This is a genomic window from Microtetraspora fusca (assembly GCF_001570365.1).
Taxonomy (GTDB): domain Bacteria; phylum Actinomycetota; class Actinomycetes; order Streptosporangiales; family Streptosporangiaceae; genus Microtetraspora; species Microtetraspora fusca.
Map to the genome: position 1 here is coordinate 1 of NZ_BBYK01000067.1, position 53,997 is coordinate 53,997.

Sequence of the window (53,997 nt, forward strand, 5' to 3'; positions counted from 1 at the left end):
GCTTCCGCGGCCCGGAGCCGGGGTTTCCTCGAATCAAGGAGATGACATGATCGAAATCGACGCGTTGACCAAGGTGTACGGTTCGGCGCAGGTCAGGGCGGTCGACGAGGTGTCCCTGCACATCCGCTCCGGCTCGGTCTTCGGCTTCCTGGGACCCAATGGCGCCGGCAAGACCACCACCATCAAGATGCTGTGCGGCCTGCTGACCCCCACCTCCGGTCAGGTCCGGCTGGGCGGCTTCGACGTGACCCGGCAGCGCTCGGCCGCGATGGCGCAGTTCGGTGCCGTGCTGGAAGGCTCGCGCAACGTCTACTGGAGCCTGTCGGCCTGGCAGAACCTGATGTACTTCGGCCGACTCAAAGGCATGCGCAAGGCCCAGGCCGCCGACCGGGCCAAGGATCTGCTAACCGACCTGGAGCTGTGGGAGCGCCGCGACGACAAGGTCGGCGGCTTCTCCCGCGGCATGCAGCAGAAGGTCGCGATCGCCGCCGCTCTCATCGCCGGCCCGCCGATCGTGCTGCTCGACGAGCCGACCCTCGGCCTCGATGTCGAGGCCACCCGCACCGTCAAGAACTGGATCACCGAGCAGGCCCGCGAACTGGGCACCACCATCCTGATCACCACGCACCAGCTCGACGTGGCCCAGGAACTGTGCGACCGGGTGGCCGTCATGCGCAAAGGACGACTCGTCGCCGACCTGCCCACACACCAACTGCTGGCGAGCTTCCGCGAACGCGACAGGTACGAGATCCGCATCGAGGGTACGGCGCCACCCGGCTTCGACGCCGTCACCCGCGACGGCGTCACCACGATCAGCATGCGGGTCAGCAGCCCGGGCGAGGTGTACGACGTGGTCGAGCGCCTGCGCGCCCAGGGGGCCGTACTGGAGTCGCTGACCCAGGTGCAGCCCGACCTGGAGGATGTGTTCCTCGCCCTGGTGAACGAGGCGTCCCATGCTGCTTGACGTCCTGGGCGCGGAGATCGGCAAGGGCCTGCGCGTTCAGCTGGCCCACCCGATCGGCCATGTCATCACGCTGTTGATCAGCACCACCATGTACCTCGGCCTGCAGTTCGTGCTCGGCCAGGGCGAGCTGCGCCAGGATCTGCTACCGCAGACCCTGGTCGCCATCGGCGGCTACTGGTTCCTGCAGTACGCCGCGCTGGTGATGGTGGCCGACCTCATCGAGGAGAAACGCGCCGGCACCTTCGCCCAAGCGCAGATGACCCCGGCGCCGCCGTGGCTGCCGATGCTCGGCCGGCTGATCACCGCCTCGGTGTTCGGCCTGGCGGTGGCCGCCGTCGCCGCGCTCGTCCCCATGCTGGTGGCCGGTATCGCGATCCCGCTGCGCTGGGCGGCGCTGCTGCCGGCCCTGCTGCTCGGAGCGAACGTGCTGGCCTTCACGTTCCTGCTGGCGGCCCTCGCGCTGGTCTCCCCGATGATCGGCGCCCTGCAGTCGCTGTTCACCGCACTGGTGCTGCTGCTCAACGGGTCGTTCCTGCCGCTGGCCTTCTATCCGGACTGGCTGGCCGCCCTGGCCAGGATCCTGCCCACCACCCTGGGCATCGAGGCGCTCACCCAGACGCTGTTCCAGGGCCGGCCCCTGGCCGAGGTCTGGAGCGGAGGCACCCTGCCCTGGCTGCTCATCCACACGATCACGCTCGCCGTCGGCGGCGGCCTGTTGTTCGTCCGCAACCACCGCCGAGCCCTGCAGGAGACGGCATGATCTTCGCCCGCGGATTCACCGCAGAAGTACGTAAGGGCCTGCTCAACCTCGCCGCCGGATGGCGCCAGGTCCTCATTGAGATGATCACTTTCCCGCTGTTCTACCTGCTCATCGTGCTGTTCATGGGACGCGGACAACTGCGCGCGGACCTGCTGCTGCCGGTACTGCTCGGCATGGTGGCGCTGACCTTCATCCACGAGCAGGTCAACCGCGTGTTCTGGAGCTACCTGGGCGACATCCAGTCCGGCGTGCTGGAACAGACCTACCTGACCCCGCTGCCCTCGGCCGCGCTCATCCTCGGCCGCCAGGTCGCCGCGGTCATTTCCGCCCTGCCCACCGCGCTGGCCGTCCTGGCCACCGGCGCGGCCGCCATCACCCTCCAGGGCGGGTACTTGCCCTTCGACGCGCAGGTGATCGTGCCTCTGGCCGCCATCGCACTGGGCACCTGCGGCCTGGCCCTCATCTTGTGCGGGCTGACCCTGGTGTTCAAACGCATCGAGATCATCACCCAGCTGTCCGTGGCCGTCTACGCCATCGCCGGCGGCACCCTGGTACCCCTGACCGCCCTGCCCGACCCGATCGCCTTCCTCAGCCGGCTCACGGTCCCCATCGCGCCCGGCATCGAGGCGATGCGCGACATCCTGCTCGGCGGGCATTCCCTGGCCGCCCTCCCGACGGGCTGGGGTCTTGGATGGCTGCTGGCCCAACCGCTGCTCATCACCGCCACCGGGGTGGTCCTGTTCAACCAGCTCGAACACCTCGCCCGACGCCGCGGCACCCTCGGCCGCTACTAGGCCAGGAACCTGGATGAAAGAGAGCAACTGACGTGTACGTGTTCTTGTGGGTACTCCAGGCCGTCCTGGCCACCGTCTTCGGCCTGGCCGGTGTCATGCACTCCACCCAGCCCAAGGAGAAACTGCGCCCCATGCTGCCCTGGGTGGAGGACTTCACGCCCGCCCAGGTCCGCCTGATCGGCGTGGTCGAACTTCTCGGCGCCCTCGGCCTACTTCTGCCCGCCGCCACTGGCATCGCCCCGGTCCTCACCCCGCTGGCCGCCACCGGCCTGGCCATCACCATGCTCGGCGCCGCCGTCACCCACGCCCGCCGCAAAGAGCCGGTGGCCGCCGCCGTCAACGTGGCGCTGCTCGCGCTGGCCGCCCTCATCGCCTGGGGCCGCTTCGGCCCGTACGCCTTCTGACCTCCGTCCCGCTGGAGGTCGTGAACGCCTCGGGCGGGTCGTCAGCGCGGGTTGGGCATCCCCACCGGCAAACGGAAGGGCCACACCCCCTCCCTCGCCAGCATCTACCGCGCCCTCGTCGAGTACGAGAAGGCCCAACGCCACCCCGACGCCGTCGAGCAAGCTCGAGCCGAGTTCGCGACCCTCCAGACCACGGGGTAGGTGCGCCGCCCCCGGCGTCCGTCGCCGGGGGCGGCGGAGATCGTACAGTCAGCCGACCACTGTGCGGTCCGCGCCGTTCACTTGTGGTTTGTCCGATTCCGAAAGGGTGCCCTGCGTAGCCGGAGCGCGATCTCTGCTCCGGCGGAGAGAAAGGGCACCCTCATGGGTCACGGGCACCCCCATACCCACGACCACGAACACCACCACCATGACCATGACCACGGCGGCGACGTCGCACCTGCCGCGGACATGGCCATCCCGGACCAGGAGCTGTCGCCGAGCGACCTGTCCCGGCGGCAGATGTTCCGCCGCGCCGGACTCCTGGGCGCCGGGCTCACCGCCGCCGGCGTCCTCGGCGCCGTGTCCCCGTCCGCCGCGGCCGCCACCGCGGCCCGCTCGGCCGGCGGTCCCGCGAGGCAGGACGGCTACCTCTGGCTCGCGGGCGACCACCACATCCACACCCAGTACAGCTCCGACGGCATGTACAAGGTGATCGACCAGGTGCAGCACGCCAACGCGTACGGGCTGGACTGGATGGTCATCACCGACCACGGCAGCGTGGCGCACGCGAAGATCGGCGTGGAGAAGGTCAACCCCGACATCGTCGCCGCCCGGCAGGCCGTCAAGGACACCCTCGTCTTCCAGGGCCTGGAGTGGAACATCCCGGCGGCCGAGCACGGCACCGTCTTCGTCGCGCCGGGCAAGGGCGAGGTCGCCACGCTCAAGGAGTTCGAGAACGCCTTCGACGGCGTGGTCAAGGGCGCGACCGCCGGAACCCCGCAGAACGAGGCCCTCGCCATCGCGGGCCTCAGCTTCCTGGCCGACGCCGTCAAGCGGCGCCGCGTCCCCGACGCGCTGTTCCTCGCGAACCACCCCTCGCGCAAGGGCATCGACTCGCCGCACGAGATCCGCGGCTGGCGCGACGCCCAGCCGGACATCGCCGTGGGCATGGAGGGCGCGCCCGGCCACCAGGCGGCGGGCATCGCCAAGCCGAACGGCCCGGGGTCCGGCCGCGGCTACTACGACAACGGCCCCAGCGCCGACTCCTTCCCCGGCTACCCGGCCGAGAGCTACAAGACCTTCGGCGGCTTCGACTGGATGACCGCGACGGTCGGCGGCCTGTGGGACAGCCTGCTCGCCGAGGGCAAGCCCTGGTGGATCACCGCCAACTCGGACTCGCACACGATCTACGGCGACACCACCGACCGCGGCCCGGGCGGGGACTTCAACGCCAACGGCAGGTACGAGGACCCGATCTACAAGGGCGTACCGAACCTGTCGAGCGGCGACTTCTGGCCCGGCTACTACAGCCGCACCCACGTGGGGGCGACCGACTTCTCCTACGCCGCGGTCATGGAGGGCATCCGGCAGGGCCGGATCTGGGTCGACCACGGCGGCCTGATCAGCGGGATCGTCGTGCGCGCCCGGGCGCAGGGCAACCACGGCGTCACGCTGGGAGACACCCTGTTCGTGCGCAAGGGCGCGAAGACCGAGGTGTCCATCCAGATCACCCTGGCGAACACCCCGAACTGGGCGCAGGTCGTGCCGACCCTGGCCCGGGTCGACGTGATCCAGGGCGACGTGACCGGCCCGGTGTCGGACAAGGACGCGTTCACCACGCCGAACACGAAGGTCGTGCAGTCGTTCGAGGTCGGCAGGAACAGCGGCACCGTCACGTTCACCTACCAGGTGGGCGCGGTCGACCGGCCCATCTACGTGCGGCTGCGCGGCACCGACGGCAAGCGCTCCGCCCCCGGCCTGCTCGGCGCGTCCGTCGACCCGAACGGTCCCCAGATCGACGTCTTCGGCGACGCCGACCCGTGGAACGACCTGTGGTTCTACACCAACCCGATCTGGATCGTGCCGCGCCGATGATCCTGGGAGTCGACTCGGGATCACGTACGGTCGCCGAGGCCGAGCGCCTTCTCCACTCCGTGGTGGAGGCGCTCGGCCTGCCGTCCGGCGTGATCGGCTGCACGCACTTCGTCAGGACCGGGGCGCTCCCCCACGTGGCGTGCTCGGTCGCCCTGGAGGGAGACGCCGACCTGTCCCTCCTGCCCGAGGGCGTCTCGGCCGCGCTGGGCGAGCGCCGTACCGGCCCGGACGCGGAGGGCGCGGCGCTGGCCGCGGCCGAGCACGCGGCCGGACGGTCGGGCCGGATCGTCCTCTTCCCCGGCCGGGACGAGTTGACCGGCACGCTGGCCGTCGGCGAGATCCTCGCCCGCTCGGCCGTCGAGCGGGTGGTCGTCCTCGCCCAGGCGGAGGAGCCGGACGCGGACACGGCCGTGGTCACCAACGACCACGTGCGGCCGGAGTGGCGCGACGGCGTGATGACGCTGGTCACCATGCCCGCGTCCGGTGGGCGCCTGACCCCCGCCGAGATCCCCGATCCCACGCCCTGCTGCGCCGACCACGCCTGACCGGCCGTCTCCGGCGCGGTCGGCTAGTGGCTGTCCGTGGCGAGGCGGACGGCCAGGGCGGCGAAGATCGTGCCGGAGACGCGGTGCAGCCACTTCTGTACGGCGGGATGCCGGCGCACGAAGTCGCCGAGGCGCCCCGCCAGGAGTCCGGCCGACGCGTCGACCATCAGGCCGACCACGATGAACAGCGCCCCGAGCACGAAGAACTGCGCCATCACGCTGCCCCGGGCCGGGTCGACGAACTGCGGGAAGAACGCCAGGTAGAACGCGATCACCTTGGGGTTGGCGAGGTTGGTCAGCAGCGCCTTCGCGTAGATGCGCGCCCACGACGTCCTGTGCGCGCTCTGGCCGAGCGGTTCCGGCCTGCGTGCCGACCGGAACGACGCCACGGCGAGGTAGAGCAGGTAGACGGCGCCGAGCACCCGCACGATGTCGAAGACCACCGGGAAGGCCCGCATCAGCGCGCCGAAGCCCAGCGCGGCCGCCGTCGTGTGGACGGCCAGGCCCGTCGACATGCCGAGCGCCGCCAGCACCCCCGCGCGGGGTCCGGACGCCAGCCCTGTCGCGGCGATGAAGAGCATGTCGGGGCCCGGAACCAGGGAGATGACCAGCGCGGCCAGGCAGAACGTCAACGCGACGGCGGGATCGAGGAGCACGGGTGGAACCTACCGCACGGGCTGGAACCGGCCCGCCGGGGGTCGGTTCCAGCCCTGATGAACAGACGAACGGGTGCACGGCTCGGTGCCGGCCGAGCGGCCGGCCCGCCACCGGCGGGGGAGCGCCGGGCATGCGGATCCCGAGGACGTGGGGGCATTTCCGGCGCCCGCCGCCTCGACCTGCCCGAGACGCGGGCCGCCTGCCGCCGCTGGAGCGACCGGAGGAGGTGACGGCGGCGCTTGACAGCCTTCCTTCCGGACGTCTTCGCCGCCTGGTCTCCTTGTCACCCCTGTTACGGCTGGTCGGTCGCCCGCAGGAAGTCCTGGATGATCCGGGTCGTCTCCGCCGGGCGTTCCATGCTGGGCAGGTGTCCCGCCCATTCCAGCTCGACCAGGCGCGCGTGCGGCAGGGTCGCGGCGAGGTGGCGGGCCGTCTGCCGGAAGTAGGGCAGGTCGTGGCCTCCGCCCACCACGAGGGCGGGGGCCTGTACGGCGGCCGGGTCGATCCGGCCGCGGATCCGCTCGGGCTCGGGGTCGGCCGCGAGCTGCACCTCGTACGCGTGGCGCTGCATCTCGGCGAGCCGGGCGCGGGTCGCGTCGTCGGCGTCGGGGCCGAGCCAGGTTCGTGCGTTGAGCTCCGCCGCGCCCGTGAGGTCGCCGGCCTCGACCAGCCGCATCTCCTCGGCGCCGAACTCCTCGACGTCGGGCGTCTCGGGCAGGCCGCATCCGGCGTTGAGCAGGACCAGCCGGGAGACCAGGCCGGGACGCGCGGTGGCCAGTTCGAGCGCCACCCGCCCGCCGTGCGAGGAGCCGACCACGGCGACGCGTTCCAGACCGAGGTCGCCGAGCACCTGGGCGATGTCGCCGTCGTCGGAGTAGGGGCCGTCCGCGGCCCACGGGCTGCGGCCGAACCCCCGGAAGTCCAGCCGGATCACGCGGAACGACGCGGTCAGCGCCTCCCATTGCGGATCCCACATGCGGGCGTCCGCTGTGCCCGAGTGCAACAGCAGCACCGGATCGCCCACTCCCCCGACCTCGTACCAGACACCGGTCAAAATCGCCTCACGGCTCCTCTGTCATGCATGGAAATGTCCGCCTATGGTGGTGCGCGTCCCGCCGCCTGGCAATTTGTTTTCGCCCGAATCCCCGGCCGATGTCAGGCGCGGTACATCGCGGAGAGCTCGGCGGCCGTCTCGGCCATCAGGTCGCGCAGGTCGGCCGGTTCCAGCACCTCGACGGCGGCGCCGAGCCGCAGGAGCTGCCAGCGCGCGTGGCGCGGGGACTCGATCGGCAGCTTCACCCGCGTCCAGCCGTCGTCCTCGGTGACGCCGAGGCGCAGCGCCTCGTCGGCCACGTCCCCGAAGGTGTAGCGGAAGAGCCCGGCGGCGTCGGGCGCGACCCGCACGACGGCGTCGGCGGTGTACATGCGGGCGGCGAACTCGGCGGAGAACCGCCGCCAGAACGCGACCAGGTCGAAGTCGGCCGGCCGCTCGAACCACTCGTCCAGGACGTCCGCGTCGATGACGCGGCTGACGCGGTAGGTGCGCACGCTGTCGTCGCAGGCGGCGGCCAGGTACCAGGAGCCGCCCTTGAGCACCAGGCCGTACGGGTGGACCAGGCGCTCCACCTCCTGCGGGCCCCAGCGCCGGTAGCGCAGCCGCAGCACCCGCTGGTCCCACACCGCGCGGGAGACCTCGGAGAGGAACGGGACGTCGTCGCCGGCCCGGTACCAGCCGGGCACGTCCAGGTGGAAGCGCTCGCGCATGCGGGCGGCCTGCGAGCGGGGGCCGGGGGGCAGCGCCGCGAGCAGCTTCAGCTCGGCCGTCGCGGCCACCTCCGCCAGCCCGAGCTCGGCGGCCGGCCCGGGCAGCGCGGCGAGGAACAGCGACGAGGCCTCCTCGCTGCTCAGCCCGTTCACCTTGGTGCGGTATCCGTCCAGGAGCCGGTAGCCGCCCGCCGGGCCGCGGTCGGCGTAGACCGGCACGCCGGCCGCCGAGAGGGCCTCGATGTCGCGGTAGACCGTACGGACCGAGACCTCCAGCTCGGCGGACAGCTCGGGGGCTGTCATCCGGCCGCGGGTCTGCAAGAGGAGAAGGAGGGACAGCAACCTGCTGGCGCGCATGTATCCCATCCTGCCACCTTTACAACGTAGATTTATTTGATCTATGAACGCTGGACATGTTCAAATGAACGCATGGAGAGTTCGGACCGGATCAGGGCGATCATGAACGCGCTGCGGGTCGCCGACAGCGTCTCGGTCGCGGAGCTGGCCACCGCGCACGGCGTCTCGGAGATGACCATCCGCAGGGACCTGGACGAGCTGGCCCAGCAGGGCGTCGTCCGCCGGGTCCGCGGCGGCGCGCTCAGCCTGCTGCTGCGCGGCGAGGAGCCGCCCTTCGGCGTACGCGCGCGCGAGGCGGTTGAGGCCAAGCGGCGCATCGCCGCCGAGGTGGCCGCGCTCCTGTCCGACGGGGAGGCGGTGCTGCTCGACGGCGGCACGACCCTGCTGGAGGTGGCCAGGGCCGTGCGCGACCGCCGCCTCACCGTGCTCCCACTCGGCCTCCAGGCGGCGCAGGAGCTCTCCGCCGCCCCGCGGATCCGCCTCGTTCTCCCCGGCGGCGAGGTACGGCAGGGCGAGCTGAACTTCGTCGGCCCGCTCGCCGAGGCGTCGATCAGGACGCTGCGGTTCGACACCGCCGTGATCGGGTGCTGCGGACTGTCCGCCGAGCACGGGCTGACCGCGCACGACCTGCCCGAACTGGCCATCAAGCAGGCGGCCATCGCCTCGGCGCGCAGGGTCGTGGCGGCGTGCGACTCCGGCAAGTTCGGCCGTACCGCCTTCGGCGCCGTCTGCCCGCTCGACCGGCTCGACGTCGTCGTCACCGACGAGGGCGTGCCCCGGGAGCAGCACGACGCCCTCGTCGCGGCCGGCGTCGTCGTCCGCGTCGCCGCCCCGTGAGGGCGTCCCTTCCCGCCTCCCCTCCCCCATCGGAGCGTCCCATGGCTTCTCCCACCCTCGACCGGCCTGCCCTGCTGCGGGCGCGGCTCGCCGTGTACGGGTTCTTCCTGCTCGCCGGGCTCACCTTCGGCACGTGGACGGCCCGCATCCCCGCCGTCAAGGCGCGCCTCGTCCTGTCCGACGGCGAGCTGAGCCTCGGCCTCCTCGGCATCGCGGCGGGCGCGATCACCGGTATGCAGGTGGTCGGCCGGCTCATCGACCGGTTCGGCAGCCGCCGCGTCGCTATCCCGACCGCGATCGCGCAAGGGGTCGTCCTCGTGCTGCCCGCCTACGTACCGAACCTGCCCACGCTCGCCGCCGCGCTGTTCGTCTTCGGCCTGATGCACGGCAGCCTGGACGTCTCCATGAACGCCAACGCCGTCGTCGTCGAGCGCGCGTACGGCAGGACGTTGATGGGGTCGTTCCACGCGGTGTTCAGCATCGGCGGGTTCCTCGGCGCCGCGATCGGCGGGCTGTTCGCGCACGCCTCCGTCGAGGCGGGCCCGACGTTCCTGTCCGCCGGGCTGCTGATCGTCGTGCTCGCGGCGGTGTCGTCCCGGTGGGCCATGCGCGACGCCGCCGAAGCCTCCGAGGGACCGGCCGCGGCGGCGGAGACCGCCGCGGGGCTGCCGCGCGGCGTGCTGTTCCTCGGCGTACTCGCGTTCTGTTGCCTGGTCGGCGAGGGCGCCGCGGGCGACTGGAGCTCGGTCTACCTGGTGGAGTCGCTGGGCTCGGCCCCCGCGACGGGGGCCGCCGCCTACGCCGCGTTCGCCGTCATGATGACCGCGGGGCGGTTCGCCGGGGACCGTCTGGCCGCGCTGCTCGGCCCGGTGCGGCTGGTGCGCTGCTGCGGGATCCTCGCCGCGGGCGGCCTCGCGCTCGCGGTGCTCGGCGGGACGCAGGCCACGGGCATGATCGGGTTCGGACTGTTCGGGGCGGGCCTGTCGTGCACCATCCCGCAGGTCTTCTCCGCCGCCGGACACCGCGACCCGGCCCAGGCCGGCCGCGCCCTGGCCCGGGTGGCGAGCCTCGGGTACGCCGGGCTCCTCGCCGGTCCGGTCCTGATCGGCGGCGCCTCCGAGCTGTCCACGCTGCGCCACGCCCTGCTCATTCCCGTGCTCCTGTCGCTGTTCGTGGCGGTGACGGCGTCCGCGCTGCGCTCGCCTCGCGCCGCCCACGCGTCCGGCGCCGCCACCCCGGCCCTCGGCGACGTGCCCTCCTGACGCGCCGCCGCGGTGCCCTCAGCGGGCGAGGAACTGCTCGTAGCCGAGCTTGAGGACCAGCGCGGTGACCACGCAGAGCAGGACGACCCGGACGAAGCCGGAGCCCCGCCGGAGCGCCATGCGCGTGCCGAGCTGGGCTCCGGCGATGTTGCAGACGGCCATGCCGAGCCCGAGCGCCCACAGCACGTGCCCCTGCCAGGTGAAGACGACCAGGGCGCCCAGGTTCGTGCCGGTGTTGAGGATCTTCGCGGTCGCCGACGCGTTCACGAAGTCCATCCCGAGCACCGAGGTGAACGCGATGAGCAGGAACGTGCCCGTCCCCGGGCCGAGGATCCCGTCGTAGAACGCGATCACGACGCCCGCGAGGGCGATGGCGGCGGCCAGCCGGGCCGGGGTGCGCAGGTGGGGCTGCGGGACGAGACCGAACGCCGGGCGCAGCGTCACGAACGCCGCCACCCCGAGCAGCACCACGAGGACCAGCGGCTTGAGCACACCCGCTTCCAGCATCGCGGCCGAGGCCGCCCCGAGGCCCGCGAAGCCGATCGCCAGCACACCGGACGGCACGGCCACCGCCCGGTCGAGCTTGGTGTTCCGCGCGTACGCGACCGCGGCGGACGCGGTGCCGAAGATGGCGGCGGACTTGTTCGTCGCCACCGCCTGCACCGGGGACAGCCCCGCCAGAAGGAGCGCGGGGAGCTGGAGCAGCCCTCCCCCGCCGACGACCGCGTCCACCCAGCCCGCGGCCAGCGCCGCCACGAGCAGGACGACGACCTCTCCCGCCGTCATGCGGCTCCCCTCCCCCTTGACGATCTCTTGACCGTCCGAGGTTATCGGCCCCCGTGCCGGACGGCAGGGGCCGGACGCTCACCCGCGGTTGGCCCAGCCGAGCGCGACCAGCGCGGGCGGCAGCACGGCCGCCCATCCGTAGTGGACGATCTCCCAGTTCGCATCCTCGGGATACAACCACGGCGTGCGGGGAGAGGCTCCCAGCGCCCGACCACGCAACGGCCTGCCTTGGAACAAGGGCCTCCCTGGCAACATAGAGCTACGGCGTCGGCGGGCGATTACCCCGGATCTTCACGGAACAGGCCCCGCGCAGGAAAAGTCGGACTAGACGATCGGTTCTCTACGCCGCCCATGGGCCGCCAGGCACAACCACAACCCCTCGCCGTCGATGGCATCCGGATTGAGTGGATGCGTATGCCGAGGGCACGCGGGCAGCGCCTGTCACCACGTCACCTCGATCGCATGATCTTGCAGGCCCGAGGCCAGGTGGGCGATCGCATTCGGGCGGAGGACATTTGGCTCAGTGGCAGCCTGTCCGGCCACCAATCGCTATACAACACGAAAAGCCATGAAACCGTTGACGGGGCTCCACCGGCCACGCAATCCCCGGCCGACGTTAGGTGACGGACCACCAACTTCCCCGTGAGTTCAACAGAGTCGCGTTACGGATGATCGTGAACGCCCCGTGCGCAGACTTGCCACCGACCCGCATGGGGAAGGCAAAGTGATCTCGACACCGAAATAGCCGACTCTCATGCCCATATAGGCGATTCGGCGAGTATTGCTCTCCGGGAATCCCGCCGCAGATAGGGGGCGTCGAGAGACGACTCCCGCCTCCTGGCGCGCAGAGGGCGGGGCCACAGCCGTCGTCCTATGGGCCGGCGCCTATCCATCGAGCGGTCCCCCCGGAGCCGTCCGGAAAAGGCGCAACTACCACGGCTTGCCCCTCCGAGACCTCCCACGGAGGCAGCTATCAACTCCATCTCCGTCGAGGGCCGGGGGTGCAGCAGGCGGAGCCCCTGCAATCTTGTCGGCTTATCTATAAGCGGGCGCGCTTGGTGGGCAGCCATGTAGTCAGGAGTGGCGCCAAGGTGTTGATCAGTGGGGCACCGAAGATGCACAGGGTCCGTTCCCAGGGGTGGCCGAAGGTGCCGGTGGTCGCGTCCTCGGACAGGAAGATGTAGTAGTCCCCATCGGGAAAGATCTCGACCGGCCAGTGTGGATGATCGTCTGCGGCTTGGCGGTGGGGCCAGAACCACCAGGCGGGGTGCTGCCAGTCGAGCACGAGCAGTCGCTGTGACGGGGCGAAGGTCCTGGTCATGGCCAGCAAGCCGAGCGAGTTGACTGCGTCGTGAGCTGCCGCGAACTGGGCCGGCTTGCTGGCGAAGATGGGGGCCAGGTCGATGGTTACCGACGGAGTCGGCTCGTTGATTGCGGGTTGGCGATATTGGTGGGGCCGGAATCTGAACTGGGCGTCGAACGGCGCCCAAAAGTCCTCGTAGTGTTCCATGTCGATCTCTTGCCAGGCCGGGGCGGTCACGAGGTGACCATAACCGGTGGATGTTGACGGAGTCGGATTGCACTTGAGTACCCGTGCTGGAGTTTCTGCGTCTGAGGGAATACGGTCGCCTCGTCATAGGTCTGGCCGGTGGTCAGGCAGTGGTGGACGATGCAGAGCATGCGGTTGAACAGGTCGGGTTGCGCCGCGAGGTGGCGGTCACCGTGTTCTCGTCGGCGCCGGTATTGGGTGGGCGCGCCTGGTTAGGTGGTCAGGAGGCAGAACGCCCGTTGGTGGCCGTGTGAGCCAGACGCTGGTTCTTGGCTCGGCGGTTGAAGACGGCGTGTTCTTGCTATTGAAGAGGGTGAGGCGGTGGGGCATCCCTTCGGCGGCTAGATTGCCCACGTGATCAACGCATGGGCGACGCAGGCGATCGGCAGGCTGGACGAGGAACGGCGCCGGACGGGGGTCACCCCGCTCCGCGAGTTCCCCCTCCCCGAGGAGTGGGGGGTACGGCTGCTGCTGAAGGACGAGTCGGCGCACCCGGAGGGCGGCCTCAAGCTCCGGCTGGCGCGTGCCCTCTTCCGCGGCGCGATCGCCGCGGGCCGGATCCGCGAGGGCACCACCGTGGTCGAGGCCGCCGGGGGCGCGATGGCGGCCGCCCAGGCGTACCTGGCCCGGCTCCTCGGCCTGCCGTACGTCGCCGTGATGCCGAAGAAGTCCTCCGGCGCGGACGTGGAGCGGCTGGGCGGCACGTGCCGGTACGTCGATCCGCCGCTCGCGATCTACGACGAGGCGCGGGAGCTGGCCGAGCGGCTCGGTGGCCACTACGTGGACCACTACGCGGCCGCCGCGAGCGTGGACTGGCACGGCGGCAGCCTGGCCGAGGAGCTGTTCGGGCAGCTCGGAACGTGCCCGCACTGGGTCGTGGTGGGCGCGGCGACGGGCGCCACGTCCGCCGCGCTCGGCCGCCACCTGCGCGGGCGCGGCCTGCCCGGACGGCTGGCCGTGGCCGACCCGGAGAACTCCGCCTACTTCCCGGGCTGGGCCTACGGCGCGGCCGACTACTCCACGGGGATGCCGTCCCGGATCGAGGGGGTCGGCCGCCCCCGGGTGGAGCCGGGGTTCGCCGCGGACGTCGTCGATCTGGTCGTCCCGGTGCCCGACGCGGCGAGCGTGGCCGCCGCGCGCCGCCTGCGCGCGGCGACCGGCCTCGCGGTCGGCCCGGCCGGCGGGACGAACCTGTGGGGCGCGCTGGAGCTCGCCGCGCGCATGCGCGCCGAGGGCGTACGCGGCGACGTGGTCGCCGTGATCGGCGAGGCGCACCCGCGCCACCTGCGCGCCTGTCACGACGACGTCTGGGCGGAGGGCCGGGGGCTGGACTGGCGGCCGCACGCCGCGCGGCTCACCGAGGTGCTCGACCGGGGCGCGCCCTGGTGATCTCCCCCGTGCGGGGGAGGCGGCTCACTCTGGTACGGGAGGAGCGCTGATCGTGGGCGCGGGACCGTGGGGGCATGGTTTCTCTCACGTCGTCGTACCGTCCGGCCGTCGTGGCGGGCGGGTGGATCGCCGCCGGGCTGCTCATCGGCTATTCCGCCACGGGTGTCGCCTTCGACATCCTGCTGCTCATCATGCACGGGGTCTCCCTTCTCAGCGGTGACACGGGCATGCTCGGCCTGATGGACATGGACTGGCTGCTCAGCGGCAGCCGGATCGCGGCCCTGGTCGCGGGCACGGCGGCCGCCATCGCCACCATGCGGTACCGGCGGCGGGCGCTGGGCGCCTGCGCGCGCTGCGGCCGCGCCGCCGACGGCAGGGGCGGCCCGGACGGCCGGCACGGCCTGAGCGGATACACCCGCCACGCCGGTTACGCCTGCGCCCTGCTCGCCGCCGCGTACGGCGGCCTGAAGGCGCAGTGGGGGCTGGGCGGCACGTTCGGCCTGGACGACCCGCGCGCCTTCGGCGACGACGTCCACCTGTGGACCCCGGGCCTGGGGGACACGGCCGTGCTCGGGCTGATCGGCGTGGCGCTCGGGATCGGCTTCGCGCGCACCTGGACTCCCCGGTTCATCCCCCGCTGGATGCCGCTGACCGCCGCCTTCGTCGGGTCGGTGATGTCGATCTCCGTCGGGCTCCTCGGGACCGGCATGTCGGTCGCCGCCGGGCTCGGCCTCCTCGAGCCTCCGAACCACGGCGACCTCGGCGGCGTCTCGGCGTGGGTCTTCCAGGGGATCTATCCCCTGTTCCTCACCTGGGGGCTGACCATGGCGGTCGCGGCCGTCGGCTACCACTACCGGACCCGGGGCCGCTGCGCCGCCTGCGGGCTCGGCTAGGTTTGCGGACCGATGACCAGATGAGCGGAAGGGGGCCCGCGGTGCACGCCGTCGCCGCCGCGTTGCGCAGCGCGGTCACCTACCGCCGGTGGGCCTGCCTGGTCCTCGGCGGGGCGCTGCTGATGCCGTACATGATGGCGGGCGAGGTGGTGGCGGCGGTGTGGTACCGCTCGCCGGGCGTGGGCGACCCGCTGCTGTCGGTCCAGCCGCTGATCTTCCTGGCCGTCCTTCCCGTCGTCGCCGTCTCGGGCCTGTTCCTGCCGGTACGCGCGTTCGAGATCGTGGCGGCCCGGGCGCTGCTCGGCGTCTCCCTGGAGGCTCCCCCTCCCCACGCCCGGCGCACCTGGCCGGAGCGCCTGCGCACCACCGCGTGGTTCACCGCCCATCTCGCGATCGGCGGCGTGGCCAGCGGGCTGGCGCTCGCGCTCGTGCCGTTCGCGATCTGGGCGGCGGCGCTGCCGCTGGTGCACGGCCCCATACCCGTCGGCGCACTCGTCGTCGAGACGGGTGCGGCGGCGTGGTGGGGACCGCCGCTCGCCGTGCTGACGCTCGTGGTGCTGTTCGGGGCGCTCGTGGGGGCGGGGGCGCTGCTGGCCGAGCTGGCCCCGGCCCTGCTCGGCCCGTCGCCCGAGGACCGGCTGGCCGCGGCCGAGGCGCACGCGCGGCGGCTGGCCGCCCGCAACCGCCTGGCCCGTGAGCTGCACGACTCGGTCGGGCACGCCCTCAGCGTCGTCACCGTCCAGGCCGCCGCGGCGGGCCGGGTCCTGGACCGGGACCCGGAGACGGCGCGGGCGGCCCTGGGGGCGATCGAGGAGTCGGCTCGGTCCGCCCTGGCCGAGCTGGACCACGTGATCGGGGTGCTGCGCGAGGGCGCGAGCCGCCGTGAGCCGGAGCCGACGCTGCGCGACCTGGACCGGCTCCTGGACTCCTCGGGCGCCCGGATCGTCCGCAGGATCGGCGATCTGTCCGGTGTGCCTCCGGTGGTGTCCCGGGAGGCGTACCGGATCGTCCAGGAGGCGCTCACCAACGCCCTCCGGTACGGCGCCGGCCCGGTCGAGGTGACGCTGGACGTACGCGCCGGAAGCCTTGAGCTGGACCTGCGCAACGCCACGGAGTCGCGGCGGGCGGGCCTGCGCCGTACCGGTCGCGGCGTGGCGGGCATGCGGGAGCGGGCGGATCTGCTGGGCGGGGAGTTCACGGCCGGACCGGCCGAGGGAGGCTGGCGGGTCGTGGCCCGCCTGCCGCTCGATCCCCAGGGAGGGACGCCTGGTTCGGGTGCGGCGTGATCCATACGGCGTCGAGGCCGGGGGCGCCGGACAGGACTGCCGGGCTCAGGTGGTGACCCGGGCCAGCACGATCCCGCCGACGATCAGGGCGAGCGCCGCCACCCTGCCCACCGACACGGGATCGTCGTTGACGACGATGCCCAGGGTGATCGCGCCGACGGCACCGATGCCGGTGAAGACGGCGTAGGCGGTGCCGACCGGCAGCGCGTTCATCGCCTGGGACAGCAGCCAGACGGCGGCCGCCATCAGGACCAGGCAGATCAGCGTGGGCAGCGGCCGGGTGAAGTTGTGCGTCGGCTTGATGCTCTGTGACCACGCCACCTCGACGAGCCCGGCCAGCAGCAGGATCAGCCACTTCATCCGGCTGCCTCCTTGAGCGCCGCGGCCAGTGACTCCTCGTGCCGGTCACGCAGGTGCGCCAGCGCCGGGTCGAGGCGTGCGTTGACCAACTCCGCGTGGATGAACGTCACGTCCTCGACCCTGAAGTGCCCCTTGAAGAAGTCGCGCAGGTAGCGCTCCTGGTGGTCGTACGGCTCGCGGGCCGTGCCGGGGCCGTACGCGCCGCCGCGGGCGCTCGTCACCACGAACGAGCGCCCGTCGAGCGACATCTTGGGAAAGGTGATCTGGTCGAGCCAGGCCTTCAGCGACGAGGGGATCGAGTAGTTGTACATCGGCGTGCCGATGAGAATCACCTCGGCCGCGACCACCTCCTGGAGCAACGGCTCCACGACGGCCCAGGCCTGGCGCTGGGCAGGGGTGCGGACCGCCTCCCGATAGCGCGAGATGTCGGTGATCTCGTGCTCCAGGATGTGGTCGCACAGCTCGGTCCACGCCTCGCCGATGTGCGGCACGGGTTGCGTGGCCAGGTCGCGGTAGACGTAGCCGGCCTGTGGGTGGGCGGCCCGCCAGGTCGCGGCGTACACGCCCGACAGCCTCCGCGAGAACGACGCCCGGCGGGCGCTGGCGTCCAGGTGCAGCAGCATGATCTCTCCTCGCCACAGATATGTGGACACACTGTCCAGTTGAATATAACCGGACAGTGCGTCCAGATACAATGGGACGTATGGAGAGAGCCGACGCCGCGCGCAACCGGGCACGGATCCTCGAGGCGGCCGCACAGCTGTTCGCGGAGCGGGCGCCGCAGGACGTGACGATGGACGACATCGCCAAGATGGCCGGGGTGGGCCGGGGCACGCTCTACCGCCGCTACCCCGACCGGGCGTCGATCGCCGTGGCGCTGCTCGATGAGCACGAGCGTGACCTGCAAGAACGCCTGCTGCGCGGCGAGCCTCCCCTGGGCCCGGGAGCGCCACCCGCCGAGCGGCTGGCCGCCTTCTACTCCGCCATGGTGCGCCTGCTTGAGGGCCACTCCCACCTGGTGCTCGGCTCGGAGGTGGGCCGCTCCCGCTTCGAGACGGGCGCGTACGGCTTCTGGCGCGCACACGTGCGCGCGCTCCTGGCCGCCGCGGGCACGCCCGAGCCGGACGCGCTGGTCGACGTCCTGCTCGCCCCCCTGGCCCCCGAGGTGTACGGCTACCAGCGCACGGTGCTCGGCCTCACTCCGGAGCAGATCACCGGGGCACTGGCCAGACTGACGAGGACGCTGGACCCGAGGTCCTGATGGTCCGCGAGGGCCGGCACGGCGGCCCTCCGGAACCTGCTCGGCTTCGCGCGCACGCGCCGGCCACCACGTTGAGAGGCGCGCCCAGCCGGTGCGGCACGTCGAGGGGCCTCCCCCTTACTGATCAGCCGCCCGCCCCGCAGGGTCACCGTGGATGACGCCCGCGCGGGCGGCGGCGGCAGCGGCGTCGGCCGCGCGTACCGCGTCGCGTTCGGTGACCGGCTCGTGGGTGACGAACAGCCGGTAGTAGATCGGGGCGACGGCCATCCTGATCACGTCGGCGCCGTCCGTGTCCGCCGGCAGTTCTCCCCGCTCGACGGCTCGCCGCACCACTTCGGCCGCCTGCTCGTGGCGGGCCATGAAGAAGTCGTGCAGGGATCGCGCGGCGTCGCCGTTCTGCACGGCCGCCGCCACGAACGCGGCGGAGATCGGCCCGGCGACGGGATCGGCGAACCCGCCCTGCACCAGCCGGACGATCGCCCTCAGATCACCCCGGAAGGAGCCGGTGTCGGGTATCGGCCACGGCTCCTCCCGCGCGAGCTCCAGCGCGTCCGCGATCAGTCCCTCCACGCTTCCCCAACGGCGGTACACGGTCGTCTTGTGGACGCCTGAGCGGATCGCCACATTCTCCACCGTCAGTCCGCTGTAGCCGTGTTCGGCCAGCTCGGCGAGGGTCGCCTGCCGTACGGCGTCGCGCACCCGCGCGCTGCGACCACCGGGACGCTGCTCCAAAATCTACTCCAGTTGCGTTAAGCCTCATGACAATGCTAGCTTAACGCTACTAAAGTTGCGATTGGAGCTCTTTCCTGACCACTCAGCTCTCCCTCAAGGGAGTCTCGAAGTCTTACGGCGAGCGCCGAGTCCTCGACCAGATCACCTTCAACGTCCGCCCCGGCGAGCGCGCGGGGATCGTGGGCGAGAACGGTTCCGGCAAGTCCACGCTGCTCCGGATGATCGCCGAGGTGGAGATACCGGACGACGGCGAGGTGACGGTGTCGGCGGCCGGTGGTGTCGGCTACCTGAGCCAGACCCTCGACCTGCCGGGCGACCACACCGTCCAACAGGCGATCGACGCCGCCCTGGCCGAGCTGCGTGCGCTCGAGCGCGGCGTTCAGGAGGCCGCCGAGGCGCAGGACATGGTCAGGTACGGCGAGCTGCTCACCGCCTTCGAGGCCAGGGGCGGATACGAGGCCGACGCCCGCGTGGACAAGGCGCTGCACGGGCTGGGCCTGGCTCAGATCGAGCGCTCGCGCGTGCTGTCGAGCCTGTCCGGCGGCGAGCAGGCACGGCTGGGTCTGGCCTGCGTGCTGGCGGCCTCGCCGGAGATCCTGCTGCTCGACGAGCCGACCAACCACCTCGACGAGGCGGCGATGACCTGGCTGGAGGATCGGCTGCGCGAGCACAAGGGCACGGTGGTGACCGTCTCGCACGACCGGATCTTCCTGGACCGGGTGGCGACGGCGATCCTCGAGGTCGAGGGCGGCACGATCACCAGGTTCGGGGGCGGCTACAGCGGGTTCCTGGCCGAGAAGGCGGCGGCCAGGCTGCGCTGGGAGCAGGCCTACGCCGACTGGCAGGACGAGATCCGGCAGGTCAAGGAGTTCGCCGCGACCACCGCGCACCGCGTCGCCGTCGGCCGGGCCATGAAGGACAACAACAAGATGGCCTATGACCGCAACGCCGGGCGCGTGCAGAGCTCGGTGGCCTCGCGGGTACGGCAGGCCCAGGAGCGCCTGCGCCGTCTGGAGGAGAGCCCGGTCCCGCGCCCGCCCAGGCGGCTGCGCTTCCGCGGGACGTTCGCGCCCGCCGGTGCGCGTACGGGCACGCTCGTGCAGCTCGACCAGCTGCGGATCGCGGCGGGCGACCGGCTGCTGATCCACGGACCCAACGGCGCGGGCAAGTCGACGCTGCTCGCCGCGATCGCGGCCGAGGCCGGCGCGCGGGCCGGTTACCTCCCGCAGGAGGTGACGTTCGATCCAGACAAGACGGTCATCGAGACCTACGGCGGAGACGCGGCGGCGCTGATGGCGACCGGCCTCTTCCCTCCGGAGGCGCTCGGACTCAAGGTCGGCGCGCTGTCGGTGGGCCAGCGGCGGCGGCTGGCGTTGGCCATGCTGCTGGCGGGCGAGCACGATCTGCTGCTGCTCGACGAGCCCACCAACCACCTCTCGCTCACCCTGGTCGAGGAGCTCGAAGAGGCGCTCGACGGCTACGGCGGCGCGCTCGTGGTGGTCACGCACGACCGGGCGCTGCGGCGCCGTTTCACCGGCACGGAGATCTCACTTTCAGGGGGCTACGTATGTTGATCAATGGTTCTCCTTACGGCGTCGTCACCGGTCCCGACGGCGCGCTGTGGTTCACGCTCGTCCATCAGGGACAGATCGGGCGGGTCGTACCGGGCGAGGAGCCCACGATCTTCCAGCTCGATCCTGCCGACGGCCAACCCACCGTGATCACCGTGGGGCATGACGCATCGTTGTGGTTCACCGAGTTCGTCGGTGGCCGGATCGGGCGGATCACCCTGGACGGCACAGTCACCGCCTTCGAGGTGGCCTCGCCGTATGGCATCGCCGCCGGCCCCGACGGGGCCATGTGGTTCACCCAGCTCCAGGGTGATCGGATCGGCCGCATCACCGCGGCGGGCGAGGTCACCCTCCACCCGCTGCCCACCGAAGGCGCGATGCCGTCGGCGATCGCGGCGGGGCCTGACGGCGCGCTCTGGTTCACGCTCAACCAGGGCAACGCGATCGGCCGCATAACCGTCGACGGCGAGGTGACGCAGTACGCGCTGCCCACGGCAGGCGCCGCTCCGGTGGGCATCTGCGCCGGACCGGACGAGGCGCTGTGGTTCGTGGAGATCGGCGCGGGCCAGGTGGGCCGGATCGACACCTCCGGCGCGATCAGCGAGTTCCCGCTGCCTGATCGAGCCGCCAGGCCGCACGCCATCGTGACCGGCCGGGACGGCGCCCTCTGGTTCACCGAGTGGGGCATCGGCAAGCTGGGCCGCATCACCACCGAGGGCAAGATCGAGGAGTATCCGCTGGAGGGCGCCGAACCCCACGGGCTCACGGTCGGGCCCGACGGCGCGATCTGGGTCGCGATGGAGTCCGGGGCCCTGGTGCGGAGCTGACCAGGCCGCGACGACATGCCTGAAGCCTTCATGACCCTTGCCACCGCCATCATCTGCCGGCGACGCCTCGTCCGCTGATCATTGTGTTAGAGCTTCTCAGGAACGTAAGGCCAGGCCGGATGTCCGGCCTGCCTGGATCACGGCCCGTTTTGTACTCCTTCGATGATCATGTTCGCGGATCTAGAACGTGCGCAGCCATTGGCGGAGGCGGTCGACGAGGTTACGCCGTGCTCGATCTGGTCGTTCCGGTAGACCAGACCGTCCGCCTCGCCCGTGCAGGAGCCCCACGTCAGGCGCGAGTCCAGGGCGGTCGGCTGCCTGCACATCTGCTCGCCTGGCATGACCTGGTCGTACGCGTTGATCATGATGTACCGGTCAGGCGGGACCGCGTCCGGGTTCTTGGGGTGGAAGCTTTGGCCGCCCGGCCCGTTGCCGTAGTCGCGCTTGCCGGTGGGCAGGTAGCCGGGGATGGCGACCACGTAGGTGGTCTCCCTGTGAACGCCGTTGGCGGCCAGCCGCACCTCCAGTTCGTCCGGTGACTCGTGGCGCAGTACGACCACGCCGGCGCCGGTCAGCACCAGGCTCAGCCCGAGCGCGGCGGTGCTGAACTGCCAGCCGCGCAGGAACATCGCGGCCACCAGAGCGAACGGGATCCCTTCAAGAAGGAACGTCAACAGTGGGTTGCGGCTTACTCCGAGCATGGCGACGTCGGTCGCTGCCCACCCCAGGGCCCACCCAACGGTTCCCCCACCCATGACCAGCAGCGCCCAGAGCACTCAGCGACCGCCGGTCGCACCGAGAACCGACGCTTTACGGGCGGCCGCAATCACCACGATCAGGTAGACCAGGACGGCCACGCCCGCCAGGGCGATGACGCCCAACAGGCGGGTGAAGGCTGTGCCCGTCCCGCCCTGGATAACGTGCTTCTCAACCGCCGGTCCGACGTCGTTCAGCATGCGCAGGTGAGGGAGCCCACCGGCGCGGTCAGCGGGTCGGCCGCGCGCCGCGAGACACCGGTCACGCCCTCGATCGGGAAACCCTCGCGGATCCGGTACTCGATGCCGCCGATCATCTCCTTGACCCGGTACCCGAGCGTGGCCAGGGCGAGCGCCGCGCGGGTCACGCCGTCACAGCCCGGACCCCAGCAGTAGGTGATGACCGGCTACAAACCGTTCCACGATCTGGTCGACACGACTCCTGAGATCCTCGAGGCCCACCACGTGACCGGGGGAGACTGCTTCGCCCTGAAGGTCGTCGCCCGCTCGATGCGCCACCTGGAACTGACCACCGGCCGGATCGCCGGGCTGGGATCCGTCACCACCAGCGTCGTCTATTCGAGCCCACTCAGGAGCCGCGCGATCACGACCACAGGAGAACAGATCAGGCGAGTGTGAGCTGGCGGAAGGGAGAGCGGCGGCGACGCCGGCGACGGGCGGCCCGGTCGATGTCGTACGCCTCCGCCAGGCCGCGCACCTGCTCGGCGTGAAGCTCGGCGAGGCCGTGGGCACCGGCGCAGCGCCGTGACACGCCGCCCGGCTCGAAGGTACTGACCGGTGCCTGGGCGACGCTGAAGGCCGGGTCAGGCCGGCAGGAGGGCCCGTAGGGCCAGGTCGGCGACCTCGCGGATCTCCTTGCGGGTACGGCCCGCGGCCGCCTGGACCGCAATGCCGTCGGTGATGGTGTGGACGAGCCGGGCCAGAGTGGCCGGGTCCTGGCCGGGGGGCAGGTCGAGAGCTTGCTCAAGGCGCCGCCGAAGGGCCACCTCCCCGGCCATGCGGCAGGCCAGGGCCAGCTCGCGGACGGGGGCGGCGTCGGCGCCGCACGCGTGGACGGTATTCACATTCAGGCAGCCAGGGGGCGTGCGCGGTCCGGTGGTCAGCTCGACCGCCCCGTGGATCAGGCGCTCGACAACCTCCCGTACGGTGGCCGCCGCCAGAGCCTCGCGCGCGAACGCCCCCGGACCGCTGACGTAGCGGTCGAGGGCCTTGGCGAACAGTTGCTCTTTGGTGCCGAACGCCGCATAGAGGCTCGGCTTGTTGATGCCCATCGCCGCGGTCAGGTCCGACAGTGAGGTGCCCTCGTAGCCCTGCCGCCAGAACAGCTCAAGGGCGCGGTCGAGCGCGACGTCGGGATCGAAGGCGCGGGGGCGTCCTCCCGGCATGCCGTTCCTCCTCAGAGTTTTATACCTATCGGTACGTTACCTCTTGATTCCGCATCCGGCCTGCGTTATTTTCATACCGATCGGTACATAACTAGGAGGTCGGTGACGTGATCAGAACCGGAGTGGTAGGAGCCAGCGGGTGGGCCAGGGCTTCGCATCTGCCCGCTCTGACGGCGCTGTCGGAGTACGAGGTGACCGCGGTCGCGACGACCCGTCAGGAGAGCGCGGACCGGGTGGCGGCGGAGTACGGCGTGCCGCTGGCGTTCGCCGATCCGGGCATGCTCATCGCCCATGACCATGTGGAACTCGTCGTGGTGTCGGTGAAGGCTCCCGAGCACGCCAAAGTGATCAGGGCCGCCCTGGAGGCGGGCAAGCACGTGCTGTCCGAGTGGCCGTTGACCGTGGACCCCACCGAGGCGGCCGAGCTGGCCGATCTCGCCTCGGCCGCCGGGGTGGTGCACGCCGTGTGCCTGCAGGGCCACCACTCGCCGGACATGCGGTTCGTCACGGACCTGATCGCCGACGGGAGGATCGGCCGCCTGGAGTCGGCGATCCTGGTGGCCTCCGGCAGTCCGCTGGGCGGCGCCAGCCTCCCCGCCGAACTCGCATGGAGCACTGAACCCGCGGGCGGCACATCAGTGCTGACGATCATGGCGGGCCATTTCCTGCCGATGCTGGAGCAGATGGCAGGCCGACTGGTGGAGGTAACGGCAAGACTTCCCCGCCTGCACGACCGGGTCGCCGTTGCAGGGACCGGGAAGACGGTCGTCAACCGGATGCCCAGCCAGGTACTGCTCCATGGGCTCCTCGACAGCGGCGCCACCGCCTCGATCGCGGTGCACGGAGGCAGCGGGAGCCCCGACGGGTTCTTCGTGAAGCTCGTGGGCTCCGAGGGGACGCTGACCGCCACGCAGCCCAGACCGGGCGTCTACATGCACTGGACCGACTGGGACATCAGGTCCGACGGCGAACGGGTGACCATCCCCGACGCGTACCGCACCGTCCCCTTCGACCCGGCGGCCGGACCGGTCGCCAACGTAGCGGCGCTCTACCAGGAGATCGCACGTGCGCTCGCTGAGGGGCGCCCCGCGTACCCCGACTTCCACGCCGCCGCGCGCCACCACCGGGTACTCGCGGCGATCGAACGCGCCGCGGAGAGCGGCGGAACGGAGCAAGTCTCCTGACGGGCCCCTCGGTGCGCCGCCTGGGCTCATGAGCATCACGTGAGCACCCGCACGGCACGCAGTTCCCCGGCCCGCCAGGTACGCGGGCCGGGGCGGAGCAGTTCACCCTGCCGCTGACGTCGGACAGGCAAGGGTCGCCACCGTGACCGCGCGGGGGCCGGCCGGTCCATCGCGTGATGTCGACATAGGGATGCCTGTGTCGACGGCGGCGCCCAGCTGACCACACCCTTGTTAACGTGTTCCAGCACCGCTCGGGGCCATTTCAGTCGTTGGGCCTGGTCGTTGACACATCAGCCGGACGGCATGCAAACCAACGGTTGGCAGCGTTCTAGGGTTGGGCCATGACGTTGAGCGTGGTGATCGTCGACGACGAGGACCTGATCCGTACGGGCCTGCGAATCATCATCGATTCCGAGCCCGGCCTCAGCGTCGTGGGCGAGGCATCGGACGGGGCCGAGGCGGTGTCGGTCGTCCGCGAGACGCGGCCGGACCTGGTGCTGATGGACGTGCGGATGCCGGCCGTGGACGGGATCCAGGCGACCCGCAGGATCCTGGCCGGGCAGGCGCCGCCCAAGGTGCTGGTCGTCACGACCTTCGAGAACGACGACTACGTCTACGAGGCGCTGCGGGCGGGGGCGAGCGGTTTCCTGCTCAAGCGCGCCCGGCCGGAGGAACTGGTGCACGCGATCCGGCTGGTGGCGTCGGGCGACTCGCTGCTCTTCCCGGCCGCGATCAGGTCGCTGACCGCCGCGCGCGGCGCCCGCCGCACGGTGCCGGGGATCGGCCGGCTCACCGCGCGCGAGGCGGACGTGCTGCGCCTGATGGCGCGCGGCCTGTCCAACGGCGAGATCGCGGCCGAGCTGGTGGTCGGGGCGGAGACGGTCAAGACGCACGTGCGGAACGTGCTGGCCAAGCTCGACGCCCGGGACCGGACCCAGGCGGTGATCTCCGCGTACGAGTCGGGCTTCGTCTCCCCCAGCTGATCGGGCGCGACGGGCCGCTAGATGTCCCCGCCGATGTCGTCGTCCTGGCCCGGGAGGGTGGTCCGGCGTTCCGTGCCTCCCTGCGACGGCGTCGGCGACTGCTCCCCGGGACGCGGCGAGGCCGGGGTCGGCGGCGGCGTGGGGACGACGACCGGCGGGGGCAGCGGGCGGATCGGCGGGGGGTCGCTCTCCATCCGGAACAACAGCAGCCATGCCATCACGATCATCAGCGTGACGAGGGTGCCCAGCAGCGCCGCGGCCAGGCCCACCGTGCGCCCGGTCATGACCGGCGGCGGCGCGGGCGGCGCGGGCGCGGGCAGCGCCGGGTCGCGGTCGCCCAGCCAGTACGGCACGAAGTCGGGCCCGTTGCGGTCGCCGAGCAGCATCCCCGACACCATGACCGGTTCGAGGAAACGCTCCGCCCCCGCCCCGCCCGGCGCGTACGGCACGGCCACCCAGGGAGCCGGCCCGCCGTCCATGGCGAGGACCGTCGGGGCCGCGCGCGACCCGCGCCGCCTTCCGCGCCGTTCGGCCTCCCGGGCGGCGGTGACGAACCGGTCCCTGGCCGCCGGGTCGAGGGCGGCGCCCCGGGTGAGGAGGGCGACGGAGACGACGCGGCCGTCGGGGCCCTGCCCGAGGTAGACGAGGCCGGCCGGGCCGGTCATCAGGCGGGCCTGCAGCACGAAGGGCCCCAGGTGGGGCGGGTCGCCGTACTGCAAAGGTGTGGCCATCCAGCTCATGAAAACACACCGGACGGTTCCGGCCGCCGACGCCGGGCACTGTGTGGGCATGGATTCTCCCGCCAAGTCACGATTGAATAACGCGCATGACCGTCGCGGATGAGCGCAGTGGACCGGATCGGGATCGGGCGGGGGACGACGACGCCGGGGCGTTGCGGGAGACCCTCGCCGGGGTGAGGCGCGTGATCGTCGGGCAGGACCACATGGTCGAGCGGCTGCTGGTCGCGCTGCTGGCCCGGGGCCACTGCCTGCTCGAGGGCGTCCCCGGGGTCGCCAAGACGCTGGCGGCCTCGACGCTGGCCACGGTGGTGGGCGGCACGTTCGCGCGGATCCAGTTCACCCCCGACCTGGTGCCGAGCGACATCGTGGGCACCCGCGTCTACCATCCGGGCAGCGAGCGGTTCGACGTGGAGCTCGGCCCGGTCTTCGTGAACTTCCTGCTCGCCGACGAGATCAACCGCGCCCCGGCGAAGGTGCAGTCGGCCCTGCTGGAGGTGATGGCCGAGCGGCAGGTCACCCTGGCGGGCCGGACGCATCCGCTGCCCCGGCCGTTCGTGGTGCTGGCGACGCAGAACCCGATCGAGTCCGAGGGGGTCTATCCGCTGCCGGAGGTGCAGCGGGACCGGTTCCTGTTCAAGGTGCGGGTGGCGCATCCGAGCGCGCGTGAGGAGCTGGAGATCCTGCAGCGGATGAGCGTGCGGCCGCCGGCGGCCCGGCCGGTGCTCGACCCCGACCGGCTGACCCGGCTGCAGGAGGCGGCGGAGCAGGTCTCCGTCCACCATCTGGTCGCCGACTACGTGGTGCGGCTGGTGATGGCCACCCGCTCCCCCTCCGAGTACGGCCTGCGCGAGCTGGAGGAGACGATCGAGGTCGGCGTCAGCCCGCGCGCCACGCTGGGCCTGATGGCGGCGGGGCGGGCGCTGGCGCTGCTGCGGGGGCGCGACTACCTGCTGCCCGACGACGTGCGGGACGTGGCGATCGACGTGATGGCGCACCGGCTGATGCTCACCTTCGACGCCCTCGCCGACGACGTGGACGCCGAGGACGTGGTGCGGCGCATCCTGGCGACCGTCCCCCCGCCGGTCGTGGTGTGGAACCAGGGCGCCAGGTGATCGGCTCATGAGCGCCGCGTCGCCGGATCTCGCCCTGCGACGCCTGGAGCTCACCGTGGTCCGGCGGCTGGACGGCCTGCTGCACGGCAACCACCAGGGGCTGGTCCCGGGGCCGGGCAGCGAGCTGGGCGACACCCGTGTCTACGTCCCGGGCGAGGACGACGTCCGCCGCATGGACTGGGCGGTCACCGCGCGCACCACCACCCCGCACGTGCGGGACCTGATCGCCGACCGCGAACTGGAGACGTGGGCCGTGGTGGACCTGTCGGCGAGCATGGACTTCGGCACCGCCGACATGGAGAAACGCGACCTGGTCGTCTCGGCGGTCGGCGCGATCGGGTTTCTGGCCGGCCGGGTCGGCGACCGGTTCGGCGCGTACATCCTGAACGGGGCGGAGGTCCGCCGCCATCCGGCGCGCGGCGGGCGGCCCGCCCTGTACGCGCTGCTGCGCCGGCTGGCGGACGCGCCGCGCGGGGCGGGGGCGGTGGACCTGGGCGCCGCGGTGGAGGCGCTGGCCACGGCCCACCACAAGCGGGGGCTGCGGGTGGTCGTCTCCGACTTCCTGGACGATCCGGACTCCTGGGAGCGGCCGATGCGCCGTCTCGCCTCCCGGCACCAGGTGCTGGCCGTCGAGGTGATCGACCCGCGCGAGCTGGAGCTGCCCGACGTGGGCCTGGTGGCGTTCCGCGATCCGGAGACCGGCCGGACCCGCGAGGTACACCTGTCGCGCCGGGTCCGCGAGCGGTACGCCGCCGCGGCGGGCATGCAGCGCGAGGCGACCCGGGCCGCGCTGCGCCGCGCCGGCGCGGCGCACCTGGTGCTGCGCACCGACCGGGACTGGGTGGCCGACATCGTCCAGTTCGTGCTCCGGCAGCGCCGCACCGCGCACCTGGCCCGGCGCCGTCAGACAGGAGGGCGCTGATGATCTTCCTTTCCGCGGGCTGGCTGTGGCTGTTCGTCCCGGTCGCACTCCTGGTCGGCGGGTACGTCGCGCTGCAGTTCGCCCGCCGCAGGTACGCCGTCCGGTTCACGAACCTGCGGCTGCTGTCGGTGGTCGCCCCGGACCGGCCGGCCTGGCGGCGGCATGTTCCCGCGGCGGTCTTCCTGGTGATGATGAGCGTCATGGTCCTGGCCGCCGCCCGCCCGGCGGGGAGCGTGCGTGTGCCGCGGGACCGGGCCACCATCATGATCGCGGTGGACATCTCGCTGTCGATGGAGGCCACGGACGTCCCGCCGAACCGGCTGGCCGCGGCCAGGCACGCGGCCCAGCAGTTCGTCGCCGATCTGCCCGAGCGCTTCAACGTGGGCGTGGTGGCGTTCGCGCGGTCGGCGTCCGTGGTCATCTCCCCGACCGCCGACCACACCGCCGTGATCACTGCGATCTCCAACCTGACCACCCGGCCCGGCACCGCGATCGGCGAGGCCGTGTTCGACTCGCTCGACGCGATCAGGTCGTTCGACCAGCGGGCGGTGACCGATCCGCCGCCCTCGGCGATCGTGCTGCTGTCCGACGGCGACAACACCTCGGGCCGCTCGGTGAACGAGGCGATCCAGGCCGCCGTGTCCGTCAAGATCCCCGTGTCCACCATCGCGTACGGCACGCCGACGGGAACCGTCACCATCGACAACCGGCCGGTGCAGGTCCCGGTGAACAAGGCCACCCTGCAGTCGCTCGCCGACGGCACCGGCGGTCGGGCGTACGAGGCGCAGTCGGGCAGCGAGCTGCGCGACGTCTACGCCCAGATCGGCACCTCGCTCGGGTACAAGATCGTGAACCAGGAGATCACCCAGCGGTTCATCCTGGTCGCGCTGCTGCTGGGCGCGGTGGCGGCCGGGACGGCCATGCTGCTGGGCGCACGGCTCCCCTGACCCGTTGGTAACGTCTCTGCACGTGGCACATTACTTCGAGGAGCGGCCGCGGACGGCCAGCCGGCCGGGCACGGTCACCCTGCTCCTCCCCGACCTGCATCTGCGGCTGGAGACCGACCGCGGGGTGTTCTCCCCCGACCGGATCGACGCGGGCACCCGCGTCCTGCTGGAGAGCGTGCCACCACCGCCCGCCGAGGGCGACCTGCTCGACCTGGGCTGCGGCTACGGCCCGATCGCACTGACCATGGCCTCGCGGGCGCCGGGCGCGACCGTGTGGGCGGTGGACGTGAACCGCCGCTCGGTGGAGCTGTGCGCGCGCAACGCCGAGGCCGCCGGCCTTGACAAAGTAAGGTCGGTTCACATCGACGAGGTGCCCGCCGACGTACGCTTCCGGGCGATCTGGTCCAACCCCGCCATCCGCATCGGCAAGCAGGCGCTGCACGAGATGCTGACCCGCTGGCTGGACCGGCTCACCCCCGACGGCGTCGCCTACCTGGTCGTCCAGAAGCACCTCGGCTCCGACTCCCTGCAGAACTGGCTGAACGAGCAGGGCTGGCCCACCACCCGGGCCGCCAGCCGGTCCGCCTACCGAATCCTCAAGGTGGAAGCGCGATGAGCACCCCGAACCCGCGCAGGCAGCTCCGTCCGACCGACGTCAAGCGGCTCAACCGCACCTGGCGCCGCGCGACCGGGTCCCGCCTCGCGCTGATCCTCGAATCGGTCACCGGACCGTTCAACGTCGGGTCCGTGTTCCGCACGGCCGCCGCGTTCGGCGTGGAGACGATCTGGCTGGCCGGGAACGCGACCCCGCCGACGAACCCCAAGGCGCAGAAGACCGCGCTGGGCACCGACCGGCTGGTCGAGTGGCACGAGCCGGTTCCCGCCGTCGAGGCCGTACGCGCGGCGAAGGAGGAGGGGTACCGCGTCGTCGCGGTCGAGCTGACCGGGGACGCCGCGCCGCTGCACGAGGCGAGCCTCGGCGGGGACGTCTGCCTGGTCGTCGGCAGCGAGGACCACGGCTGCTCCCCCGCGCTGCTGGAGGCGTCCGACGCGGTCGTCTACATCCCGCAGGTGGGCCGGGTGGGCTCGCTCAACGTGTCGGTGGCGGCGGCCATCGCGGTCGCCGAGGCGCGGCGGCAGGAGTGGACGGCGACGGCCGTTCACTCCTGATCGACGGCCGTTCACCCGTGATGGGCGGATGTTCACGGAGGGCTGGCTGACGGGCTGGGCCTCCAACCGGCATACTCCTGGTCATACTGGAGCTGATCCGAGGAGCGGTGACCAACGAATGACCCGGCGTCGCTTCGCCTTTCTCGACCACCCCGGGCCGCTCGCCTTCGCCCACCGGGGCGGGGCGGCCGAGGGGCGGGAGAACACCATGTCCGCCTTCGCGCGGGCGGTCGAGATCGGGTACACGTACCTGGAGACCGACGCGCACGCGACGGCCGACGGCGTGCTGCTCGCCTTCCACGACCACACGCTGGACCGGGTCACCGACCGCAAGGGCCGGATCTCCCAGCTCCCCTACCGCGAGGTGCGCAAGGCCCGCATCGGCGGCACGGAGGAGATCCCGCTGCTTGAGGACCTCCTCAGCGCCTGGCCGGACGTCCGGTTCAACATCGACGTGAAGGAGAGCACGTCCATCCTGCCGCTGGCCCGCGTGCTGCGCCGGACCAACGCCTACGACCGGGTCTGCCTTACCTCGTTCTCCGACCTGCGCCTGGCCCAGGCCCGCCGCGCCGTCGGCGTGCCGGTGTGCTCCTCGCTCGGGCCGCGCGGAGTGGCCGCGCTGCGCGCCGCCGCCATGGGATCGGGGTACGGCCGGCTGCTCGCCTCCCTCGCCCGCGCCGGGGTGCCCTGCGCCCAGGTGCCGATCGGCGTGCGCGGGCTGCGCGTCACCACCCGCTCCTTCGTCCGCACCGCGCACGCGCTCGGCATGCAGGTGCACGTCTGGACGGTGGACGACCCGGTGGTGATGCGCCGGCTGCTCGACCTCGGCGTCGACGGGATCATGACCGACAACATCACCGGCCTGCGCGACGTCCTCAAGGCGCGCGGCCAGTGGCATCCCCGCACCTGACACCCGCACCCGACACCCCGCCCCACGGCGGGCGCCCGGCGAGGAGGACGTGTGACCGCCCCCCAGGTCATCGACGAGACCCCGAAGGCACGCCTTCGGGAACAACGCGGCTGGTACTTCTACGACTGGGCCAACTCGGTCTTCTACACCACGATCATCTCGGTCTTCCTCGGGCCGTACCTGATCCCGGTCGCCAAGGCGGCGGCGTGCGGCAGGGACTTCCCCGGGATGCCGGTGGACGCCTGCGTGGCCGACTTCGACCGGCTGGCGACCGGCGGGCTGGGCTTCGTCGACGTCCTGGGCCTGGACATCCGGCCGGCCGCCTACTTCGGGCTCGTCATGACGGTGTCGGTGCTGGTGCAGATCGTCGCCCTGCCCGTGGTGGGCGCGCTCGCCGACCACACCGGCCGTAAGAAGGAGCTGCTCGGCGGCTTCGCGTACGTCGGGGCCCTGGCGACCATGGGCCTGTACTTCGTGGAGGGCGACCGCTACCTGCTCGGCGGCGTGCTCTTCACCGTGGCGAACCTGTCCTACGGCGCGTCGGTCGTGGTCTACGACTCGTTCTTGCCGCAGATCTCCACGCCGGACGAGCGGGACCGCGTCTCCTCGCGCGGATGGGCGATCGGCTACCTCGGCGGCGGCCTGCTGCTCGCGCTCAACCTCGTCCTCTACCTCGGCCGCGACGGCCTCGGCGTCAGCGAGGGCATGGCGGTGCGGATCAGCATGATGTCGGCCGGGATGTGGTGGGCGATCTTCACGGTCGTTCCGCTGCTCGCCCTGCGCAACCGGCCGGTCCCCGCCCATGAGACGACGGCGCTGCGGTCCGTGGGAGGCAGCTTCCGCCAGCTCGGGCGGACCATCGCGGAGCTGCGCCGCTATCCGCGCACGCTGCTGTTCCTGGTCGCCTACCTCGTCTACAACGACGGCGTCCAGACGGTGATCGGGAACTCGGCGGCGTACGCGTCGGAGGCGTTGAAGCTGAGCAAGGACGTGCAGATCAGCGCGGTCCTGATGGTGCAGTTCGTGGCGTTCGGCGGCGCGCTCCTGCTCGGCGCCCTCGCCGCCCGGTACGGCACCAAGCGCACCATCCTCGCGAGCCTGGTCGTCTGGACGGCGATCGTGGTCGTGGCGGTCTTCCTGGAGGAGGGCGCGGCGACGCAGTTCTACGTCTTGGGCTTCGCCATCGCCATCGTCCTCGGCGGCACGCAGGCGCTGTCGCGATCGCTGTTCTCGCAGGTGATCCCGAGCGGCAAGGAGGCGGAGTACTTCAGCCTGCTGCAGATCAGCGACAAGGGGTCGGCGTTCCTCGGATCGCTGACGATCACCCTGGCCCTGCAGTTCTCCAACAGCTACCGGATCGCGATCGTCTCGCTGGTCGTCTTCTTCGTGATCGGCTTCGGACTGCTGGTCGCGGTCAACATCCCGCGGGCCATCCGGGAGGCGGGCAACGAGGTGCCGGAGCGCATCTGAGCGATCGCAGGGCGCGAAGGGCGGTTGGATCGGGCTTCCTGTGGGAATCCCCACACGGTATCAAGCGTTGAACGCGGTGGAGACCGACCCCTCTCAGGCGGGGACCTCAGGAGGCATTAAGAATGGGCGAGCGTGCACTTCGCGGTACCCGGCTCGGCGCGACCAGCTACGAGAACGACCGCAACACCGATCTGGCTCCGCGCCAGGAGGTGTCCTACACCTGCCCCAAGGGCCATCGCACCACCGTGCCGCTTGCCGCCGAAGCCGAGATTCCGGCGAGCTGGGAGTGCCGCCACTGCGGGGCCACCGCTCTCCGGGTGGACGCCGAGCAGCCCCAGCAGAAGAAGGCGAAGCCGCCCAGGACCCACTGGGACATGCTGCTGGAGCGGCGCACGATCGAGGACCTCGAAGAGGTGCTCAACGAGCGCCTGGCGATCCTGCGGGCGCAGCGGCGCAAGAGCGCGTAAGGCACACGTCGGGTAGGACGACGGACAGACCGACCAAGGGCAACGCCCCCGGAGGGATTTCCCTCCGGGGGCGTCGCGCGTTCCGGGCCCCAGCGGGGGCGGAGTCACTCCCAGGTGACGGTGAGCTCGTTGCGCTGGCCGAACCGTTCGAGGTGACGGCCGAGCACGTCCTGAACGGCGCCCAGGGACTCCTCGTCCTCGGCGGTGGCGCGCATGACGAGGCGGTCGGCCTCCGGGGTCAGCAGGCCCTCGCCGCGCCCGGGAAAGGTCAGCCGGTAGCCGCCGTCGGGCAGCTCCTCGGCCTGGATCTTGCGCCCCAGATGCGAGGCGAGCTGCTTGGCGTACCGGGGGGCGGCGTCGGTCGCGACGTAGGCGATAGAGCTGGCCACGCGGATCCTCCTGCGTCAAACGGTCATCGATCAGCACATAACGGTCTTCCCAGACTATCCGCATCTCCCGCACGTTTGAATGTTCAATCATCGCTAGGCTGGGGTCATGTCCGGGACGCGATGGCTGAGCGACGAGGAGCAGCGGATCTGGCGGGCCTACCTGGCCGGCACACGGCTGCTCCATGAGGCCCTGGAGCGGCAGCTCCAGCGCGACTCGGGCATGCCGCACGCGTACTACATGATCCTCGCCATGCTGTCGGAGGCGTCGGACCGGACGCTGACGATGACCAGGCTCGCCCGCGTCACCGGGTTCTCCGCCAGCCGGCTCTCCCACGCCATGGCCCGCCTGGAGGAGAAGGGCTGGGTACGCCGGGTCAAGCACGAGCGCGACCGGCGCACGACCATGGCCGAGCTGACCGGCGAGGGGTTCACGGTCCTGGAGGCGGCCGCGCCCGGCCACGTCGAGGAGGTGCGCCGCCGCCTGTTCGACCCGCTCACCCCCGAGCAGGCCCAAGGGTTCCGCGACGCCCTGGCCGCCCTCATGGACGCGTACGCGCGCGAAGGGGACGACCTGGATACCGAGGACCCGCCCGTCACTCCTTGGGCGCCTGGATGCCCTCCAGGACCATGCTGAGGTAGCGCCGGGCGATCTCGTCGGCGGGCAGCCGGCCGCCGGGGCGGTACCAGCTCGCCGCCACCCATACCGTGTCGCGCAGGAACCGGTGCACCAGCGGCACGTCCAGGTCCGGCCGGAACTCGTGCTCCTTGATCCCCCGGTCGAGCAGCTCGCCCCACATGCGCTCGAACCGGTCCCAGGACTCGCCCAGGTAGGCGAAGCGCTCCCCCTCCGACAGGTGCCGCGACTCGTTCTGGTAGATCACCACGGCGGCCCGGTGCCGGTCGATCGCACGGAACGACTCCACGACGAGGCGCTCCATCGTCTCGCGCGCCCCCATCCCCGCGGCGAGCACCTCGTCGTAGCGGGCCCACAGGTCGTCGAGGAACGTGGAGAGGATCTCGTCGACGATCGACTCCTTGGAGTCGAAGTGGTAGTAGAGGCTGCCTCCGAGGATGCCCGCCGCGTCCGCGATCTCCCTGACGGTGGTGGCGGCATACCCTCGCGAGGCGAACACCTCGGCCGCGGTGGCGAGCAGCTCCGTGCGCCTGCCCGCCCGCGCGTTCGCGGTGCCCTTGTCGTCACGCCGTCGTGGACTCATCTGTGCCGGCTCCCTGGGTGCTCGGAGACGGGGCCGGTCCGCCCCGTCACGTGTACGAGCACTAGTCTCCCGTCTCCCGCCGGTCTCTCGGCCTAGGCCCTACGTCCGATGGCGGACGTGGGCGGCGCGGATCTACAACGGATGGCATGGGCCGCTCGGCCCGCGAAACATCGGACGAATCGGGAGACACCCATGCGCGCCATCCTCCTGCACGCCTTCGGCCCCGCGGAGAACCTCCGCTACGAGGAGGTCGCGGACCCCGCACCGGCCGCCGGCCAGGTGCGGATCGCCGTACGGGCGGCCGGGGTGCACCTGGTCGACACCGTGCTCCGTGCCGGGAACTACGGCGGCGGCCCCATCCCCGTCCCGGAGCTGCCCACGATCCCCGGACGCGAGGTCGCCGGGGTGGTCGACGCCGTCGGCGAGGGGACCGACCCCGCCTGGCTGGGCCGGCGCGTCGTCACCCACCTGGGCATGGTGCCCGGCGGCTACGCCGAGCTGGCCGTACGCGACGCCGGGGCGGTCCACGAGATCCCGGACGGCCTGGGGTACGAGGCGGCGGTCGCGATGATCGGGACCGGTCGCACCACCATGGGCATCCTGGACGTGGCCGCCTTCACCGCCGACGACGTCGCGCTGGTGACCGCCGCGGCGGGCGGTGTCGGCAACCTGCTCGTGCAGGCGGCGCTCGCCGCCGGGGCCACCGTCGTCGGGCTGGCGGGCGGCCCGGAGAAGGTCGCGCGGGTCCGCGCGCTGGGCGCCGCGCACGCCGTGGACTACACCGAGCCGGACTGGCCGCGGGCGGTGCGCGACGCGCTCGGCGACCGCCCGGCGACGGTGGGGCTGGACGGTGTCGGCGGCGCGCTGGGGCGCGGCGTGCTGGAGCTGCTGGGCGTCGGCGGCCGGCTGGTCCTGTTCGGCTGGGCCGACGCCGCGGACGGGCCGACCGAGATCACCACCGGGGACCTGTACGAGCGGGGACTGACCGCGACGGTCGCGGTCGGCCCTCGGGTGCTGAACCGGCCCGGGGGCCTGCGCGGCCTGGAGGAGCGGGCGCTGGCCGCGGCGGCGGGCGGCGCGCTGGTCCCGCTGACGCAGGCGTTCGCGCTCAAGGACGCCGCCGCCGCGCACGCCGCGCTGGAGAGCCGGGCCACGACGGGCAAGGTCGTCCTCGTGCCCTGACCGGCTCCGGCCGGCGGGAACGGGTCAGAGGGAGCCGGCGAGATAGCGCTCGGCCAGCTCGCAGCTCCCCTCGGTGTATCCGGCGCCGAGCTCGCGGGCGATGTCGACGGCCGAGTGGGTGCCGATCCAGGCCACCAGCAGCAGCCGCCGGAACAGGATGAAGGTCCAGATCTCGCGCTCCTCCTCCTTCCCCAGGGGGAGGACGGCGCGATATCCTCGCAACCAGGAGTCGATCATCTCGGGCACCCGGGGGTGGTGCTCGATGAAGCTGAGCGCCGCGCCGAGGTCGTAGAGGTACCAGCCGAACCCGCAGTCGTCGAAGTCGATGACGTGCGGTGTGCGGGCCCCCTCGACGAGGAGGTTGGCGAGCCGCAGGTCGGCGTGGATCAGGCCGTAGCGGTCGTTCCCCCGCCCGAAGGCGGCGAGCCGCCGCCGCAGCTCGGCGTCCAGCCGCCCCAGGACGGCGGCGGCTTCGCCGTGGACCGCGACGCCGTCCTGCCAGCGTCCCCAGCGGGATTCGGCGCCGAGCGCGGCGTCGTAGTCCCAGTGGAAGCGGTGGAAGCCGGGGGGTCGCCGCCAGCCGCGCGCGTGCCGGTGCATGCGCGCGGTGAGCGCGCCGAGCCGTTCGAAGTCCTCGACCAGACGGTCCTCGGACGGCTCGCTCCCGGGCAGGTGCTCGAACATCACGCAGTGGCGCCGCTCGCCGCCCGGTCCGTCGATCGCGAGGATCCGGGCGCCGGCGGCGGAGCGGATCACCCGGGGGGTGCGTACGCCCGCCTCCTCGCGCAGCGCCTCCAGCCAGTCCAGCTCGGACGCGATCGCCCGTTCGGAGTGGTAGCCGAGGCGGTGCACGCGCAGGATCGAGCGCCGGCCGGTGGTCGGGTCGTCCACCAGGTACGTCGCGTTCTCCGAGACGTTGATCAGCGTCGCGGACGCCTCCGGCGACAGGGCGTGGTGGCGCAGCGCCCGGCGGGCGACCAGGTCGGTCCGCGCCAGCACCTCCGCGCCGCCGGAGAGGTCGTGTTCCCGCATGCGCTGTCCTCCGAGGGGGCGGGCAAGGGCGGCAAGGTCATCGACATTCTGGACCAGCGAGATATTTTCCAAGTAAATTAGATGTTAAACTGACATATATGGGGACATATTGGGACGTTCCGGCGCGGGCGAGGCTGAGGGGCCTCGTCCGCCCGCTTCCGCTGAAGGGCGTGCTGCGGCTGCGGCCGTTCGGCGACATCTGGCACAAGCCCGCGCTCAGCGTCGTGATCGCTACCGCCGTCCCCAGCCTGGTCCTGCTCCTCCTCGGCCGCCTCGACCTAGCCATCTACGCCTCCGCCGGCTCGCTGTGCGCGCTGTACTGCCACGGCCTGCCGTACGCCGCGCGGCTCCGGACGCTGCCCTGGGTGGTCGCGGGGATGCTCGCGGGCACCGGCGTGGCGCTGGTGACCGCCTCCCTCACCGACTCGACGCTCATCCGGGTGGCCGTCGCCGCGCTGATCGCCGCCGTCCACCGCGTGCTCTGCGACGCGGCCCGCATCGGCCCTCCCGGCAACGTCGTCCTCACGTTCGTGGCCGCGACCTGCGCCTTCCTTCCACAGCGCCTGGGCGACGTCCCCGGGCACCTGGCCGTCGGCCTCGGCGCGGGCGTGGTGGCGCTGCTGGTCTGCCTGGCCCCGGCGCTGCCGCGTCCCCACGGCCCGGAGCGGATCGCCGTCGCCCGCGCCCTGGAGTCGGCCGCCCGGCTGCGCTCGGGGACGCCCGAGGAGGGGCCCGCGCGCGGCGCCGCCCGGCATGACACGGCGGCGGCCGTGAACGCGGCCTGGCACACACTCGCACTGCTGCGGCCGAGATCGGCCGCAGGGCTCCGGTCACGGGCGGCGCTGGAGCGGCTGGTGGAGCACGCGGAGGCCGCGCTCGCGGGCGGGCGGGCCGATCCGGACGAGGCCGCGCGGCTGCGCGAATGGGCCCGCGCGCTGCGCCGCGGCGGCCCGCTGCCCGCCGTTCCACCGGAGCCCGGTGCCTGCGCCGTGTCCCGGTTTCCCGCCGCGGGAGCGGGAGGCGGACTGCGCTCGCTGCTGTCCGCGCTGCGGCCGGGGTCGCCGCTGCTCCCCATCGGGGCGCGGGTCGCGGTGGGCTGCGCCCTGGCGGGCTGGGCCTCGATGGCGGCCGGGGTCGGCCATCCGTACTGGGCGGTCGTCACCGCCGCGGCGGTCTTCCAGGCGAACACGTCGCTGAGCTGGCAGCGGGCGCTGCAGCGCGTGCTCGGCAGCCTGGCCGGGCTCGTGCTGTTCACCGCGATCCTGCCGGTCTCGCGGCTCGGCCCGCTCGCGCTGATCGCGACGGTCCTCGTCTGCCAGTTCCTGACGGAGGCGGCGATGACCCGCAACTACTGGGCGGGCAACGTCTTCCTGACCCCGATGGCCCTGCTGATGACGGAGTTCGCGGTGCGGCAGCCGGCGTCGGTGCTCGTCGCCGACCGCTGGCTGGACACCTGCGTCGGCGCGGTGCTCGGCGTCCTGAGCTGCCTCCTGGTGACGAACCGGCGGGCGGGCGGCCGGGTCGACCGCGCGCTGCGGCGGGCGGCCCGGGCCCAGGAGGACGCGCACGACCTCGTCGCGGAGCGGGAGCCGTACGGCGCGGCCCCGAGCGCGCCTGAGGCGGCGCGGGTGCGGCGCGAGCTCGCCGAGGCCCTGGTCCAGCTCCGCGAGGCCGTCGAGGTCGCCTCCGGCGAGTGGTGGCAGCGGGCGCTCCCCGAGCAGGAGGTCGCCCTGGCCGAACGTGAGGGACATCACCTGCTCGCCGAGCTGGCCGCGCGGCTGCCCGTCGCGCGGGCCGCCTGACAGCCGCCCGACCAAGGAAGGGAGTCCGTATGGAGGACGTCGTCGCCGGGGTGGTACGGCAGTGGCAGGGGGTGCGCCCCGATCTCGATCTCGGGCCGATGGCCGTGATCGGGCGGCTGAACCGCTGCTCGGCGCTGCTGCGCCAGGCCTCGGACGCGCTGCTGGGCGAGGAGGGTCTCACCCGGCCGGAGTTCGACGTCCTCGCGGCGCTGCGCCGGGTCGGCGGCGAGCTGACGCCGAGCCGGCTGGCCAGGGAGACGTTCGCGTCCGGGGCCGCCGTCACCAAGCGGGTCAGGGTCCTGGAGCGCGAGGGACTGGTGGCGCGCCGGGTGGACGGGCGGGACCGCCGGGTGGTCCATCTGTCGCTCACCGAGCGGGGCCGCGAGCTGATCGACCGGCTCCTGCCCGAGCAGCTCGCGCTGGAGGCCGCGCTGCTGGCGGGTCTCGACCCGGAGCGCCGGGACAGGCTGGCCGCCGCGCTCGGGGAGCTGCTGGTCACCCTGGAGGGACGGCTGGGCGGCCTGGTCGGCTGAGCGGGACGGTCACCGAGACGTCATCCGAAACGTCAGCCGAGACGTCATCGGGACGAGCGCGCGGCGGCCTTCACCTCGTCGGCCGTTCCCTTGCGGTGGGAGACCCGGATCAGCGCGGCGGAAAGCCGGGCGAGATCGCGGGCCGATCCGGCCAGCTTGGTCAGCGGGCCGCTCTGCCGGGGCAGGCCGACCCGGCCGGCGGCGTCGAGGACGCGATCGTCCAGATAGGGCGCGACCTGCGGCCACACCACCTGGACCTCGCGCAGGAAGATGTCGGCGCCCGTCGGCCCGATCCCGGGGAACGCGGTGAGCAGCGATCTGATCCGCCGCGTGTCGCCGCCGGACTCCTCGCGCAGCCGGCGCAGGTCGCCCGCCCACCGGTCGATCAGCAGGTCGGCCTCCTCGCCGAGCATCGTGGACGTGCGCTCGTCGTAGCGCCGGTAGTGGCCCCGGCCGAGCGCGTCCACCCGGTCCTGCCAGCTCGCCTCCCGCATGGACCGGGGCGTGCGGCATCCGGCGGCGAACAGCTCCCGCGCGGCGGCGACCGCGATCTCGGACGAGATGCGGGCGCTGAGCAGGGTGGCGAGGACCAGCAGCTGGTACAGCGGGCTCGGCTTGTCGGCGAGCCGGATGCCGGCCTCCTCCGCGTAGGTGCGGCCGTAGCGGTCGAGGAGCACGCCCACCACGTCTTTGTCGCTGTCCGTCCGTGTCACGCGGGTCCGCTACCCGGGTGACACCTCGGCATGCGCGGTCCCGCCGGAGCCATCCCTCCCGTACGCGGACAGGCCGTTGACGATGAGCGTGACGGCCTCCTCGAAGGCGGCGTCGTCGCGCCCGGGGAACATGCCGTTGATCTCCGCGAGCAGGAATCCGGCGGTGAACGCGAAGAGGGCGTTGCGCACCGCCGCCATCCGATCCTCGGGCACGCCGGCCGCGGCCAGCACCCGGCACAGCACGTCCGACACCCCGTCCTGGCGCATGAGCTGGGGGTGGGCGCACAGGTACGGGTAGAGCGAGGGGTGCCGGTGGGCCAGGGCGCGCAGCCCGGCGCCGAGGCCCCTGATCTGCTCCTGCCAGGAGGACCCGTCGTCGTCGGCCGGCTTGATCTCGGAGAGAACCAGGGTTCGCACGCCGTCGAGGAGCGCCTCCTTGTTCGGCACGTGGTGGTAGAGCGACATCGGGTTGACGTTCAGCGCCGCGGCGAGCTTCCGCATGCTCAGCGCCTCGACCCCCTGCTCGTCGATGAGGCGCAGCGCCTCAGCGTGGATCTCCTCGGGTGAGAGGGGCGCACCCCTCCGCGCACTCACTGCCATACGCTGTATGGTAGCTTTCCATACAGTGTATGGCTGACAGAAGGCAGGAGGTCGTCTCACATGGCCCAGCTCGCGTCCGTTCCCAGCCTCCGGGGGTTGCCCGTCGTTGGAAACGCGCTGCGCGTCCCGCGCGACCGTCCGAGCGCGTACTTCGAGGAGGTGGCCGCGCGGCACCCGGGCGGCCTCTACCGCATGGAGCTGCCCGGCAGGAGCGTGCTCTTCGTCTACGATCCCGACCTGGTCGCGGAGCTGTGCGACGAAAGCAGGTTCTACAAGCCGGTGGACGCGCCGCTCTCCACCGTACGTGACTTCGCCGGTGACGGGCTTTTCACGGCGCGCGGCGACGACCCGGTCTGGGGGCAGGCGCACCGGATCCTCCTGCCCGCGTTCGGGCAGCGGTCGATGAAGGCGTACTTCCCGCAGATGCTGGAGGTCGCCGAGGCGCTGGCCGCGAAGTGGGCCCGCTCCGACGAGGTCAACGTGCCCGAGGACATGACGCGGCTGACCCTGGACACGATCTCGCTCACCGGGTTCGGCTACCGCTTCGACTCCTTCCGGAGCGCCGAGCTGCACCCCTTTCTGCAATCGATGGGCAACGCGCTGACCGAGGCGATGGCGCGCAACCGCCAGCTCCCGTTCGTCACCAGGGTGAAGCGGCGGGCGGACGAGGCGTACCGAGCGGACATCGCGCGGATGCGCGAGCTGGTGGACGAGGTCATCCGCGAGCGGCGCGCTGCCGGGGCCCGCACGGGCGAGACCGACCTGCTCGGACTCATGCTGGACGCGGCCGACCCGCGCACCGGCGAGCGGCTCTCCGACGCCAACATCCGCGACCAGGTGCTGACCTTCCTCATCGCCGGGCACGAGACCACCAGCGGCCTGCTCTCCTTCGCGATCTACAACCTGCTGCGCAACCCCCAGGTGCTGGCCCAGGCGTACGCCGAGGTCGACCGCCTGCTGCCCGGCGACACCGTCCCGACATACGAGACGATCATGAAGCTGGACGTCGTCCCGCGGATCCTCGACGAGACGCTGCGGATCTGGTCGCCCATCCCCTCGATCGGGCTGGCGCCGTACGAGGACACGGTGATCGGGGGCCGCTACCCGGTGGCGAAAGGGTCCAAGTGCGTGGTGCTGCTGCCGCCGCTGCACCGCCACCCCAAGGCGTGGGAGCGGCCCGACGAGTTCGACATCGACCGCTGGCTGCCCGAGAACAAGGCCGCGCACCACCCGCACGCGTACAAGCCGTTCGGGAACGGCGAGCGGGCCTGCATCGGCCGCCAGTTCGCGCTCACCGAGGCCCGGCTGGCGCTCGCGCTCGTCCTCCAGCGGTTCGCGATCTCCGATCCGGAGGCGTACCGGATGGAGATCAAGCAGACCCTCACCGTCAAGCCGGACAACTTCACGGTGCGGGTGCGGCCGCGCCGGGCGGCCGAGCGGCTGGACGCCGCGCCCGCGCCCGCCCCGGCGGAGGCGGAGGACGAGCGGGGCGCCCAGGTCGAAGTCCAGGGGGTGGGACTGACCGTCGCCTACGGCTCGAACCTCGGCACCTCGCAGGACATCGCCGAGCAGGTCGCCGACCGGGCCCGCAGGTCCGGCTTCGCGACCACGCTGACCTCGCTCGACGCGCTGGAGCCGCCCCGGGACGGGCTGCTCGTCGTGGTCGCGGCCAGCTACAACGGCAAGGCCCCGGACAACGCCGCCGCCTTCGACGCGGCGGAGAGTCTCGGCGACCTGCGCGGGCTGCGCTTCGCCGTGCTGGGCTGCGGAAACACGCAGTGGCCGACGTACCAGGCGTTCCCGAGGAGGGTCGAGGCCAAGCTGCTCGCCGCGGGGGCCGAGCAGCTCGTCCCGCGCGGCGAGGCCGACGCCTCGGGCGACTTCGACGGCGACGTGCGGGCATGGACGGCGACGCTCTGGTCGGCGCTGGCCGCCGAGTACGGCGCGGGCGCGGCGGCCGAGCCGGAGGGCCGCCGCTACCGGGCCGAGCTGCTGACGCAGACGCAGGTGCGGCCCGCGGTCGTCTCCGATCGGGCGGTCCCGCTCACGGTGACCTCCAACGAGGAGCTGGTCCGGGATCCGTCCGGGCTGTGGGACTTCGGCGAGGAGCGGCCCCGGCCCGGGGTGCGCTCGATCGTCGCCGAGCTGCCCGAGGGCATCACGTACGAGGCGGGCAACCACCTCGCCGTGTACGCGAAGAACGACCCCGAGCTGGTCGCCTGGGCGACACGCTGCCTGCGACTGCCCGCGGGGCAGGTGGTGCGGGTGAGCCAGGAGGGCGAGCGCTCCACGCACCTGCCGCTCGGCGTGCCGGTGCCGGTGGAGTTGTTGCTGACCGAGTTCGTCGAGCTGCAGGAGGTCGCCACCCGCTCCGACCTGGAGACGCTGGCGTCCTTCACCGAGTGCCCGTGGACGCGGGGCGAGCTGGCCCGGATCGACTACGCCGAGGACGTGCTGGCCAAGCGGGTGTCGGTGCTGGCCCTGCTGGAGCGGTTCCCCTCGATCGCGCTGCCGCTGGAGGCGTTCCTGGAGATGTGCGGTCCGATCCGGCCGCGCTTCTACTCGATCTCGTCCTCGCCGCTGGCCGGGCCGCGCCGGGTGCGGATCACGGTGGGGCTGGTGGACGGCCCCGCGTGGTCGGGGGCGGGGCGGTACCGGGGGATGTGCTCGGCCTACCTGGCCGGACTTGAGCCGGGGGACACGTTCTACGGGTACGTCCGGGTGCCCTCTCCCCCGTTCCACCTGCCCGCCGACCCGGCCACGCCGCTGGTCCTGATCGGCCCCGGCACCGGTTACGCGCCGCTGCGCGGCTTCCTGGAGGAGCGGTCGCTGCTGCCGGACGCCGGTCCGGCGAAGGTGTTCTACGGCTGCCGCCACCCCGAGCACGACTGGCTGTACCGGGACGAGACCTGGGACGCGGACGTGCGCGTGGCGTTCTCCGCGCTGCCCGGCCATCCGCACCGGTACGTCCAGGACGCGCTGCTGGCGGACGCCGAGGGCGTGCGCGACCTGGTCGACCGCGGAGCGTACGTGTACGTCTGCGGCGACGGCGTGCGGATGGCCCCGGCGGTGCGCCGGGCGCTGGTGGAGATCTGCGGCGAAGAAGGGGTAAGCCGGCTGGAGGCGGAGGGCCGCTACCAGCAGGACGTGTTCGGCGGCTGAGGAACGCCCGCCGAACCGGACAGGAGCGGGCGGGGCCCCTACGCGGCCTGGAAGAAGACCGGCTGGGGCCCGCCCGTACGCATCCCGCCCGTACGCATGGTGGACAGAACCAGGGACTGGACGATCCGCATGATGAGGGCCTCGAGGAGCATGAAGGCCGCCTTGGCCAGCACGGAAGCCAGGAACTCGGTCACTTGATACCTCACGGGGTGAAACTGCACTTACGGCCAGATTCCACCACATAAACGGATAGCGAGGCACCATCTAGGTGAACGGAAGATGAACAGGCTATGACTACTCGGCGGCTCCCGCGATGGCAGGGACCCCTGTGACCTGCGGGGCGGCGGAGACCTCGGGATGGCCCACAGGAGGGACCGCCGGGTGGACGGCGGCCGCCCGCTCGACCACCCGCCCCAGCAGAGCTGCCCCCGTGGCGCAGCCGAGCCCGATGCCCCAGCCTACCGGCCCGACCGGGCGGGAGCCGAAGAACTGGCTGAGCCCGGGGACCGACACGATCAGGGCCAGGACGGCGAGCGACGCCAGCGCGGCCAGCGCGACCGGGCGGTCCCTGCCGCCGGCCATGAGCGTCTGCAGCAACTGCGTCGAGACCAGGCCGATCAGCCCGACCGTGTCCGCGCGTCCACGCGTCCCGGTCATCCGCGCCAGCGCCCAGGCCAGCCCGGCGCCCGCGGCCGTCGTCCCCGCGCGTACGTAGATGTCGCGGGTCAGGGCCGCGCCGAGGGACGCCTCCGGACCCTCCTCCAGGAGCTTCTCCGGGCTGGTGGCGCTCGGCGGGCGCACCGCGACCATCATGGCCGGGAGCATGTCGGTGAGCAGGTTGACCAGGAGGAGCTGGCGGGCGTTCAGCGCGCTGCGCCGGGTGAGCAGGCTGGAGCCCACGGTGAAGAGGATCTCCCCGACGTTGCCGCCGAGCAGGATGCCCAGCGACTCGCGGACCGATCCCCACATCGCCCGCCCCTCGACGATGGCGTCGATGATCGTCTCGATGCGGTTGTCGGCCACGACGATGTCGGCGGCGGCGCGGGCGGCGGGCGTGGCCCCCGATCCGAGCGCCACCCCCACGTCGGCCAGCCGGATCGCCGGCACGTCGTTGGCGCCGTCGCCGGTGACCGCCACGACCTTCCCGGCGCGACGCAGGCAGGACACGATCCGCGCCTTGTGCGCGGGGGTGACCCGGGCGAAGACCGACACCTTGGGCAGCAGTTCCACCAGCGCGTCGTCGTCCATCTCGTCGATCTCGGGGCCGGTCATGACGGGCATCCCGTTCAGCGCGCCGACCTCGGCCCCGATCGCCTCGGCCGTGCTCGGGTGGTCGCCCGTGATCATGACGACCCGGACCCCGGCGCGGATCAGCCCCTCCACGCTCCGCTTCGCCGTGGGCCGTACCGGGTCGGACAGGCCGAGGTAGCCGAGGAAACACAGCCGGCTGATCCGGGACTCGTCCAGGTCGGCCCGGCTGGAGGCCTGGCGCTCGGCCACGGCGAGCACGCGGTAGCCCTGCCGGGCCAGCCGGTCCACCTCCTCGCCCAGCTCCGCCCGGATCTTGTCGTCCAGGGGGACGACCTCGCCGTCGCGTACGACGCTGTCGCAGCGCTCCAGCACGACCTCGGGCGCCCCCTTGACGCTCAGCAGGTGGCCGGTCTCGGACAGGCCGAGCACGGCGTGGTAGCCGCGGGCGGGCTCGAACGGCATCTCGTCGACGCGCGTCCACTCGCGCAGGCCGTCCTCGGGGGTCACGCCGATGCGGGTCCCCCCGTCCACCACGGCCCGGTCGGTCGGGTGCGGGATGGCCCGGCCGCCCCCGAACCGGGGGGACGCGCGCAGGGCGGCGCCGACGATCGGGCGCAGCCGCGGGGTGAGCGCGTCCACATCCTCCTCCGTCCAGCCGTCCGACACCCGGCCCAGGCTGATGCGCCCCTCGGTGAGGGTCCCGGTCTTGTCGAAGCACAGCACGTCGACGCGACCGAGCGCCTCGATGGTCGCGGGGTTCCTGACCAGGGTGTTGCGGGTGGACAGCCGCCTGGCGGCGGCCAGCTCGGCAACGGTGGCGATGAACGGCAGCCCCTCCGGGACCGCGGCGACGGACAGGCTCACCGCGGTCGACACGGCGGAGGCGACCGGCGAGCCGCGCAGCAGGTCGATCACCATCAGCAGCGCGCCGGAGCCGAGCGCGACGGGCAGGATGCGCCGGCTCAGTTCGCGCAGGCGCAGCTCCACCCCGCTCGGGGGCGGCCCCTCGCGGCCCATCTCCGCCGTGCGGCCCACCTCGGTCCCCCCGCCGACCGCGACGACCACGCCCAGGCCGTGCCCGGCCGCGACGGTGGTGCCCTGGTAGACCATGGACGTCCGGTCGGCGACGGCCAGCGCCGCCGTGGGCGCCGTCGTCTTGGTCACGAGCTGCGACTCACCGGTGAGCGTGGACTCGTCCACCTCCAGGCCGACCGCCCTGATCAGCCGGGCGTCGGCGGGCACCGCGTCCCCGGCGCGCAGCTCGATCACGTCGCCCTGGACCAGGTCCTCGGCGATCGCTCCCCCGCGGCCGCCCCGGCGCAGGAGCCGTACGTGGATCTCGGTCTCCTTCGTGAGGTGGCGCAGGGCGCGCTGGGCGTCCCTGCGCTGGGCGCCGCCGAGGACGGCGTCCACGACCATCACCCCGCCGATCAGGACGGCGTCCAGGACGGAGCCGACCACGGCCGACACCCCCGCGCCGGTGGCGAGGACCGGGGTCAGCGGGTTCGCGAGCTCCTCGACGGACGCCCGGACCAGCGACGGCGGCTTCTCCGGCACGCGAAGCGCGACCGCCCCCCGTCGGTGGGCGGCCTCCTCCTCTTCCAGGCCGGCGGATGAGGTGTCCAGCCGGGTCAGCACGTCCGACGTCGCCATCGCGTGCCAGGGCGTGCGATCGGCGGCGGTCGGCGGCCGCTCGCCGCGCAGGCCGCGGCCCACCAGCGCGCCGACCACCATCGTCGCCAGCGCGGCGGCATCGCCGAGGAGGAGGGCGCTCGGGATCACGCGCCTGCCGGGCGCGAGCGCCGCCATCCCGAGACCGAGCACGGCGGCGAACATGGTCACCCGGACGCTCTGCTCGCTCGCCTTCCTGGCGTACGGCAGGCCGCGCAGCAGCAGGTGGACGCCCTCCAGGTCGGCGATCACGTCGGCGTCCCACGGCACGTGGGACGAGCCGCTCCGGAAGACGCCGATGCCGAGGTCGGCCTCCGACAGCCCGTGCGGGGAGCGCCGCGACACGAGGGCGACGCCGTGCCCGTCCTGCTGGAGGCTCCGCACCGTGCCGACCAGGTGCGCGGCGCCCTGTGCCGTCTGATCCACGCCCAGGCGGCGGCCGAGTCCCGGCTCCCCTCCGGCGATCACGACGCGGACGGCGCCCATCGGCGCCGCGGCGAGCGCCTCCGAGAGCGGGTGCAGCTCCGGCGCGAGGCCCACGAGCGCGACCCGCGCGCCGTCCCTCCGCACCTCGACCGGCCGCACCCCGCGCTCGCGCCACAGCGCCAGCCGCTCGACCTCCCCCGTCTCCGGCTCCCGCTCCCGCAGGAGCGGCTCGGCGACCCAGTCGCCGTCCGTGCGCCGCGCGTCCGGCTTCTTCAGGTCGAGGAGCGTGTACAGCCGGGCGTGCAGCGCGTCGCGATCGAGGTCCGGCGTGAGCGGCACCACCTCCTCGATCTCCCACCCGCCGGTGGCGAGCACGGCGGCGTCGATGAGGACGGTGTCGATCCGGTCCATCCGACGCAGCGCGATGCGGTGCAGCACGATGCCGCCACGCTCCGACAGCACGCGTACGAGGACGCTGACGAAGCCGTCCCGGCCGAGCCGGGCCGCCTTGGGCGTCGTGGAGATCAGCACCGAGACGCCGCGCTCCTGGCTGCGGCTGATCACCGAGGTGAGGCCCTGCGCGCCCAGGGCGGCGAGGCTGGCCGCCTCGGCGTACCGCTCGATCGGGCCGTGCGGCAGGGACGCGGGGCGGGGCTTGGTGGGCACGCGCAGGTGGCGGTAGGTCCCCTCGTGCGCCGCGAACTCCTCCTCGCGCCGGGCCCAGGCGCGACGGCCCGCCCGGGCGTCGGCGAACCGGCCCCCGGCCGCGAGCGAGTCGAGGAACAGGGCGATGGGCCGCACCGCGAGCGTCGAGACGACGATGCGGCTCGCCGTGAACAGCGTGTCGGTGGCCGGCACCCCGATCCGGCGTTCCAGCGTCACCCGCACCCGGGGCATGTGCTCGACGAGCCCCACGAAGGCGGGGACGGTGGGCGGCAGCCGCCGTACATGGGTGAGGAGCCCGGCCAGCGCGAGGCCGGTGCCGGCGAGGCCGCCGAACAGGGCGATGCCCGCGTGGACCTGCTGTTCCACACCGTCGCGCGCCCACCGGACGCCGCCGGCCTGCTCGACCTCCTCGGCCTCCTCCTCGTCGCCGACGTCACCGGCGTCACCGAGGTCGCTCAGGTCGGGGAACTCGCCCCCGCCCGCCGGGTCGGCCTCCTGGCCGTCGGGCTCGGCCTCGCCCGTGTCGCACTCCTGGACGATCGCCAGCAGGCGGGACAGGTCGGCGTCCTCGGCGTGGTACACGAAGACGCAGCCGAGCGCGCCGTTCACCTCGGCGCGGACGGCGCCCGCCTCACGCAGGCGGGCCTCAAGCGCCTCGGCCGCGTCCCGCGTTCCGGGACCGCCGATGTGGCGCAGTTCGATCCGGGTTCCGCCCGCGCACGCCTGGACGCGGCGCGGGCGCGGTACGAAACTTCGCAGCGGCTCCGGGAGGATGCTGAGCAGCGTGCCGAAAGCGGACAGTCCGGGAAGCGCCATGTCAGCGGCTCCGGTCTGTCATGTGGGTCGGGCGGCGGGCGGCGGTCCGGGCGGGCGTCTGGCCGCCGCCCGGACAGGACGGCGGGATCACCTGCGCGTCCGCGCGGCACCGGCGGTCGTCGCCGTCGGAGTCTGCCGTTCCCGCGACCAGGCCTTGGACTCCTCCATGCGTCCGCGCTGCGCGAGCATGGTCCCCACGCCGATGGCGGCGGCGACCGGCCACTCGATCACGCCCAGGACGGCGAGGGCGCCGAGGCCTCCGTAGTAGATGACGCGCTCCGGCGGCGGGAGGAACGACCGCGCCACGTCCACGGCGTGGCCGACCTCCTGACGGCTCATGTGCGGCATCTCCAGGTGCGGCATGTGCGGCCGGTGGAACTGGAGGCTGAGCATGGGCAGGTTCAGCGTGAACTGCCCGTTGTGCCCGTCATGCCGCTCCGGCCTGATCGCGCTCGGCATCGGCGTGGGCGTAGGTGCGGGCGCGGACGGGGTGGCGGCGCGCGTACGCGTGGTGGTCCGCGTCGCCGTCGTCGTCCGCTTGCCCGCTGGCTTCTCCACGGCCGGCTGCTTCCTCGTCGGCCGGGGCGTCGTGGCCGCGCGTGTACGGGTCGCACGGCCCGTCTGGGGCGTCTCCGTCACGATCGAGTCCCTCCTCCACCCGGGAGCGGTCCCCCGGCAAGACGGCAGGGAGGACGGCGCCCGGCTGCGGGCGGGCCTCCCGTATCTCCATACTTCGCCCGCCCAGGGATTACGGAAAGCCCTAATCGCGTCCTTTTACAGTCCCATTCTCGATCCCGGACACTCCGCCGCCCGAACCGCGGGTCAGCGCAGCCGGAGCCGCTCCGGTGGCGCCGTGAGAGGCGCGGGCAGCCGCAGCGGGCCGTGTCCCGGGGTGACGGTGCCCAGAATCCGCGCCCCCGACGCGCCCGTGCAGCCGGGCACCGTCCCCGGCAGCCCATTCGCGGTCAGCCAGCCCAGGTAGGAGAACGCGATCGCCTCCTTGGCATCGGAGGGCACGCCCAGCTCGTCGCTCACCAGGAAGCGGACGCCCGGCGCCCGGCGCCGCAGCTCGTCCATGACGACCGGGTTGCGCACGCCGCCGCCGGACACGACCACCGTGTCCAGCCGGTGCCGCCGGATCTCCGCCGCCGCGGTCTCCCCGGTCAGCGCGGCCAGCGTCGCGAGCAGGTCCGGGAGGTCCAGCGCGTACGGCGCCGCCACCCTGGCGAGGTATCCCTCGTGGAACAGCTCCTTGCCCGTGCTCTTGGGCGGTGTGCGCCGGTAGTACGGGTCGGCGAGGAACTCGGCGAGCAGCCCCTCGTGGACCCTTCCCGCCGCCGCGAGCCTGCCGTCCTCGTCGTACGGCCGGCCCGTCGCGGCGAGCACGGCGGCGTCCAGGAGGGCGGAGGCCGGGCCGGTGTCGTACGCCACCGGGACGGCGGGCACGGTGAGGTTGGCGATCCCGCCGAGGTTGAGCGCCCCGGCCCGGCCGGGCAGTCCGGCCAGCAGTGGCAGGTCGAACGCGGACACCAGGGGCGCGCCGTGGCCGCCCGCGCTCACGTCGCGGACGCGCAGGTCCGAGACGACCGGGACGCCGAGGCTCTCGGCGATCCAGGCGGGCTGGCCGAGCTGCAGCGTGCCCCGGACCCGGCCGTCCTCGACCCAGTGGTAGAGGGTCTGCCCGTGCGAGCAGATCAGGTCGGCGGCGGGGCACTCCCGCGCCGCCCCGGCGAACGCCTGGCCGATCAGCGTGTCCAGGCGGCACACCTGCGCCATGTCCACTGGATGCGGCGGCAACGCGGCGACGATCGCGGCCCGCAGCTCCGGTTCGTACGGCCGCGCGCCCACGTGCTCGACCACGCCCGTGAGGACGCCGTCGGCGGCCATGGTCCAGTCCACGACGGCGCTGTCGATGCCGTCGTGGGACGTCCCCGAGATCAGCCCGAGCACCCGCACGCCTGCTCCTTGTCGGGATTCTTCATAGGAATATAGTTCTTGGAAGATTATCTACACATGGAGAGCGTGTGACGACTCTGGTCATCGGCGTCGACGGCGGGGGCACCGGCACCCGCTGCGTGGTGGCGACGCGTACGGGCGACGTGGCCGGGAGGGGACACGGCGCGGGCGCGAACGTGCTCTCCGCCGCCGACCCCGCGGGCAGTCTGCGCTCCGCGCTGGAGGGGGCTCTGTCCGGCCTGGAGCGCGACCGGGTCGCGGGCGGGGTGTTCGCGCTCGCGGGCGCGGGATCGGCGCCGCAGCGGGCCGAGGCGCTCGCCGCCGAGGCGTGGCGGGCCTGCGGCCTGCCCGGGCGGCCCGTGGTGGCGCCGGACATCCTCGCCGCGTTCGCCGGGGCCACCGAGGAGCCCTCGGGCCGGGTGCTCATCGCCGGCACCGGCGCGGTCGCCGCCAGGATCAGCGGGCGCGCCGTCGTCGCCCGGGCCGACGGGTACGGCTGGATCCTCGGCGACGAGGGCTCGGGGGTGTGGATCGGACGGCGTGCTGTACAGGCCGTGCTGGGCGCCCTCGACGGCCGGGGCGCGCCCACGGCGCTGCTCGACGGGCCGCCGGAGTGCGCGATCCGCGACGCCCTGGTGGAGGTCCCGGGGGAGCCGGGCGCGCGTCTGACCCCGGGGGCGGTCGTACGGGCCGTCCAGGCCGGGGTCACCGAGGGCGGGCCCGCGTGGCTGGGCCGGTTCGCGCCGGCGGTCGAGGCCGCCGGCCGCCTGGGCGACGAACCGGCCCTGGAGATCCTGCGCGAGGCCGCGCGCCGGCTCGTGGCCACGGCGCGGTCCCTGGGAGAGGAGGCCGGGCCGACGGTGCTGGCCGGGTCGCTGCTCACCGAGCCGACCCTGCTGGCCGGCCTGGTCAGGTCCGGGCTCGGCGGCCCCGCGCTCCCCGCCCGCGACGGCGCGGCGGGGGCGGCCGCCCTCGCCCTCCACCGCGCCGCGCCGGAGGCCCCCGAGGCTCCGGACCTGCTGGCCGCCCATCGCAGGCTCATCGCCTGATCGGGCGGCCCCGGATCAGCGGACCGCGCGGCCGTCGCTCGGCTCGCTGATCCGGCTCACCCGGTCCACGGCCGCGACGTAGTAGTGCGCGCCCGCGCCCCCTTCGGGGTCGGTCCAGCGCACGTTGCGACCACCCGGCACGACCGCGACCAGGTTGCGGGCGTCGGCGAAGTCGCCCCGCCCGGCCTCGCGGTCGAACCGGAAGACCGCGAACTGGAACGGCGCCTCCGGGCCCGTGGCCACGATGTGCAGCTCGGCGCCTCCCGCGGCCCTGCGGGCGTTGGCGAGCACCGGCCGGCGCGGCGGGCGACCGCCCGCCAGGCGCGGCAGCAGCGGGCCGAGGGCCGGCCGGGTGTAGTGGTCGGTCGCGACCGTGGAGAGGGAGCCCAGCCGGTCCTCGCGCACGTCGACGGCGCTGAACCAGATGTCACCGCCGACCTCCGGATGGTTCCGGTTGAGCGCGAGGTGATTGGTCAGCTCGTCCGGCCGGAACCACTGGGCGGGCTGCCCGTCGACGCCGGCCTTGTAGGCGGCCTGGCCGATCCAGAGCTGCACGCCGGTGCCGGACGCGACGCCGGACCACCAGGGGATCAGCTTCGCGTAGTCGGCGTTCGACTGGCCGATGTACCAGTAGATCTGCGGCGCGATGTAGTCCAGCCAGCCCTTCCTGACCCAGCCCCGCGTGTCGGCGTGCAGGTTGTCGTAGGACTGGCCGCCGGCGGTGTCCGAGCCGAGGGGGTCGGTGGACTTGTTCCGCCAGATGCCCGACGGGCTGATGCCCCAGGCGACCTCCGGCTTGGCCTGCCGTACGCGCTGCTGCATCTCCTGGACCAGCAGGTCCACGTTGTTCCGCCGCCAGGAGGCGAGGTCGGGGAAGCCCGCGCCGTACTTCGCGAAGGCCGCGCTGTCGTCGAACGCCGTCGAGTTCACGGGGTAGAAGTAGTCGTCGAAGTGCAGACCGTCGATCTCGTACCGGGTGATCGCGTCCATCATCGCGTCCTGCACGAACGCCCGTACCTCGGGGATGCCCGGGTTGTAGTACAGCTTGCCGCCGTACGGGACGATCCAGTCCGGGTGCTTGCGGGCCGGGTGCTCGGGGTGGAGCTTGGCCGGGTCCGGCTGCATCGACACCCGGTACGGGTTGAACCACGCGTGGAAGGCCAGACCGCGCCGGTGGGTCTCCTCGACGAGGAAGGCCAGGGGGTCGTAGCCCGGGTCCTGTCCCTGAACGCCGGTCAGCCACTCCGACCACGGTTCGAAGCTCGACGGCCAGAACGCGTCGGCGGTCGGCCGGATCTGGACGAACACCGAGTTGAGCTTGCGCGCCTGCGCCAGGTCGAGCCAGGCGAGGTACTCCGCCTTCTGCTGGTCGACGGTCAGGCCCGGCTTCGACGGCCAGTCGATGTTGACCACCGAAGCGATCCACATCCCGCGCATCTGGCGCAGCGGCGGGATGTGACCGTCGGGGTTCCCCGCCGCGAAGGCGGGCGAGGAAGCGAGGGCGGACAGGGGGAGAGCCGTCGCGGTGGCGGCCAGAGCCAGGCCGCGCAGGACGGAACGTCGGGTGGGGGAAATCATCGGACCTCCGTGGGGGATGAAGAAGAAGGCGCCGAGCGCGAGATTGGCAGAAACTTACTTTCAGATCAATGACGGTGAAAGAAAGTGTCATTGATGTGTAACCTGCTTCGAGACGTCAACACGGGAGGGTGACCTCGTGCCCGCACGCAGCTCCAGCCTGGACCGGCTGGCCATGACCGTCCTGCAGCCCGGCTTCGACGGCGTCGCGCCGCCCGCGTGGTTGCGCGGGGCGCTCGCCGACGGCCTGGGCGGCACCGTGCTGTTCGCGCGCAACATCGTGGACGTCGGGCAGACGGCCGCGCTCGTCGCCGCGCTGCGCGAGGAGAACCCGGCCGTGGTCGTCGCGGCCGACGAGGAGGGCGGCGCGGTCACCCGGTTCGAGGCCGCGCTGGGCAGCTCGTGGCCCGGCAACCGGGCGCTCGGCGTCGTGGACGACGTCGCCCGCACCGAACGCGTCGCCCAGGCGATCGGCCGGCTCCTCGCCGCCGCGGACGTGACGCTGAACTACGCGCCCGTGGCGGACGTCAACGCCAACCCGGCCAACCCGGTGATCGGCATCCGCTCCTTCGGGCCCGACCCCGACCTCGTCGCCCGGCACACCGCCGCCTGGATCACCGGCCTCCAGGCCGAAGGGGTGGCGGCGTGCGCCAAGCACTTCCCCGGCCACGGCGACACCGTCACCGACTCCCACCTCGCGCTGGCCACCGTGCACGCCTCCCTCGACGTGCTCCGCGAGCGCGACCTGCCGCCGTTCCGCGCGGCGGTCGAGGCCGGCGTCCGCTCGATCATGTGCGGCCACCTGCTGGTGCCCGCG

The 53,997-nt window shown here is 72.6% G+C and carries 58 protein-coding genes and 1 pseudogene (1 of these 59 only partly in view); 33 read left to right on the plus strand and 26 right to left on the minus strand.

What is annotated here, in order from left to right; translation table 11 throughout:
* Nucleotides 1-46 precede the first annotated feature (46 nt).
* From AWQ68_RS31645 to AWQ68_RS31670, 7 genes are all read left to right on the plus strand, one after another.
* The gene (locus AWQ68_RS31645) at nt 47-964 is read left to right on the plus strand and encodes an ABC transporter ATP-binding protein (protein WP_066947530.1); all 918 of its coding nucleotides are present in this window, start codon (nt 47-49) and stop codon (nt 962-964) included.
* Nucleotides 954-1,724 carry an ABC transporter permease gene (locus AWQ68_RS31650; protein WP_066947533.1) on the plus strand — a complete coding sequence of 257 codons (771 nt, stop codon included), beginning with the start codon at nt 954-956 and terminating at the stop codon, nt 1,722-1,724. The genes AWQ68_RS31645 and AWQ68_RS31650 overlap by 11 nt, the downstream gene beginning before the upstream one ends.
* The gene (locus AWQ68_RS31655; RefSeq protein WP_066947537.1) at nt 1,721-2,518 is read left to right on the plus strand and encodes an ABC transporter permease; all 798 of its coding nucleotides are present in this window, start codon (nt 1,721-1,723) and stop codon (nt 2,516-2,518) included. The genes AWQ68_RS31650 and AWQ68_RS31655 overlap by 4 nt, the downstream gene beginning before the upstream one ends.
* Nucleotides 2,519-2,550: 32 nt before the next feature.
* The gene (locus tag AWQ68_RS31660; RefSeq protein ID WP_066947540.1) at nt 2,551-2,922 is read left to right on the plus strand and encodes a DoxX family protein; all 372 of its coding nucleotides are present in this window, start codon (nt 2,551-2,553) and stop codon (nt 2,920-2,922) included.
* Between the two features lie 51 nt (nt 2,923-2,973).
* A complete protein-coding gene (locus AWQ68_RS42955) occupies nt 2,974-3,123 on the plus strand; it encodes a hypothetical protein (protein ID WP_218007116.1) in 150 nt (49 codons plus the stop codon).
* Between the two features lie 162 nt (nt 3,124-3,285).
* Complete coding sequence (locus AWQ68_RS31665; RefSeq protein ID WP_066947543.1) at nt 3,286-4,998, plus strand: PHP domain-containing protein; 1,713 nt, start codon at nt 3,286-3,288, stop codon at nt 4,996-4,998.
* Nucleotides 4,995-5,543, plus strand: a complete 549-nt coding sequence (locus AWQ68_RS31670) for a hypothetical protein (RefSeq protein ID WP_066947546.1) — start codon at nt 4,995-4,997, stop codon at nt 5,541-5,543. The genes AWQ68_RS31665 and AWQ68_RS31670 overlap by 4 nt, the downstream gene beginning before the upstream one ends.
* Before the next feature lie 23 nt (nt 5,544-5,566).
* Here the strand turns inward: AWQ68_RS31670 and AWQ68_RS31675 are convergent, their stop codons facing one another.
* The 3 genes from AWQ68_RS31675 to AWQ68_RS31685 form a co-directional block, all read right to left on the minus strand.
* Complete coding sequence (locus AWQ68_RS31675) at nt 5,567-6,199, minus strand: LysE family translocator (RefSeq protein WP_066947549.1); 633 nt, start codon at nt 6,197-6,199, stop codon at nt 5,567-5,569.
* A 293-nt stretch (nt 6,200-6,492) separates the two neighbouring features.
* Nucleotides 6,493-7,254: an alpha/beta fold hydrolase gene (locus tag AWQ68_RS31680; RefSeq protein ID WP_066947552.1), complete on the minus strand. Its 762-nt coding sequence runs from the start codon at nt 7,252-7,254 to the stop codon at nt 6,493-6,495.
* A gap of 101 nt (nt 7,255-7,355) precedes the next feature.
* Entirely contained in the window at nt 7,356-8,330 is a 975-nt protein-coding gene (locus AWQ68_RS31685; RefSeq protein ID WP_306306844.1) for a helix-turn-helix transcriptional regulator, read from the minus strand.
* 63 nt (nt 8,331-8,393) lie between these two features.
* On the opposite strand from AWQ68_RS31685, the gene AWQ68_RS31690 reads away from it, so the two are divergent.
* The gene (locus AWQ68_RS31690; protein ID WP_066947558.1) at nt 8,394-9,158 is read left to right on the plus strand and encodes a DeoR/GlpR family DNA-binding transcription regulator; all 765 of its coding nucleotides are present in this window, start codon (nt 8,394-8,396) and stop codon (nt 9,156-9,158) included.
* A 41-nt stretch (nt 9,159-9,199) separates the two neighbouring features.
* Complete coding sequence (locus tag AWQ68_RS31695) at nt 9,200-10,420, plus strand: MFS transporter (RefSeq protein ID WP_066947561.1); 1,221 nt, start codon at nt 9,200-9,202, stop codon at nt 10,418-10,420.
* Between the two features lie 18 nt (nt 10,421-10,438).
* Here the strand turns inward: AWQ68_RS31695 and AWQ68_RS31700 are convergent, their stop codons facing one another.
* The 4 genes and pseudogenes from AWQ68_RS31700 to AWQ68_RS46400 form a co-directional block, all read right to left on the minus strand.
* On the minus strand, nt 10,439-11,206 hold the full coding sequence (locus AWQ68_RS31700) for a sulfite exporter TauE/SafE family protein (RefSeq protein WP_066947564.1): 768 nt from the start codon (nt 11,204-11,206) through the stop codon (nt 10,439-10,441).
* A gap of 78 nt (nt 11,207-11,284) precedes the next feature.
* Complete coding sequence (locus tag AWQ68_RS42960) at nt 11,285-11,443, minus strand: hypothetical protein (RefSeq protein WP_157545999.1); 159 nt, start codon at nt 11,441-11,443, stop codon at nt 11,285-11,287.
* Nucleotides 11,444-12,245: 802 nt separating this feature from the next.
* Nucleotides 12,246-12,746, minus strand: coding sequence for a DUF2716 domain-containing protein (locus AWQ68_RS31705; protein ID WP_218007117.1), 501 nt, complete (start codon nt 12,744-12,746; stop codon nt 12,246-12,248).
* Nucleotides 12,743-12,967 (minus strand): annotated as a pseudogene (locus AWQ68_RS46400) (hypothetical protein); the annotation flags it as partial. The gene AWQ68_RS31705 and the pseudogene AWQ68_RS46400, both read right to left, overlap by 4 nt.
* A gap of 142 nt (nt 12,968-13,109) precedes the next feature.
* Between AWQ68_RS46400 and AWQ68_RS31715 the strand changes: the two are divergent.
* The 3 genes from AWQ68_RS31715 to AWQ68_RS31725 all read left to right on the plus strand — a co-directional run bounded on the left by AWQ68_RS31715 (nt 13,110) and on the right by AWQ68_RS31725 (nt 16,323).
* Complete coding sequence (locus AWQ68_RS31715) at nt 13,110-14,144, plus strand: pyridoxal-phosphate dependent enzyme (RefSeq protein ID WP_245656285.1); 1,035 nt, start codon at nt 13,110-13,112, stop codon at nt 14,142-14,144.
* A 74-nt stretch (nt 14,145-14,218) separates the two neighbouring features.
* A complete protein-coding gene (locus AWQ68_RS31720; protein ID WP_066947573.1) occupies nt 14,219-15,037 on the plus strand; it encodes a hypothetical protein in 819 nt (272 codons plus the stop codon).
* 20 nt (nt 15,038-15,057) lie between these two features.
* Entirely contained in the window at nt 15,058-16,323 is a 1,266-nt protein-coding gene (locus AWQ68_RS31725) for a sensor histidine kinase (RefSeq protein ID WP_084464611.1), read from the plus strand.
* Nucleotides 16,324-16,368: 45 nt separating this feature from the next.
* Here the strand turns inward: AWQ68_RS31725 and AWQ68_RS31730 are convergent, their stop codons facing one another.
* Both AWQ68_RS31730 and AWQ68_RS31735 read right to left on the minus strand, forming a co-directional pair.
* Entirely contained in the window at nt 16,369-16,683 is a 315-nt protein-coding gene (locus AWQ68_RS31730) for a DMT family transporter (RefSeq protein WP_066947576.1), read from the minus strand.
* The gene (locus tag AWQ68_RS31735) at nt 16,680-17,336 is read right to left on the minus strand and encodes an FMN-dependent NADH-azoreductase (protein WP_245656287.1); all 657 of its coding nucleotides are present in this window, start codon (nt 17,334-17,336) and stop codon (nt 16,680-16,682) included. The genes AWQ68_RS31730 and AWQ68_RS31735 overlap by 4 nt, the downstream gene beginning before the upstream one ends.
* A gap of 50 nt (nt 17,337-17,386) precedes the next feature.
* Between AWQ68_RS31735 and AWQ68_RS31740 the strand changes: the two genes are divergently transcribed.
* Nucleotides 17,387-17,944, plus strand: coding sequence for a TetR/AcrR family transcriptional regulator (locus tag AWQ68_RS31740; RefSeq protein WP_084464612.1), 558 nt, complete (start codon nt 17,387-17,389; stop codon nt 17,942-17,944).
* Nucleotides 17,945-18,061: 117 nt separating this feature from the next.
* Here the strand turns inward: AWQ68_RS31740 and AWQ68_RS31745 are convergent, their stop codons facing one another.
* On the minus strand, nt 18,062-18,676 hold the full coding sequence (locus tag AWQ68_RS31745; RefSeq protein ID WP_245656289.1) for a TetR/AcrR family transcriptional regulator: 615 nt from the start codon (nt 18,674-18,676) through the stop codon (nt 18,062-18,064).
* 74 nt (nt 18,677-18,750) lie between these two features.
* Between AWQ68_RS31745 and AWQ68_RS31750 the strand changes: the two genes are divergently transcribed.
* Together AWQ68_RS31750 and AWQ68_RS31755 are read left to right on the plus strand one after the other, a co-directional pair.
* Nucleotides 18,751-20,250, plus strand: a complete 1,500-nt coding sequence (locus AWQ68_RS31750) for an ABC-F family ATP-binding cassette domain-containing protein (protein WP_066947587.1) — start codon at nt 18,751-18,753, stop codon at nt 20,248-20,250.
* Nucleotides 20,244-21,074 (plus strand): Vgb family protein, encoded by an 831-nt coding sequence (locus tag AWQ68_RS31755; protein ID WP_066947590.1) that lies wholly within the window; start codon nt 20,244-20,246, stop codon nt 21,072-21,074. The genes AWQ68_RS31750 and AWQ68_RS31755 overlap by 7 nt, the downstream gene beginning before the upstream one ends.
* Before the next feature lie 137 nt (nt 21,075-21,211).
* Here AWQ68_RS31755 and AWQ68_RS31760 read toward each other — a convergent pair whose 3' ends face one another.
* The 3 genes from AWQ68_RS31760 to AWQ68_RS31770 all read right to left on the minus strand — a co-directional run bounded on the left by AWQ68_RS31760 (nt 21,212) and on the right by AWQ68_RS31770 (nt 22,197).
* Complete coding sequence (locus AWQ68_RS31760; protein WP_157546002.1) at nt 21,212-21,775, minus strand: hypothetical protein; 564 nt, start codon at nt 21,773-21,775, stop codon at nt 21,212-21,214.
* A gap of 75 nt (nt 21,776-21,850) precedes the next feature.
* Nucleotides 21,851-22,030 carry a hypothetical protein gene (locus AWQ68_RS31765; protein WP_066947595.1) on the minus strand — a complete coding sequence of 60 codons (180 nt, stop codon included), beginning with the start codon at nt 22,028-22,030 and terminating at the stop codon, nt 21,851-21,853.
* Nucleotides 22,024-22,197 carry a rhodanese-like domain-containing protein gene (locus tag AWQ68_RS31770; RefSeq protein WP_218007118.1) on the minus strand — a complete coding sequence of 58 codons (174 nt, stop codon included), beginning with the start codon at nt 22,195-22,197 and terminating at the stop codon, nt 22,024-22,026. Before AWQ68_RS31770 ends, AWQ68_RS31765 begins: the two co-directional genes overlap by 7 nt.
* 31 nt (nt 22,198-22,228) lie before the next feature.
* Between AWQ68_RS31770 and AWQ68_RS31775 the strand changes: the two genes are divergently transcribed.
* The gene (locus AWQ68_RS31775) at nt 22,229-22,468 is read left to right on the plus strand and encodes an Lrp/AsnC ligand binding domain-containing protein (RefSeq protein ID WP_084464614.1); all 240 of its coding nucleotides are present in this window, start codon (nt 22,229-22,231) and stop codon (nt 22,466-22,468) included.
* On the opposite strand, the gene AWQ68_RS42965 is transcribed toward AWQ68_RS31775, so the two are convergent.
* Nucleotides 22,455-22,601 carry a hypothetical protein gene (locus AWQ68_RS42965; protein ID WP_157546005.1) on the minus strand — a complete coding sequence of 49 codons (147 nt, stop codon included), beginning with the start codon at nt 22,599-22,601 and terminating at the stop codon, nt 22,455-22,457. The genes AWQ68_RS31775 and AWQ68_RS42965 overlap by 14 nt on opposite strands.
* Nucleotides 22,602-22,653: 52 nt before the next feature.
* On the minus strand, nt 22,654-23,235 hold the full coding sequence (locus AWQ68_RS31780; protein WP_066947598.1) for a TetR/AcrR family transcriptional regulator: 582 nt from the start codon (nt 23,233-23,235) through the stop codon (nt 22,654-22,656).
* Between the two features lie 107 nt (nt 23,236-23,342).
* Between AWQ68_RS31780 and AWQ68_RS31785 the strand changes: the two genes are divergently transcribed.
* Nucleotides 23,343-24,419: a Gfo/Idh/MocA family protein gene (locus AWQ68_RS31785; RefSeq protein WP_084464615.1), complete on the plus strand. Its 1,077-nt coding sequence runs from the start codon at nt 23,343-23,345 to the stop codon at nt 24,417-24,419.
* A gap of 341 nt (nt 24,420-24,760) precedes the next feature.
* Nucleotides 24,761-25,402, plus strand: coding sequence for a response regulator transcription factor (locus tag AWQ68_RS31790; protein ID WP_066947601.1), 642 nt, complete (start codon nt 24,761-24,763; stop codon nt 25,400-25,402).
* Nucleotides 25,403-25,419: 17 nt separating this feature from the next.
* Here AWQ68_RS31790 and AWQ68_RS31795 read toward each other — a convergent pair whose 3' ends face one another.
* Nucleotides 25,420-26,133 (minus strand): hypothetical protein, encoded by a 714-nt coding sequence (locus tag AWQ68_RS31795; protein ID WP_245656292.1) that lies wholly within the window; start codon nt 26,131-26,133, stop codon nt 25,420-25,422.
* Nucleotides 26,134-26,228: 95 nt separating this feature from the next.
* On the opposite strand from AWQ68_RS31795, the gene AWQ68_RS31800 reads away from it, so the two are divergent.
* The 8 genes from AWQ68_RS31800 to AWQ68_RS31835 all read left to right on the plus strand — a co-directional run bounded on the left by AWQ68_RS31800 (nt 26,229) and on the right by AWQ68_RS31835 (nt 33,140).
* The gene (locus tag AWQ68_RS31800; protein WP_066947607.1) at nt 26,229-27,254 is read left to right on the plus strand and encodes an AAA family ATPase; all 1,026 of its coding nucleotides are present in this window, start codon (nt 26,229-26,231) and stop codon (nt 27,252-27,254) included.
* Nucleotides 27,255-27,261: 7 nt separating this feature from the next.
* Nucleotides 27,262-28,176, plus strand: coding sequence for a DUF58 domain-containing protein (locus AWQ68_RS31805; protein ID WP_066947609.1), 915 nt, complete (start codon nt 27,262-27,264; stop codon nt 28,174-28,176).
* Nucleotides 28,176-29,123, plus strand: coding sequence for a VWA domain-containing protein (locus tag AWQ68_RS31810; RefSeq protein WP_066947613.1), 948 nt, complete (start codon nt 28,176-28,178; stop codon nt 29,121-29,123). The genes AWQ68_RS31805 and AWQ68_RS31810 overlap by 1 nt, the downstream gene beginning before the upstream one ends.
* Before the next feature lie 22 nt (nt 29,124-29,145).
* Nucleotides 29,146-29,739, plus strand: a complete 594-nt coding sequence (locus AWQ68_RS31815; RefSeq protein WP_066947616.1) for a class I SAM-dependent methyltransferase — start codon at nt 29,146-29,148, stop codon at nt 29,737-29,739.
* Nucleotides 29,736-30,293, plus strand: coding sequence for a TrmH family RNA methyltransferase (locus AWQ68_RS31820; RefSeq protein ID WP_066947619.1), 558 nt, complete (start codon nt 29,736-29,738; stop codon nt 30,291-30,293). The genes AWQ68_RS31815 and AWQ68_RS31820 overlap by 4 nt, the downstream gene beginning before the upstream one ends.
* Nucleotides 30,294-30,411: 118 nt before the next feature.
* Nucleotides 30,412-31,203, plus strand: a complete 792-nt coding sequence (locus tag AWQ68_RS31825; protein WP_066947620.1) for a glycerophosphodiester phosphodiesterase family protein — start codon at nt 30,412-30,414, stop codon at nt 31,201-31,203.
* A 51-nt stretch (nt 31,204-31,254) separates the two neighbouring features.
* Nucleotides 31,255-32,673 carry an MFS transporter gene (locus AWQ68_RS31830; RefSeq protein WP_066947623.1) on the plus strand — a complete coding sequence of 473 codons (1,419 nt, stop codon included), beginning with the start codon at nt 31,255-31,257 and terminating at the stop codon, nt 32,671-32,673.
* Nucleotides 32,674-32,795: 122 nt separating this feature from the next.
* Nucleotides 32,796-33,140 carry an RNA polymerase-binding protein RbpA gene (locus AWQ68_RS31835; protein WP_066947626.1) on the plus strand — a complete coding sequence of 115 codons (345 nt, stop codon included), beginning with the start codon at nt 32,796-32,798 and terminating at the stop codon, nt 33,138-33,140.
* Nucleotides 33,141-33,244: 104 nt separating this feature from the next.
* Here the strand turns inward: AWQ68_RS31835 and AWQ68_RS31840 are convergent, their stop codons facing one another.
* Nucleotides 33,245-33,529, minus strand: coding sequence for a DUF2218 domain-containing protein (locus tag AWQ68_RS31840; protein ID WP_066947629.1), 285 nt, complete (start codon nt 33,527-33,529; stop codon nt 33,245-33,247).
* Nucleotides 33,530-33,635: 106 nt separating this feature from the next.
* On the opposite strand from AWQ68_RS31840, the gene AWQ68_RS31845 reads away from it, so the two are divergent.
* Nucleotides 33,636-34,163: a MarR family winged helix-turn-helix transcriptional regulator gene (locus AWQ68_RS31845; RefSeq protein ID WP_066947632.1), complete on the plus strand. Its 528-nt coding sequence runs from the start codon at nt 33,636-33,638 to the stop codon at nt 34,161-34,163.
* On the opposite strand, the gene AWQ68_RS31850 is transcribed toward AWQ68_RS31845, so the two are convergent.
* Nucleotides 34,123-34,746: a TetR/AcrR family transcriptional regulator gene (locus AWQ68_RS31850; protein WP_066947635.1), complete on the minus strand. Its 624-nt coding sequence runs from the start codon at nt 34,744-34,746 to the stop codon at nt 34,123-34,125. The two genes, AWQ68_RS31845 and AWQ68_RS31850, sit on opposite strands and share 41 nt — an antisense overlap.
* Before the next feature lie 192 nt (nt 34,747-34,938).
* Between AWQ68_RS31850 and AWQ68_RS31855 the strand changes: the two genes are divergently transcribed.
* Nucleotides 34,939-35,928, plus strand: a complete 990-nt coding sequence (locus AWQ68_RS31855; protein ID WP_066947638.1) for a zinc-binding dehydrogenase — start codon at nt 34,939-34,941, stop codon at nt 35,926-35,928.
* A gap of 24 nt (nt 35,929-35,952) precedes the next feature.
* On the opposite strand, the gene AWQ68_RS31860 is transcribed toward AWQ68_RS31855, so the two are convergent.
* Nucleotides 35,953-36,960 carry a phosphotransferase enzyme family protein gene (locus AWQ68_RS31860; RefSeq protein WP_066947641.1) on the minus strand — a complete coding sequence of 336 codons (1,008 nt, stop codon included), beginning with the start codon at nt 36,958-36,960 and terminating at the stop codon, nt 35,953-35,955.
* A gap of 98 nt (nt 36,961-37,058) precedes the next feature.
* Here AWQ68_RS31860 and AWQ68_RS31865 point away from each other — a divergent pair, with 98 nt between their 5' ends.
* Nucleotides 37,059-38,762 (plus strand): FUSC family protein, encoded by a 1,704-nt coding sequence (locus AWQ68_RS31865; protein ID WP_066947644.1) that lies wholly within the window; start codon nt 37,059-37,061, stop codon nt 38,760-38,762.
* Between the two features lie 29 nt (nt 38,763-38,791).
* Complete coding sequence (locus AWQ68_RS31870) at nt 38,792-39,295, plus strand: MarR family winged helix-turn-helix transcriptional regulator (RefSeq protein WP_066947647.1); 504 nt, start codon at nt 38,792-38,794, stop codon at nt 39,293-39,295.
* Nucleotides 39,296-39,339: 44 nt separating this feature from the next.
* Here AWQ68_RS31870 and AWQ68_RS31875 read toward each other — a convergent pair whose 3' ends face one another.
* Nucleotides 39,340-40,008, minus strand: a complete 669-nt coding sequence (locus AWQ68_RS31875) for an endonuclease (RefSeq protein WP_245656294.1) — start codon at nt 40,006-40,008, stop codon at nt 39,340-39,342.
* A gap of 9 nt (nt 40,009-40,017) precedes the next feature.
* Nucleotides 40,018-40,608 (minus strand): TetR/AcrR family transcriptional regulator, encoded by a 591-nt coding sequence (locus AWQ68_RS31880; protein ID WP_066947650.1) that lies wholly within the window; start codon nt 40,606-40,608, stop codon nt 40,018-40,020.
* Between the two features lie 60 nt (nt 40,609-40,668).
* On the opposite strand from AWQ68_RS31880, the gene AWQ68_RS31885 reads away from it, so the two are divergent.
* Nucleotides 40,669-43,770 carry a bifunctional cytochrome P450/NADPH--P450 reductase gene (locus tag AWQ68_RS31885; RefSeq protein WP_066947653.1) on the plus strand — a complete coding sequence of 1,034 codons (3,102 nt, stop codon included), beginning with the start codon at nt 40,669-40,671 and terminating at the stop codon, nt 43,768-43,770.
* A gap of 38 nt (nt 43,771-43,808) precedes the next feature.
* On the opposite strand, the gene AWQ68_RS43785 is transcribed toward AWQ68_RS31885, so the two are convergent.
* From AWQ68_RS43785 to AWQ68_RS31910, 4 genes are all read right to left on the minus strand, one after another.
* Nucleotides 43,809-43,964 carry a hypothetical protein gene (locus AWQ68_RS43785; RefSeq protein ID WP_169809024.1) on the minus strand — a complete coding sequence of 52 codons (156 nt, stop codon included), beginning with the start codon at nt 43,962-43,964 and terminating at the stop codon, nt 43,809-43,811.
* A 100-nt stretch (nt 43,965-44,064) separates the two neighbouring features.
* Nucleotides 44,065-48,600, minus strand: a complete 4,536-nt coding sequence (locus AWQ68_RS31895; RefSeq protein WP_066947658.1) for a cation-translocating P-type ATPase — start codon at nt 48,598-48,600, stop codon at nt 44,065-44,067.
* An 87-nt stretch (nt 48,601-48,687) separates the two neighbouring features.
* Complete coding sequence (locus tag AWQ68_RS31900) at nt 48,688-49,158, minus strand: hypothetical protein (RefSeq protein ID WP_157546008.1); 471 nt, start codon at nt 49,156-49,158, stop codon at nt 48,688-48,690.
* 264 nt (nt 49,159-49,422) lie between these two features.
* The gene (locus AWQ68_RS31910) at nt 49,423-50,556 is read right to left on the minus strand and encodes an anhydro-N-acetylmuramic acid kinase (protein WP_066947667.1); all 1,134 of its coding nucleotides are present in this window, start codon (nt 50,554-50,556) and stop codon (nt 49,423-49,425) included.
* A gap of 68 nt (nt 50,557-50,624) precedes the next feature.
* Here AWQ68_RS31910 and AWQ68_RS31915 point away from each other — a divergent pair, with 68 nt between their 5' ends.
* Nucleotides 50,625-51,605 (plus strand): N-acetylglucosamine kinase, encoded by a 981-nt coding sequence (locus tag AWQ68_RS31915; protein ID WP_066947670.1) that lies wholly within the window; start codon nt 50,625-50,627, stop codon nt 51,603-51,605.
* Between the two features lie 15 nt (nt 51,606-51,620).
* On the opposite strand, the gene AWQ68_RS31920 is transcribed toward AWQ68_RS31915, so the two are convergent.
* Nucleotides 51,621-53,183, minus strand: coding sequence for a glycoside hydrolase family 10-like protein (locus AWQ68_RS31920; RefSeq protein ID WP_066947673.1), 1,563 nt, complete (start codon nt 53,181-53,183; stop codon nt 51,621-51,623).
* Between the two features lie 136 nt (nt 53,184-53,319).
* Between AWQ68_RS31920 and AWQ68_RS31925 the strand changes: the two genes are divergently transcribed.
* A protein-coding gene (locus AWQ68_RS31925; protein WP_174554170.1) for a glycoside hydrolase family 3 protein crosses the window boundary here: on the plus strand, nt 53,320-53,997 show its 5' portion. Its footprint extends 852 nt past the window's final position; the window shows 678 of its 1,530 coding nt (coding positions 1-678); its start codon is at nt 53,320-53,322; its stop codon lies beyond the right edge, outside the window.

What these genes read in the sequence shown, in the direction of transcription:
- AWQ68_RS31650 (WP_066947533.1), top strand. Translation starts at nt 954, where the DNA reads ATGCTGCTTGACGTCCTGGGCGCGGAGATCGGCAAGGGCCTGCGCGTT.
- AWQ68_RS31665 (WP_066947543.1), top strand. Translation starts at nt 3,286, where the DNA reads ATGGGTCACGGGCACCCCCATACCCACGACCACGAACACCACCACCAT.
- AWQ68_RS31845 (WP_066947632.1), top strand. Translation starts at nt 33,636, where the DNA reads ATGTCCGGGACGCGATGGCTGAGCGACGAGGAGCAGCGGATCTGGCGG.
- AWQ68_RS31795 (WP_245656292.1), bottom strand. Translation starts at nt 26,133, where the DNA reads ATGGCCACACCTTTGCAGTACGGCGACCCGCCCCACCTGGGGCCCTTC.
- AWQ68_RS31860 (WP_066947641.1), bottom strand. Translation starts at nt 36,960, where the DNA reads ATGCGGGAACACGACCTCTCCGGCGGCGCGGAGGTGCTGGCGCGGACC.
- AWQ68_RS31835 (WP_066947626.1), top strand. Translation starts at nt 32,796, where the DNA reads ATGGGCGAGCGTGCACTTCGCGGTACCCGGCTCGGCGCGACCAGCTAC.
- AWQ68_RS31855 (WP_066947638.1), top strand. Translation starts at nt 34,939, where the DNA reads ATGCGCGCCATCCTCCTGCACGCCTTCGGCCCCGCGGAGAACCTCCGC.
- AWQ68_RS31670 (WP_066947546.1), top strand. Translation starts at nt 4,995, where the DNA reads ATGATCCTGGGAGTCGACTCGGGATCACGTACGGTCGCCGAGGCCGAG.
- AWQ68_RS31800 (WP_066947607.1), top strand. Translation starts at nt 26,229, where the DNA reads ATGACCGTCGCGGATGAGCGCAGTGGACCGGATCGGGATCGGGCGGGG.
- AWQ68_RS31780 (WP_066947598.1), bottom strand. Translation starts at nt 23,235, where the DNA reads ATGCCGGGAGGACGCCCCCGCGCCTTCGATCCCGACGTCGCGCTCGAC.
- AWQ68_RS31760 (WP_157546002.1), bottom strand. Translation starts at nt 21,775, where the DNA reads ATGCTCGGAGTAAGCCGCAACCCACTGTTGACGTTCCTTCTTGAAGGG.
- AWQ68_RS31790 (WP_066947601.1), top strand. Translation starts at nt 24,761, where the DNA reads ATGACGTTGAGCGTGGTGATCGTCGACGACGAGGACCTGATCCGTACG.
- AWQ68_RS31895 (WP_066947658.1), bottom strand. Translation starts at nt 48,600, where the DNA reads ATGGCGCTTCCCGGACTGTCCGCTTTCGGCACGCTGCTCAGCATCCTC.
- AWQ68_RS31885 (WP_066947653.1), top strand. Translation starts at nt 40,669, where the DNA reads ATGGCCCAGCTCGCGTCCGTTCCCAGCCTCCGGGGGTTGCCCGTCGTT.
- AWQ68_RS31685 (WP_306306844.1), bottom strand. Translation starts at nt 8,330, where the DNA reads ATGGGATACATGCGCGCCAGCAGGTTGCTGTCCCTCCTTCTCCTCTTG.
- AWQ68_RS31690 (WP_066947558.1), top strand. Translation starts at nt 8,394, where the DNA reads ATGGAGAGTTCGGACCGGATCAGGGCGATCATGAACGCGCTGCGGGTC.
- AWQ68_RS31870 (WP_066947647.1), top strand. Translation starts at nt 38,792, where the DNA reads ATGGAGGACGTCGTCGCCGGGGTGGTACGGCAGTGGCAGGGGGTGCGC.
- AWQ68_RS31775 (WP_084464614.1), top strand. Translation starts at nt 22,229, where the DNA reads ATGACCGGCTACAAACCGTTCCACGATCTGGTCGACACGACTCCTGAG.
- AWQ68_RS31730 (WP_066947576.1), bottom strand. Translation starts at nt 16,683, where the DNA reads ATGAAGTGGCTGATCCTGCTGCTGGCCGGGCTCGTCGAGGTGGCGTGG.
- AWQ68_RS31700 (WP_066947564.1), bottom strand. Translation starts at nt 11,206, where the DNA reads ATGACGGCGGGAGAGGTCGTCGTCCTGCTCGTGGCGGCGCTGGCCGCG.
- AWQ68_RS31865 (WP_066947644.1), top strand. Translation starts at nt 37,059, where the DNA reads ATGGGGACATATTGGGACGTTCCGGCGCGGGCGAGGCTGAGGGGCCTC.
- AWQ68_RS31850 (WP_066947635.1), bottom strand. Translation starts at nt 34,746, where the DNA reads ATGAGTCCACGACGGCGTGACGACAAGGGCACCGCGAACGCGCGGGCG.
- AWQ68_RS31825 (WP_066947620.1), top strand. Translation starts at nt 30,412, where the DNA reads ATGACCCGGCGTCGCTTCGCCTTTCTCGACCACCCCGGGCCGCTCGCC.
- AWQ68_RS31810 (WP_066947613.1), top strand. Translation starts at nt 28,176, where the DNA reads ATGATCTTCCTTTCCGCGGGCTGGCTGTGGCTGTTCGTCCCGGTCGCA.
- AWQ68_RS31755 (WP_066947590.1), top strand. Translation starts at nt 20,244, where the DNA reads ATGTTGATCAATGGTTCTCCTTACGGCGTCGTCACCGGTCCCGACGGC.
- AWQ68_RS31645 (WP_066947530.1), top strand. Translation starts at nt 47, where the DNA reads ATGATCGAAATCGACGCGTTGACCAAGGTGTACGGTTCGGCGCAGGTC.
- AWQ68_RS31695 (WP_066947561.1), top strand. Translation starts at nt 9,200, where the DNA reads ATGGCTTCTCCCACCCTCGACCGGCCTGCCCTGCTGCGGGCGCGGCTC.
- AWQ68_RS31725 (WP_084464611.1), top strand. Translation starts at nt 15,058, where the DNA reads ATGAGCGGAAGGGGGCCCGCGGTGCACGCCGTCGCCGCCGCGTTGCGC.
- AWQ68_RS31880 (WP_066947650.1), bottom strand. Translation starts at nt 40,608, where the DNA reads ATGGCAGTGAGTGCGCGGAGGGGTGCGCCCCTCTCACCCGAGGAGATC.
- AWQ68_RS31720 (WP_066947573.1), top strand. Translation starts at nt 14,219, where the DNA reads ATGGTTTCTCTCACGTCGTCGTACCGTCCGGCCGTCGTGGCGGGCGGG.
- AWQ68_RS31655 (WP_066947537.1), top strand. Translation starts at nt 1,721, where the DNA reads ATGATCTTCGCCCGCGGATTCACCGCAGAAGTACGTAAGGGCCTGCTC.
- AWQ68_RS31765 (WP_066947595.1), bottom strand. Translation starts at nt 22,030, where the DNA reads ATGCTGAACGACGTCGGACCGGCGGTTGAGAAGCACGTTATCCAGGGC.
- AWQ68_RS31820 (WP_066947619.1), top strand. Translation starts at nt 29,736, where the DNA reads ATGAGCACCCCGAACCCGCGCAGGCAGCTCCGTCCGACCGACGTCAAG.
- AWQ68_RS31920 (WP_066947673.1), bottom strand. Translation starts at nt 53,183, where the DNA reads ATGATTTCCCCCACCCGACGTTCCGTCCTGCGCGGCCTGGCTCTGGCC.
- AWQ68_RS31805 (WP_066947609.1), top strand. Translation starts at nt 27,262, where the DNA reads ATGAGCGCCGCGTCGCCGGATCTCGCCCTGCGACGCCTGGAGCTCACC.
- AWQ68_RS31740 (WP_084464612.1), top strand. Translation starts at nt 17,387, where the DNA reads ATGGAGAGAGCCGACGCCGCGCGCAACCGGGCACGGATCCTCGAGGCG.